The 56,735-nt window shown below is 66.2% G+C and carries 51 protein-coding genes (2 of these 51 cut by a window edge); 39 read left to right on the top strand and 12 right to left on the bottom strand.

Features of this window, described 5'->3' with window-relative positions; genetic code table 11:
• The 11 genes from QW845_RS29635 to QW845_RS29585 all read left to right on the top strand — a co-directional run.
• Positions 1-659, top strand: partial view of a Ppx/GppA phosphatase family protein gene (locus tag QW845_RS29635; protein WP_315805049.1) — the 3' portion only. The gene continues 415 nt to the left of window position 1, outside the view; only the last 659 of its 1,074 coding nucleotides appear in the window; its start codon lies off the left edge, out of view; it ends in the stop codon at positions 657-659.
• A gap of 145 nt (positions 660-804) precedes the next feature.
• Complete coding sequence (locus QW845_RS29630; protein ID WP_315805048.1) at positions 805-1,500, top strand: RlmE family RNA methyltransferase; 696 nt, start codon at positions 805-807, stop codon at positions 1,498-1,500.
• Between the two features lie 100 nt (positions 1,501-1,600).
• Positions 1,601-1,879, top strand: coding sequence for a DUF3551 domain-containing protein (locus QW845_RS29625; protein WP_315805047.1), 279 nt, complete (start codon positions 1,601-1,603; stop codon positions 1,877-1,879).
• 80 nt (positions 1,880-1,959) lie between these two features.
• Positions 1,960-2,322, top strand: coding sequence for a hypothetical protein (locus QW845_RS29620; RefSeq protein WP_315805068.1), 363 nt, complete (start codon positions 1,960-1,962; stop codon positions 2,320-2,322).
• Between the two features lie 244 nt (positions 2,323-2,566).
• The gene (locus tag QW845_RS29615; protein WP_315805046.1) at positions 2,567-3,535 is read left to right on the top strand and encodes a Bug family tripartite tricarboxylate transporter substrate binding protein; all 969 of its coding nucleotides are present in this window, start codon (positions 2,567-2,569) and stop codon (positions 3,533-3,535) included.
• The gene (locus QW845_RS29610; RefSeq protein ID WP_315805045.1) at positions 3,532-4,026 is read left to right on the top strand and encodes a tripartite tricarboxylate transporter TctB family protein; all 495 of its coding nucleotides are present in this window, start codon (positions 3,532-3,534) and stop codon (positions 4,024-4,026) included. The genes QW845_RS29615 and QW845_RS29610 overlap by 4 nt, the downstream gene beginning before the upstream one ends.
• The gene (locus QW845_RS29605; protein WP_315805044.1) at positions 4,026-5,525 is read left to right on the top strand and encodes a tripartite tricarboxylate transporter permease; all 1,500 of its coding nucleotides are present in this window, start codon (positions 4,026-4,028) and stop codon (positions 5,523-5,525) included. Before QW845_RS29610 ends, QW845_RS29605 begins: the two co-directional genes overlap by 1 nt.
• Before the next feature lie 198 nt (positions 5,526-5,723).
• On the top strand, positions 5,724-7,199 hold the full coding sequence (locus QW845_RS29600) for an HlyD family secretion protein (protein WP_315805043.1): 1,476 nt from the start codon (positions 5,724-5,726) through the stop codon (positions 7,197-7,199).
• Complete coding sequence (locus tag QW845_RS29595; protein ID WP_315805042.1) at positions 7,196-8,413, top strand: hypothetical protein; 1,218 nt, start codon at positions 7,196-7,198, stop codon at positions 8,411-8,413. Before QW845_RS29600 ends, QW845_RS29595 begins: the two co-directional genes overlap by 4 nt.
• A complete protein-coding gene (locus QW845_RS29590) occupies positions 8,413-10,389 on the top strand; it encodes a cellulose synthase catalytic subunit (RefSeq protein ID WP_315805041.1) in 1,977 nt (658 codons plus the stop codon). The genes QW845_RS29595 and QW845_RS29590 overlap by 1 nt, the downstream gene beginning before the upstream one ends.
• 301 nt (positions 10,390-10,690) lie before the next feature.
• Positions 10,691-11,749, top strand: coding sequence for an acyltransferase (locus tag QW845_RS29585; protein ID WP_315805040.1), 1,059 nt, complete (start codon positions 10,691-10,693; stop codon positions 11,747-11,749).
• Here the strand turns inward: QW845_RS29585 and QW845_RS29580 are convergent.
• Positions 11,734-13,113, bottom strand: a complete 1,380-nt coding sequence (locus QW845_RS29580) for an O-antigen ligase domain-containing protein (protein ID WP_315805039.1) — start codon at positions 13,111-13,113, stop codon at positions 11,734-11,736. The genes QW845_RS29585 and QW845_RS29580 overlap by 16 nt on opposite strands.
• 281 nt (positions 13,114-13,394) lie before the next feature.
• Here QW845_RS29580 and QW845_RS29575 point away from each other — a divergent pair, with 281 nt between their 5' ends.
• Positions 13,395-14,507, top strand: a complete 1,113-nt coding sequence (locus tag QW845_RS29575) for a sialate O-acetylesterase (protein ID WP_315805038.1) — start codon at positions 13,395-13,397, stop codon at positions 14,505-14,507.
• Between the two features lie 15 nt (positions 14,508-14,522).
• On the opposite strand, the gene QW845_RS29570 is transcribed toward QW845_RS29575, so the two are convergent.
• Positions 14,523-16,010: a DHA2 family efflux MFS transporter permease subunit gene (locus QW845_RS29570; RefSeq protein WP_315805037.1), complete on the bottom strand. Its 1,488-nt coding sequence runs from the start codon at positions 16,008-16,010 to the stop codon at positions 14,523-14,525.
• A 134-nt stretch (positions 16,011-16,144) separates the two neighbouring features.
• On the opposite strand from QW845_RS29570, the gene QW845_RS29565 reads away from it, so the two are divergent.
• From QW845_RS29565 to QW845_RS29535, 7 genes are all read left to right on the top strand, one after another.
• On the top strand, positions 16,145-16,393 hold the full coding sequence (locus QW845_RS29565) for a hypothetical protein (protein ID WP_315749790.1): 249 nt from the start codon (positions 16,145-16,147) through the stop codon (positions 16,391-16,393).
• 263 nt (positions 16,394-16,656) lie between these two features.
• Positions 16,657-18,144, top strand: coding sequence for an IMP dehydrogenase (guaB, locus tag QW845_RS29560; RefSeq protein WP_315805036.1), 1,488 nt, complete (start codon positions 16,657-16,659; stop codon positions 18,142-18,144).
• A 185-nt stretch (positions 18,145-18,329) separates the two neighbouring features.
• Positions 18,330-19,352, top strand: coding sequence for an NADP-dependent oxidoreductase (locus tag QW845_RS29555; protein ID WP_315805035.1), 1,023 nt, complete (start codon positions 18,330-18,332; stop codon positions 19,350-19,352).
• 141 nt (positions 19,353-19,493) lie between these two features.
• Positions 19,494-19,826 carry an MAPEG family protein gene (locus tag QW845_RS29550; RefSeq protein WP_315805034.1) on the top strand — a complete coding sequence of 111 codons (333 nt, stop codon included), beginning with the start codon at positions 19,494-19,496 and terminating at the stop codon, positions 19,824-19,826.
• Positions 19,827-19,839: 13 nt separating this feature from the next.
• On the top strand, positions 19,840-21,141 hold the full coding sequence (locus tag QW845_RS29545; protein ID WP_315805033.1) for an RsmB/NOP family class I SAM-dependent RNA methyltransferase: 1,302 nt from the start codon (positions 19,840-19,842) through the stop codon (positions 21,139-21,141).
• A gap of 286 nt (positions 21,142-21,427) precedes the next feature.
• Complete coding sequence (gene guaA / locus QW845_RS29540) at positions 21,428-23,032, top strand: glutamine-hydrolyzing GMP synthase (RefSeq protein WP_315805032.1); 1,605 nt, start codon at positions 21,428-21,430, stop codon at positions 23,030-23,032.
• 255 nt (positions 23,033-23,287) lie between these two features.
• Positions 23,288-25,264, top strand: a complete 1,977-nt coding sequence (locus QW845_RS29535) for an AAA family ATPase (protein ID WP_315805031.1) — start codon at positions 23,288-23,290, stop codon at positions 25,262-25,264.
• Between the two features lie 778 nt (positions 25,265-26,042).
• Here QW845_RS29535 and QW845_RS29530 read toward each other — a convergent pair.
• Genes QW845_RS29530 through QW845_RS29515 form a run of 4 tightly spaced genes read right to left on the bottom strand, consistent with a single transcriptional unit; the run spans position 26,043 to position 31,717 of the window.
• The gene (locus QW845_RS29530; protein ID WP_315805030.1) at positions 26,043-27,242 is read right to left on the bottom strand and encodes a 2Fe-2S iron-sulfur cluster-binding protein; all 1,200 of its coding nucleotides are present in this window, start codon (positions 27,240-27,242) and stop codon (positions 26,043-26,045) included.
• A complete protein-coding gene (locus QW845_RS29525; RefSeq protein WP_315805029.1) occupies positions 27,239-28,069 on the bottom strand; it encodes an FAD binding domain-containing protein in 831 nt (276 codons plus the stop codon). The genes QW845_RS29530 and QW845_RS29525 overlap by 4 nt, the downstream gene beginning before the upstream one ends.
• Complete coding sequence (locus QW845_RS29520; RefSeq protein WP_315805028.1) at positions 28,066-30,438, bottom strand: xanthine dehydrogenase family protein molybdopterin-binding subunit; 2,373 nt, start codon at positions 30,436-30,438, stop codon at positions 28,066-28,068. Before QW845_RS29520 ends, QW845_RS29525 begins: the two co-directional genes overlap by 4 nt.
• Position 30,439: 1 nt before the next feature.
• Positions 30,440-31,717 (bottom strand): amidohydrolase/deacetylase family metallohydrolase, encoded by a 1,278-nt coding sequence (locus QW845_RS29515; protein ID WP_315805027.1) that lies wholly within the window; start codon positions 31,715-31,717, stop codon positions 30,440-30,442.
• A 174-nt stretch (positions 31,718-31,891) separates the two neighbouring features.
• On the opposite strand from QW845_RS29515, the gene QW845_RS29510 reads away from it, so the two are divergent.
• The 10 genes from QW845_RS29510 (at position 31,892) to QW845_RS29465 (ending at position 39,227) form a co-directional block, all read left to right on the top strand.
• Positions 31,892-32,380 (top strand): MarR family winged helix-turn-helix transcriptional regulator, encoded by a 489-nt coding sequence (locus tag QW845_RS29510; protein WP_315805026.1) that lies wholly within the window; start codon positions 31,892-31,894, stop codon positions 32,378-32,380.
• Between the two features lie 435 nt (positions 32,381-32,815).
• Positions 32,816-33,649 carry a nitroreductase family protein gene (locus QW845_RS29505; RefSeq protein WP_315805025.1) on the top strand — a complete coding sequence of 278 codons (834 nt, stop codon included), beginning with the start codon at positions 32,816-32,818 and terminating at the stop codon, positions 33,647-33,649.
• A 25-nt stretch (positions 33,650-33,674) separates the two neighbouring features.
• A complete protein-coding gene (locus tag QW845_RS29500) occupies positions 33,675-34,529 on the top strand; it encodes a transporter substrate-binding domain-containing protein (protein WP_315805024.1) in 855 nt (284 codons plus the stop codon).
• A 136-nt stretch (positions 34,530-34,665) separates the two neighbouring features.
• Positions 34,666-35,310 (top strand): amino acid ABC transporter permease, encoded by a 645-nt coding sequence (locus QW845_RS29495; RefSeq protein ID WP_315805023.1) that lies wholly within the window; start codon positions 34,666-34,668, stop codon positions 35,308-35,310.
• Complete coding sequence (locus QW845_RS29490; RefSeq protein WP_315805022.1) at positions 35,307-35,963, top strand: amino acid ABC transporter permease; 657 nt, start codon at positions 35,307-35,309, stop codon at positions 35,961-35,963. Before QW845_RS29495 ends, QW845_RS29490 begins: the two co-directional genes overlap by 4 nt.
• A gap of 12 nt (positions 35,964-35,975) precedes the next feature.
• Positions 35,976-36,743: an amino acid ABC transporter ATP-binding protein gene (locus QW845_RS29485; protein WP_315805021.1), complete on the top strand. Its 768-nt coding sequence runs from the start codon at positions 35,976-35,978 to the stop codon at positions 36,741-36,743.
• 29 nt (positions 36,744-36,772) lie between these two features.
• A complete protein-coding gene (locus QW845_RS29480; RefSeq protein WP_315805020.1) occupies positions 36,773-37,165 on the top strand; it encodes a RidA family protein in 393 nt (130 codons plus the stop codon).
• Positions 37,166-37,176: 11 nt separating this feature from the next.
• Positions 37,177-37,779, top strand: a complete 603-nt coding sequence (locus QW845_RS29475) for an urea carboxylase-associated family protein (protein WP_315805019.1) — start codon at positions 37,177-37,179, stop codon at positions 37,777-37,779.
• The gene (locus QW845_RS29470; protein ID WP_315805018.1) at positions 37,776-38,585 is read left to right on the top strand and encodes an urea amidolyase associated protein UAAP1; all 810 of its coding nucleotides are present in this window, start codon (positions 37,776-37,778) and stop codon (positions 38,583-38,585) included. Before QW845_RS29475 ends, QW845_RS29470 begins: the two co-directional genes overlap by 4 nt.
• Positions 38,586-38,594: 9 nt before the next feature.
• Positions 38,595-39,227, top strand: a complete 633-nt coding sequence (locus tag QW845_RS29465) for an urea amidolyase associated protein UAAP2 (RefSeq protein ID WP_315805017.1) — start codon at positions 38,595-38,597, stop codon at positions 39,225-39,227.
• A gap of 58 nt (positions 39,228-39,285) precedes the next feature.
• Here QW845_RS29465 and QW845_RS29460 read toward each other — a convergent pair whose 3' ends face one another.
• Together QW845_RS29460 and QW845_RS29455 are read right to left on the bottom strand one after the other, a co-directional pair.
• Positions 39,286-40,674: an FAD-binding oxidoreductase gene (locus tag QW845_RS29460; protein WP_315805016.1), complete on the bottom strand. Its 1,389-nt coding sequence runs from the start codon at positions 40,672-40,674 to the stop codon at positions 39,286-39,288.
• A complete protein-coding gene (locus QW845_RS29455) occupies positions 40,671-41,084 on the bottom strand; it encodes a nuclear transport factor 2 family protein (protein WP_315805015.1) in 414 nt (137 codons plus the stop codon). The genes QW845_RS29460 and QW845_RS29455 overlap by 4 nt, the downstream gene beginning before the upstream one ends.
• A gap of 181 nt (positions 41,085-41,265) precedes the next feature.
• Here QW845_RS29455 and QW845_RS29450 point away from each other — a divergent pair, with 181 nt between their 5' ends.
• Entirely contained in the window at positions 41,266-42,084 is an 819-nt protein-coding gene (locus QW845_RS29450; RefSeq protein WP_315805014.1) for a sulfite exporter TauE/SafE family protein, read from the top strand.
• A 4-nt stretch (positions 42,085-42,088) separates the two neighbouring features.
• Here QW845_RS29450 and QW845_RS29445 read toward each other — a convergent pair whose 3' ends face one another.
• Positions 42,089-43,630, bottom strand: a complete 1,542-nt coding sequence (locus QW845_RS29445; RefSeq protein WP_315805013.1) for a PLP-dependent aminotransferase family protein — start codon at positions 43,628-43,630, stop codon at positions 42,089-42,091.
• A 183-nt stretch (positions 43,631-43,813) separates the two neighbouring features.
• Here QW845_RS29445 and QW845_RS29440 point away from each other — a divergent pair, with 183 nt between their 5' ends.
• The 8 genes from QW845_RS29440 (at position 43,814) to QW845_RS29405 (ending at position 53,151) form a co-directional block, all read left to right on the top strand.
• A complete protein-coding gene (locus QW845_RS29440; protein ID WP_315805012.1) occupies positions 43,814-45,460 on the top strand; it encodes an amidohydrolase in 1,647 nt (548 codons plus the stop codon).
• Positions 45,457-46,401 carry a GTP-binding protein gene (locus tag QW845_RS29435; protein WP_315805011.1) on the top strand — a complete coding sequence of 315 codons (945 nt, stop codon included), beginning with the start codon at positions 45,457-45,459 and terminating at the stop codon, positions 46,399-46,401. Before QW845_RS29440 ends, QW845_RS29435 begins: the two co-directional genes overlap by 4 nt.
• Positions 46,402-46,482: 81 nt before the next feature.
• The gene (locus QW845_RS29430; protein ID WP_315805010.1) at positions 46,483-48,078 is read left to right on the top strand and encodes an ABC transporter substrate-binding protein; all 1,596 of its coding nucleotides are present in this window, start codon (positions 46,483-46,485) and stop codon (positions 48,076-48,078) included.
• Between the two features lie 50 nt (positions 48,079-48,128).
• Positions 48,129-49,109: an ABC transporter permease gene (locus tag QW845_RS29425; RefSeq protein ID WP_315805009.1), complete on the top strand. Its 981-nt coding sequence runs from the start codon at positions 48,129-48,131 to the stop codon at positions 49,107-49,109.
• Positions 49,106-50,011, top strand: coding sequence for an ABC transporter permease (locus QW845_RS29420; RefSeq protein WP_315805008.1), 906 nt, complete (start codon positions 49,106-49,108; stop codon positions 50,009-50,011). Before QW845_RS29425 ends, QW845_RS29420 begins: the two co-directional genes overlap by 4 nt.
• Complete coding sequence (locus QW845_RS29415) at positions 50,011-51,006, top strand: ABC transporter ATP-binding protein (protein ID WP_315805007.1); 996 nt, start codon at positions 50,011-50,013, stop codon at positions 51,004-51,006. Before QW845_RS29420 ends, QW845_RS29415 begins: the two co-directional genes overlap by 1 nt.
• A complete protein-coding gene (locus tag QW845_RS29410; protein ID WP_315805006.1) occupies positions 51,003-52,013 on the top strand; it encodes an ABC transporter ATP-binding protein in 1,011 nt (336 codons plus the stop codon). The genes QW845_RS29415 and QW845_RS29410 overlap by 4 nt, the downstream gene beginning before the upstream one ends.
• Before the next feature lie 469 nt (positions 52,014-52,482).
• Positions 52,483-53,151 (top strand): helix-turn-helix transcriptional regulator, encoded by a 669-nt coding sequence (locus QW845_RS29405; protein ID WP_315805005.1) that lies wholly within the window; start codon positions 52,483-52,485, stop codon positions 53,149-53,151.
• 17 nt (positions 53,152-53,168) lie between these two features.
• Here QW845_RS29405 and QW845_RS29400 read toward each other — a convergent pair whose 3' ends face one another.
• Genes QW845_RS29400 through QW845_RS29390 form a run of 3 tightly spaced genes read right to left on the bottom strand, consistent with a single transcriptional unit; the run spans position 53,169 to position 56,464 of the window.
• Positions 53,169-54,518, bottom strand: coding sequence for an aspartate aminotransferase family protein (locus QW845_RS29400; protein WP_315805004.1), 1,350 nt, complete (start codon positions 54,516-54,518; stop codon positions 53,169-53,171).
• Positions 54,519-54,536: 18 nt separating this feature from the next.
• Complete coding sequence (locus QW845_RS29395; protein WP_315805003.1) at positions 54,537-55,202, bottom strand: HAD-IA family hydrolase; 666 nt, start codon at positions 55,200-55,202, stop codon at positions 54,537-54,539.
• Positions 55,199-56,464 (bottom strand): Tm-1-like ATP-binding domain-containing protein, encoded by a 1,266-nt coding sequence (locus QW845_RS29390; RefSeq protein ID WP_315805002.1) that lies wholly within the window; start codon positions 56,462-56,464, stop codon positions 55,199-55,201. Before QW845_RS29390 ends, QW845_RS29395 begins: the two co-directional genes overlap by 4 nt.
• A 205-nt stretch (positions 56,465-56,669) precedes the next feature.
• On the opposite strand from QW845_RS29390, the gene QW845_RS29385 reads away from it, so the two are divergent.
• A protein-coding gene (locus tag QW845_RS29385; protein ID WP_315805001.1) for an aldehyde dehydrogenase crosses the window boundary here: on the top strand, positions 56,670-56,735 show its 5' end (the start). It continues 1,419 nt past the right edge of the window; the window shows 66 of its 1,485 coding nt (coding positions 1-66); it begins with the start codon at positions 56,670-56,672; its stop codon lies beyond the right edge, outside the window.

The following is a 56,735-nucleotide window of genomic DNA, read 5'->3' as shown; positions in this document are numbered from 1 at the left end:
AGCTCGAGGTGATCGACCGTGAGACCGAGGCGACGCTGGCCGTCAAGGGCTGCGCGCCGCTGCTCGATCCGGGCGGGCGCGGGGCCATCCTGTTCGATATCGGCGGCGGCTCCAGCGAGCTGGTCAGGATCGAGCGCGATCCGGCCGACCGCAACGCCGAGCCGCGCATCAAGGCCTGGATGTCGATCCCGCTCGGCGTCGTGACCTTGGCCGAACGCTTCGGCGGTCGCGACGTGACACCGGAGATCTATGCCGCCATGGTCGAGGCCGTGGCCGAGCATGTCGGGCCGTTCGCGGCCGAGAATGGCGGCGACCTCTCCGGCATGCATCTGCTCGGCACCTCCGGCACCGTGACGACGCTCGGCGGCATTCATCTGAACCTCGCGCGCTACGATCGGCGCCGGGTCGACGGCATCTGGATCAACGATGCCGACATCACGACGACGATCGCAAAACTGCTGGCGATGAGCTACCAGGAGCGCGCCGAGAACAACTGCATCAGCATCGACCGCGCCGACCTCGTGCTCGCGGGCTGCGCCATTCTCGACGCGATTCGCCTGGCGTTTCCGCTGCCGCGGCTGCGCGTCGCCGATCGCGGCCTGCGCGAGGGCATGCTGGTCGAGATGATGCGCGAGGACGGCGCGCTCAGGACGGCGTAGCAAGAATTGACGACGTCATTCCGGTGCGGTCGGACGAAAGCAGCGAAGCTGCTTTCGTTTGGCGCGAACCCGGAATCTCGCTCCGCAACTTCTGGATTCCGGGTCCCGCCTGACGGGCGGTCCCGGAATGACCTCAGAGATCAAGATGGCAAAAGACACCACTGGCCGCATGCATGTGCAGGTCAAGACCGGGGGCAAGCGCAAGCTGTCCTCGAAACTCTGGCTGGAGCGCCAGCTCAACGATCCTTATGTCATGAAGGCCAAGCGCGACGGCTACCGCTCGCGCGCGGCCTACAAGCTGCTCGAGATCGACGACAAGTATCATTTGCTGAAGCCCGGCATGACGGTGGTCGATCTCGGCGCCGCGCCCGGTGGCTGGAGCCAGATCGCGGCGCGTCGGGTCGGGGCCGAAGCCGGGAAGGGCAAGGTGATCGCGATCGATCTGCTGGAGATGGGCGAGATCCCCGGCGTCACCTTCACCCAGCTCGACTTCCATGCCCACGATGCGCCGGAAAAGCTCCGCGCCATGCTCGGCGGGCGTGCCGACGTGGTGATGTCGGACATGGCGGCCAACACCACCGGCCATCGCAAGACCGACCAGCTGCGCATCGTCGGTCTCGTCGAACTTGCCGCGCATTTCGCCAGCGAGGTGCTCAAGCCGGGCGGCAGCTTTCTCGCCAAGACGTTCCAGAGCGGCGCCGATGCCGACTTGATGGCGCAGCTCAAGCGCGATTACGCCAGCGTCCGCCACGTCAAGCCGGCCGCGAGCCGGCAGGATTCGTCGGAGCGCTACGTGCTGGCGATGGGTTTCCGCGGCGGAGAGCAGGCCGACCTGTTGTAATGGCGTCATTGCGAGCGGCCCGCGCCGGCGATACAGAGCAGATGCAACACGGTCTCGGGAATCGGCTTGGGCCGACGAGACCCCTTCCGGAGGTCCCCGAATGCGTGTCCTGACCTGCAGCGCTGTCGCGGTCGCTTTGATGGTGGGCTCGGCCATATCGGCGCCGGCTCATGCCCAGGCCTACGATCCGCGCTATCCCGTGTGCATGAAGGTCTATGAAGGCGGCCGGTTTGGCGGTGGCGAGTGGATCGACTGCAGCTACACGTCGCTGCCGCAATGCCGCGCCACGGCGTCCGGCCGCGCGGCGATGTGCGACCTCAATCCATTCTACGCGCCGCCGGCACCGCCGCCGCGCGGCAAGCACCGGCGGCATCGCTGAAACAATTCATCACGGAACGGCCGTTGTCGTATCGCGTGATCAAGCTCAAGATCGCCAACACCGCAATCCCGGGCCCCCGTATGTCACGTCGTTTCATCGTCTCGATTGTGATGCTTCTGCTGCTGGTGCCCGCGCTTGCGACGGCCGCTCCGTCGCACAAGCGCAAGGCTCATCGCTGGCAGGGCTATGGCTTCCTGCCGGGCTATAAGCAGCCGCCGAACAACAGCCTCCCGCTGTACGCGGACAAGGAAGCGATGCGCAACGGCCCGCCGCGCGGCAGCCGCCGCCACTGGTACATCGACGGCACCCCGAAATACATGCTCTACAACGGCGAGTGGCATTATTTCGGCCAGCCCGGCTTCTATCGCGGCCATTACAATGGCGGCAGCTTCGGCCCGTGCTGGACGCGGACGCCGGTGGGAATGGTCTGGACTTGCGGCTGAGCCCTCCAGGCCACTGAGCGGCAAAGTGCCTCGCGTAAAGGGGGTGCGCCATCCTGTCGCAGGGTAGCGCCTTGAATGCCCCCTTTGGGCCTGTAAGCTTTTGCTGTGTCTCGAGAATCCAAGAGCTGATCTGACCGGTCCGTGCGCAGTCGATCGTGCAGCCGTGCGCGTCTTGGTGCCGCATGATCGGGGTTGAGACGCGGATAGAGAAACGTGAGCCGCCGGGGCGGCCGTGGAGGGGTCCTTGAAGTCATTCTGTGCGCGCCTGTCCGGCGCAGCTGTTGCGTTGACATTCCTGGCCGGTGCACCGGTCTCTGCCCAGCAATTGGAGCTGAAGGTGATGGCGCCGGCCGCGCCCGGCGGCGGCTGGGACCAGACCGCGCGGGCCATGCAGCAGGCCTTCGTGGCGTCGGGCGTGGCGCGCAGCGTCCAGGTGACCAACGTCGCCGGCGCCGGCGGCACCGTCGGCATCGCGCAGTTCGTCACCGGCGCCAAGGGCGACGGCAACCAGCTGATGGTGAACGGCTTCGTGATGGTCGGCGCGCTCGCCATGAACAAGTCGCCGGTGACGCTGGAGCAGGTGACGCCGATCGCGCGGCTGACCGAGGAGATCCAGGTCATCGTCGTGCCGGCCAACTCGCCGATCAAGACGGCGCAGGACCTCGCCGCGGCGCTGAAGGCCGATATCGCCAAGGTCACCTTCGCCGGCGGCTCGGCCGGCGGCGTCGATCACGTGATGGCGGCGCTGTTCGCCGGCGCCGTCGGCGCCGACGCCAAGAAGGTCAACTACATCCCGTTCTCGGGCGGCGGCGAGTCGCTGGCGGCGATCCTCGGCGGCAAGGTCACGGCGGGCATTTCCGGCCTGTCGGAGTATGACGGGCAGATCAAGAGCGGCAAGCTGCGCGCGATCGGCGTGTCCTCGGAGAAGCGCATTCCCGGGGTCGACATCCCGACCTTCAAGGAGCAGGGCATCGACCTCGTGCTCGCGAATTGGCGCTCGGTGGTCGCGCCGCCCGGCATCACGCCGGAGCAGAAGAAGGTGCTCAGCGACGCCGTCGAGAAGATGGTGAAGTCGGATGCCTGGAAGGAGATCCTGAAGCAGAAGGGCTGGGACGACGCCTATCTTCCGGGGGATGCGTTCGCCGACTTCCTGAAAAAGGAGAACGTCCGTGTCACCGACGTGTTGAAGTCGGTCGGCCTCGTCAAGTCATGACGACGGAGCGCGCCGGCGCCGAGACACCCGCCTCGGGAGGCGTCGACAAGGCCGGCATCGTCATTGCGGCGCTGCTCGCGGCCGTTGCGCTCGTGCTGGTCTACGACGCCAATCAGATCCCGGCGACCACGATGTACGGCATGGGCCCGCAGGTCATGCCGGTCGTGATCGCGATCGGGCTCGGCATTCTTGCACTGGCCAATCTGATCGATGCCGTGAGAGGCAAGCTGCCGCCGCGCGAGAGCTCCGATCCGGTCGCGGTGCTGCTGATCCTCGCCGGCCTTGCGCTCTTGATCGCGATCATCGGCTTCGGTGGCGGCTTCATCCTGGCGACGACGACGCTGTTCGTGACGACGTCGGCCGCGTTCGGCCGGCGCGCCTTCGTCACCGATCTCGTCATCGGCGCCGTGCTGACGACCGTGATCTATCTCGCCTTCGACCGTCTCCTCACCCTGAGCCTTCCCGCCGGTCCGCTCGAAAGACTGCTCTGATGGACACCTTTGCCGCGCTCGCGCATGGGATGGCGATCGCCGTCCAGCCCATGAACCTGCTCTATGCGCTGGTCGGCGTGTTCCTCGGCACCGCCGTCGGGGTGCTGCCGGGCATCGGGCCGGCGCTCACGGTCGCCCTGCTGCTGCCGGTCACCTACAAGCTCGATCCCGGCGGTTCGCTGATCATGTTCGCCGGCATCTATTATGGCGGCATGTATGGCGGATCGACCACCGCGATTCTGATCAACACGCCCGGCGAGAGCGCCTCGATGGCGACTGCGCTCGAGGGCAACAAGATGGCCAAGTCCGGCCGCGGCGGCCCGGCGCTGGCGACCTCGGCGATCGGCTCCTTCGTCGCCGGCACCATCGCCACCATCGGTCTCGCCTTCCTGTCGCCTTACCTCGTCGACATCGCCGTGCGCTTCGGTCCGGAGGACTACTTCGCGCTGATGTGCGTCGCCTTCGTCACGGTGTCCGCGACCTTCGGCGATTCACCGATCCGTGGCCTCACCAGCCTGTTCATCGGGCTGACGCTCGGTCTCATCGGCATCGACAAGCTGACGGGGCAGGCGCGGCTCGCCTTCGGCGTGCCGGAACTGCTCGACGGTGTCGAGGTGACGACGTTGGCGGTCGGCCTGTTCGCAGTCGGCGAGGCGCTCTACGTCGCCTCGCGCCGTCACCATAGCGAGGAGAAGATCGAGGCCATCAAGGGCTCGCTGTGGATGACGCGCGAGGACTGGAAGCGGTCGTGGAAGCCGTGGCTGCGCGGCACGCTGTTCGGCTTTCCGATCGGCGCGCTGCCGGCGGGCGGCGCCGAGATTCCAACCTTCCTGTCCTATTCGGCCGAGCGGCGGCTGACCAAATATCCCGATCAGTTCGGCAAGGGCGCGATCGAAGGCGTCGCCGGCCCTGAGGCCGCCAACAACGCCTCTGCCGCGGGCACCTTGGTGCCGCTGCTGACCCTCGGCCTGCCCACCTCGGCGACCGCCGCGATGATGCTCGCCGGCTTCCAGCAATATGGCCTCAATCCGGGACCGCTGCTGTTTGCCGAGCGGCCCGATCTGGTCTGGGGCCTGATCGCGAGCCTGTTCATCGCCAACACGATGCTGCTCGTGCTCAACCTGCCGCTGGTCGGGCTGTGGGTGAAGCTGCTCGCGATCCCGACACCCTGGCTCTATGCTGGCATCCTCGTGTTCGCGACCATGGGCACGATCGCGGCAAAACCGTCGGTCGTGGAACTGTCGATGCTGGCCGGCTTCGGCGTGCTCGGATTCCTGATGCGCCGGTTCGATTTCCCGATTGCGCCGGTCGTGGTCGGGCTGATCCTCGGGCCGATCGCCGAGAGCCAGTTGCGGCGGGCGCTCGCGATCAGCCTCGGGGATCCCATGACCCTGCTGCAGTCGCCGATCTCTGCAACCCTTCTGGTCGTCGCGCTGATTGCGTTGATCGCGCCGTTCATCTTGAAGGGACTCGGGCGCTTCAAGGCGAATGAGGATTGAGTGCGGCCCGCAAGCGGAAACCGCGCCATCGCAGTGCAACATAACGTGACCGGAGGGGAGCGCGGAGATCGGGCGCGGCGTGAAACGATGTGCCCGCGATCCGGTTTTGGGTTGAGCCATCGAGACCGGAGCCTGGAACTCCGGATCAGCTGAGGAAGCGTCTTTCGGGGCGTGTCACCCCAAACCGAAAGAGACCCGATGACCGATCGCTTCGATGACGGTTTCAAGCCAGCCCCCGCGCAACGTCCCGCCGCTCCAAAGACCGCAACCCAGCCGCCGCGCCATCCCGTGATCCTCAGGGTGTCGGCGCTCGGTGTGGCCGGCATCCTTTCGGCGTTGATGCTGACCGCGGTGGTGCCGCCGATCGTGGCCGACCAGTCCGATCGCGCCGTGGTCGATGCGCCGGTGATGCTGCTGACGTCCCCGATCGCGGGCCAGGTCGATTCGCTCACGGCCAAGCCGGGTGGCGAGGTTCGGTCCGGCGACCGCCTCGCAGAGATCACCAATCCGCGGCTCGACCGCACCACGCTCATCTCGCTGGAAGAAAAGGCGGGCGACGCGCGTCAGAAGCTCGATGCCACACGCGCCAAGCATCAGTCTGACGTCGCTTATGTCAGCTCGCTCGATCAGGAGATCGCGAGCCAGGCCGGTCAGTTGAAGGCGCAGTTGCAGTCCCAGATCGAGGAGCTGCGGGCCCGCGTCGCGCAGTCGAACGCGCAGAGCAGCGAGAAGAAGGCCATCGTCGACCGCCAGAACCGCATGGTCGCGCGCGATGCCGCCAGCGTCGAGATGCTGAAGCCGACCGAGCAGCAATATGCGGCGGCGCTGCACGACACCGATGCGCAGACTGCCAAGCTGAACCAGAAGCTGGCGCAGCTGGAGGCGCTCGACGCCGGCGTCTATGTCGGCGAGGATCTGGTCGCGCTGAACATGCTCAGTCAGAAGCGCCGTGACATCGATCTCGATGCAAGGCGGATGGAGATCGAGGAGAAGCAGCAGGCCGCCGTGCTCGAGGATCTCGAGGGCCTGATCAAGTCCGAGCGCGCGCGGCTGGCGCGGCTCGCTGCCGCGGACGTGCTCTCGCCCGGTCCCGGCAAGGTGCTGGCGGTGGGCGCCGACACCGGACGCCACGTCAGCGCCGGCGATACGATCGCCTCGGTGGTCGATTGTGACAAGCGCTTCGTGGTCGCGATCTTCTCCTATCGCCAGGGCGAAGCGATGAAGCCGGGCACCAAGGTGCGCATCGATGGCGGCGGCTTCCATAGCGGCATCGTCAGCGCCGTGCTGCCGAAGACGAGCGACAAGGTCGACGAGCGCTTTGCCGTGCCATTTCCGCAGACCGAGCGGCGCGAGCTCTACGTCATGATCACGCCTGACGCCGCAGACGAAAAGCCGGCAGCGCAGCCGACCTCCGCGGCGACGCCGGCCTGCACGGTGGGGCAGTGGGTCACCGTGACGCGCGACAATGGCATCGTGCCGTCGATGTCGGTGACATGGCGCCGGCTCGGCCACCTCGTTGCGTCGCTGACCGATCTGGACCCGTCTGAGCCGGACGAAGCGACGCGCCGTGCCGGCGTCAGCAAGCTCGACTCCGCCTTGCGGTCGCACCCGGCGCAGCAGCCGGTCTTCGACGAGCAGTGGCTGCCGACAGCGCGCGCGGTCTCGGCACAATGAGGCTTCTCTCCATGGCGATGGCGGTGATCGCTCTGCTCAGCGGCGCATCGCCGATGCGCGCCGAGACGTCGTCGCTCTGTGCGGGACTGATGCAGGCCGTCGAGCCTGGCCTCGCCGGCCGTGACGCGGCGTTCATCCGCAGCTACGAGCCGGGTGCCGACGAGGAGGGGCTGCCGCTCGGCCTTTCGACGACGGCGTTCACCTATGATAACGCCCTGGCCGCCATCGCGCTGGTCGCATGCGGTCGCGTCGACGAGGGCCGCGTGATCGGCAACGCGCTGGTGCATGCCGGCGCTCATGATCGCAGCTTCGGCGATGGCCGCCTGCGCAACGCCTATCGCGCCGGTCCTGTCGGCCCCGGCGCGGCGCTGCTGCCGGGCTGGTGGGACGACCACAAGAAGATCTGGGGCGAGGACGCCGCGCAGGACGGCACCGCGACCGGCAACGTTGCCTGGGCAGCGTTGGCGCTGCTGACGCTGCATCAGGCGACCGGTGAGGAGGACTACTTGTCCGGCGCGCGGCGCCTGATGGACTGGATCATGGCCCACGCAACGAACGGCGCGGACGGCTTCAGCGGCGGTTATCACGGTTACGATCCGCAGCAGGTGCGCCTCAGCTGGATGTCGACCGAGCACAATGCCGATGTCTACGCCGTGGCCTCCTGGCTCTCTCGTATCACATCGGAGCCGCGCTATCAGGATGCCGCGCAGGCGGCGCGCCGGCTGCTCGATCGCACGTTCCGCGGCGATCACTTCCTGCTCGGCACCAAGCCCGACGGCCACCTCGCCGACGGCAATCTGCTCGCGCTCGACGTCCAGCTCTGGCCGTGGATGGCGGTGACGGATGCGCCCGACTGGCGCAGGGCGCTGCGCTTTGCCGAAACTCATCTCGCCGTCGACGGCGGCTTCGACTTCAACGGCGATCGCGACGGCGTCTGGGTCGAGGGCACCGCGCAGGCGGCGCTGGCCTATCGCATGGTCGGGGACGCCGCCAGCCAGCGGCTGCTTGCAGGATTGCGTGCCGACCGCACGGCAACGGGACTGCTGAACGCGACGCGCAACGCGCGCCTTACCACGGGGCTGTCGATCGATCCGACGGGCGCGACCACCATCCAGGACTTCTTCTACTACAAGCGTCCGCATCTCGGTGCCACTGCCTGGGCCGTGCTCGCCGAGACCGGCTGGAATCCTTTCACTGGCGCAAGGGTGCCCTGATGTTTCCGCTCCCCAGCAATGACGCCTCGGTGTTGACCACCGATCTCGGAGTCCTGCTCGGGCTCCTCGTGATGGCTCGCCTGCTCGATCCGACGCGCCGGCGCGACCGCCTGCTGTTCGGCGCTACCGCAGCGTCGTTCCTCCTGATCTACACGCTATGGCGCTGGCACGACACGCTGCCGGTGTTCGACCTGACCCTGCAGGCGCTGTGGCCGCGGCTGTTCATCACGCTCGAGATCGTGGCGATCTCCTACACGCTGATGTCGATCCTGATTCTGACCCGCAGCGTCGACCGCTCGGGACAGGCCGACGCCGCGCAGCGCGCGCTGGCGGCACGGGGCGAGCAGCCGGCCGTGGACGTCTTCATCTGCACCTATGACGAGCCCATGGAGATTGTCGAGCGCTCGATCCTGGCCGCGCTCGCGCTCGACCATCCCAACAAGACCGTCTGGGTGCTCGACGACACCCGGCGTGATCGGCTCCGCGCGTTCTGCGACGAGGTCGGCGCGCGCCATCTGACGCGGCCCGACAACAAGGGCGCCAAGGCCGGCAATCTCAACAACGCGCTTGCGGCGACGGCGCAGCTGTCGAACGCGCCGGTGATCCTGGTGCTCGATGCCGACTTCGCCCCGCGCCGTGACTTTCTCCAGCGCACGGTCGGCCTGCTGCTGTCCGAGCCCGATATCGCCGTCGTGCAGACGCCGCAATTCTACTACAACCCCGATCCGATCCAGCACAATCTGCTGTCATCAGGCCATTGGGTCGACGACCAGCGCTTCTTCTTCGACGTGTTCCAGCCGGCCAAGGATGCCTGGGGCTGCGCGTTCTGTGTCGGCACCTCCTTCGTCGTCCGCCGCGAGCGGCTGATGGAGATCGGCGGCTTCCCGCATGCGGCGATCTCCGAGGATCTCAACCTCACCTACACGCTGCTCAAGCGCGGCCATCGCACGGTCTGGCTGAACGAGCCGCTCAGCTTCGGCCTCTCGGCGGAAGGCGTGCCCGAATACATCACCCAGCGCGCCCGCTGGTGCCTCGGCACGATCCAGGTCGCGCTCTTGCGCGATGGCCCGCTGCGCAGCCGCGGCTACAGCTTCACCCAGCGCTGGCACTTCCTGCATGGCGTGCTCAACTGGGCCTGCAAGCCGTTCATGGTGCTGCTTCTGATCGCGCCGCCGATCTACTGGTTCGCCGGGCTGCCGGCGTTCGAGGCCGACTATCTGTCGTTCCTGCGCTACGGCGTGCCGGCGCTGCTCGGGACGATCATCTACATGGGCTGGATCTCGCGTTCCAAGACCCTGCCGCTGTTCATGGAAGCGACCCATGCAGTGACCTGCTTTGCCGTCACTGCCACCTTGCTCAGCGCGCTGGTCCGGCCGTTCGGCCGCCCCTTCAAGGTGACCGACAAGGGCGGCGACCGCTCCAAGCCGCGCGTCCACGGCAAGCTCGCCGCGATTTTCGGCGCGATCGCCGCGAGCTCGGCGGCGGCCATCGTCTGGGCGTTCGTGTCGCCGAATGCAGCCAGCGAGATCTCGTCGATCGACTACTTCAATCTGTTATGGGCCGGCATCGCGATGCTGATCGCCTTCATCGCGTTTCTCGTCTGCTTCGAGCTGCCGCGCGGCGAGGACCTGTTTCCGAGCGACGAGGCGGGCTGGCTGGCGCAGAACGGCGAGGTCGTGCCGTGCAAGATCGAGGCGCTGTCTCTGTCGTCGGCACGCGTGGCCCGGTCGCGCGGCCGCGCAACGATGCGGCCGGGGGCGCTGCTGCCTGTGCATCTCGATGGCCTCGGATGGATCGAGGCCTCGGTGAGCGCTGTTTCCAGGACGGCGATGCATCTCCGCATGCACCCGACCGAGGCGCAGCGGCGCCAGTTGGTCGTCCGCCTGTTCAGCTCCTCTTGCGGCGTCATCACCGGCCGCGCCCGCCTGCGCGGGGCCCTCGCAGGGTTGGCGCGCCGCGGCTTCGTCGGTCGCTGACGTTCCGGATCCAGCGGTAGGGGTGGGCAAAGCAGCCGCCGCAGGCGGCAGCGTGCCCACCGGCCGGGCGGGATGGCGAGCGTCTCCACCTCGTGCCTGGCTTCGGTCGCGATCCCCGGCGGAGGTGCAGCCATCCGGCAGAGGCTTATCGGTTGGTTAAGACTAACGCGAGAATACCCCCGATGTCCTTGCAGGCGCCGACGGCGTTGCAAAGCCGGCTGCGATATGACTTGGGGCGCGCTGACTTCGCAGCATCGCAGACTGGACGCGGGCTGCGCGACAGAAGCAGGACATGTCGGGCATGGACGCTGGAACGCAGAGGGCAACGGCTGACACCGCGCGCACGGCGTGGATCGATTTCGCGCGTGGCCTTGGCGTCATCCTGGTGGTGTACGGTCATGTGCTTGGCGGTCTCGTGCGCCCTGGCATCTTCCCGGATGGAGCCGTCGCGCGCTGGATGGACTACACGCTCTATACGTTCCACATGCCGCTGTTCTTCTTCCTGGCCGGCTTGAACGTGCAGCACAGCTTGCGGCGCGGCGCGCGTTCCTTCCTCACCTCCAAGCTCTGGACCATCGCCTATCCCTACGTGCTGTGGTCGTTGATCCAAGGCGGGATCACGATGCTGCTGGCGCGGGATGCCAACATCCCGATCCATCCCGGAGATCTCGCCGCGATATGGTATCGTCCGATCGCACAGTTCTGGTTCCTCTACGCGCTGATGATCTGCCATGTGTTCGCGGTGCTGGTTCCGTCGCGGACGGTTTTGATCACGCTCGCGCTGGCCGGGCTCGGCGTGTTCCTCGCGCTGCCGATCCGGCCTGACCTCGCACTCACCCTGCATCATCTGCCGTTCTACGTTGCGGGCATCTACGGCACCCGCGTGGTGGCGGAATGGCGGCCGTTCGGCTGGTCCTCTCCGGTCGTGATCGGGATTGCGTTTGCGGCTGCAGTGGCGCTGGGCGGCCAGCTGTCCGGCATGGACGCCAACGGGCTCGCCTCCCTGCCGGCCTGTGTGCTCGGGATCGCCGGCACGGTCGGGCTCTGCAAGCTGCTCGCGCCAACGCGCCATCGCTGGCTTGCGGCCGCGGGCGTCGCGTCGATGACGATCTATGTGCTGCACATCCTTGCCGGCTCGGGCGTGCGGATCATCATGCTGAAGCTGCACATCCCGCCATTGCCATGGGTCTACCTGCTGGCCGGAACGGTGGCCGGCGTGGTGCTTCCTCTGATCGCGCATGCCATCCTGCGGCGGCTCAATCTGCTGGCCGTCTTCGGGCTCGCACCACTGGCCTCCCGCAAGCCGCAGACTGCGGCGATCACGCCGCGCGTTGCAACGTCCGATCAGGCGCCGGCCTGATGCTGCCGCGCGGCGACGGTGCGCCGTGCTGCGCCGGCCGACTGGTCGAGCGGACAGGCCATGGCGACGAGCATCCAGAACAGCGCCGAGACCTCACCGGACGAGATGCTGGTCAGCGGCAGCTGAACCAAGAGCGCACTGATGGCGAGCGCCCCGAGCACGGCGCCCTCGCGCGTCGGCATCCGCCACGCGGCTCCGGTGGCGGCGAGCCCGACCCAGACATAGGCCGCGAGGCAGATCAGCCCGACCGGAATGCCCATCGTCACCCAGCTTGCGATGATCTGCCCGTCGATCGGCATCGCGCCCGCGACGCCGACGTCGGTGATGGTGAAGCCCGATCCCAGGACCATGCTGTTCGGCGCATTCCACAGCGTGACGAACTCATCCAGCCGCTCGCTGCCGCTGCTGTCCTGCGACACGCTGCCGAGCGATTCCAGACGGGAGGTGATGACCTCCGCGAACGGCGTGAACATGACGGTGACGATCACCGCGCCGACCAGTCCGACCGTGATCGATACGGCGCGACGCCGCGTCGCGGGGAGCAGCATGCAGAACAGCACGCCCACCGCGAGCGTGATCCAGCTGGTACGATAGAGCGACAGCAACAGGCCGAGTGCTGCGGGCGCCATCGCCGCCATCGACAGCCATCCCGGGCGCAGGAAGCCCACCAGCAGCAGGCCGGTGGCCGTGAAGGTCGCGTAGCTGGCGGGGCCGTTCATCGTGCTGAACACGCGGACCATGTAGGGCAGCGGATAGCCGGCCGAGGTGATGCTGGCATTCACCATCCAGAACCGATCCCAGCCTTGCGGATCGACATATTGCCAGATGCCGTAAAGGCCGGTGACCGGCAGCACCAGCAGGAATACGCGCGTGATCGCATCGAGCAGGGCGCCGTCGGATCGCGCCCGCTGCTGCAGGGCGATCGCATAGAGCACGGGCGCGGCCCATTTCATTCCGCCATTGGCGGCGTTGAACCAGTCGTTCTGGAATATCGACAGCGCGCCGCCATAGACGATGCAGGCGAGGACGATGAAGGGCGCCACGAGCCATGGATTGCCCGGCCTGTCCTTGTCCGAGGGCGAAAGCACCAGACTCGGAACTGGTGCGATGATGAACAGCAGCGGGCCGCTCAGCATGATGCCGGACGAATCGAATCCCGCGGAGATGTCGACCAGGCGGCGCACGAAGGGAGCGAAGGCGAACATCAGGATCGCCGACTGCACGTGGGCTGCGGGGCTGCGACGCCACGCGAACCAGCCGGCGACCGCGCAGCCGAGCACGAAAGCCGGCCTGACGATGCCGCCGAGTGCGGGCACGGCGAGCGCCGTCGCTGCCAGGAGAAGCGCGGACGGCCAACAGTTCATCGCCATCGCCGCAAGCGGCTGCGGGTCGATTCGGCTCTCTTTCATGAAGTCGGACTATAATGGAAAACCCCGGCTCCCGAGGCACGTTCGAACGAGACCGTGCCGGCGAGCATGGCTGGGACAGCCGCATGGCTTGGAAAGTCAGAGGCCCGGCGCCCGAGGCGGCCGTCAACCGAGGCGACGAAAGAAGTGATCCGAGCATGATGCGACGCGTAATAGTGGCCACGCTCGTCGCAGCGTGGTTGGTCGTCTCCTTGACTGCGAGGGCAGGAGCCGCGGAGGTGCTGCCGGCCCGCGACGTCTGCCAGCCGACCACCTCGGCCAAATCGCGCGACGGCAATTGCGTTCCCTGCGCCGTCGGACCCATCTCGAGCGCCCCAGGCTTCCTGGCACTGCTGGAGCAGGTGCGCTCGCGGCGCGCCGCCTTTGCCGACATCGACCGTCGTATCGATGGCGCCAGCGGAGATCCGGAGGTGCAGACCCTGCTGCAGGGACGCAACCTGGCCCGTGCGCTGTACGGTTCTGACGCGGATTTCATCGCGGGCGGCAGCGCCTCGCGCTGTCTCCTGCCGGACAACGAGGCGGTGCGCGCCAGGGCGACGCCGATTGCCTGCGACGCCATTCCGCGCGAGGGGCTGGTGGTGCTTCTGACCGCGGGCCAATCGAACATCTCCAACACCGGCGCGCCCGATCAGAGCGGCCGGCTCTATCAGCCGCACAACCGGTTCTACAATTTCGACCGCTTCGACGGCCGCTGCTACGTGGCGCGCAATCCCTTGCTGGGAACGCCGGGCGAGGGCGAGAACGTCGCCACGCGGCTGGGCGACGAATTGATCGATCGCGGGCTGGCGAAGACGATCCTGATCGCACCCGTTGCGATCGGCGGGACGTATATCGAGGAGTGGCGTGTCCGTGGCGGCAAGTATTTCGAGGTGCTGCTCGCGACCCTTGCCGGCCTGCGCGAGGCGGGTCTCGAGCCGAGCGCGGTGCTCTGGCATCAGGGCGAGTCCAACGCCTTCGCCTTCTCGACCAATGGCGCGGAGGACGGCACGCAATTGCAGGTCACCGCGAAGATGAAGGAGGCGGGACGGCTGTCCTACTTGCGGAACGATCTCGAGATCGTGGCCGGGCTGCGCGCGGCCGACGTGACCGCGCCGATCTTCGTTGCCGCGGCGACGCTCTGCGGCAGCGTTCCCGACGAGATCATCCGGTCGGCGCAGGCCGCCGTGCCGAACCCTGCGACCGGCGTCTATCCGGGGCCGGACACCGACCAGATCGGCCTTCCGCTGCGCCACGACAGCTGCCACATGAGCCACGCCGGCACCGAGCTTCACGCGCGGATGTGGGCCGATCGCCTGGCCGAATTCTGGAGGTCCGGCGCGCGGAGACCTTGACCGGAGAACCGTCCGCTACCCCAGCCGCTGATCCCGCGCATCCTGCGTGGTCTCGCTCGCCGACTTCCTGGCGGCCTTCTCCGCGCCCTTCTCGGCGCCCTTGCGGCTGGCGATCGCGGCGACCTTGCGGCCCGAGATCTCGCTGCCGGCGTCATCCGGCATCTGCCAGAACAAGATCGACGACAGCGCCGAGGTGATGGCGACGACGATGAAGGCGGGCGCGAAGGACGAGGCGGTGAGCTGGCTCGCGCCGTTCATCCACATCGTGGTCTCCACCGAGAACGCGCCGACCGCGACGCCGGCGGAGATCGCGAGCTGCTGGTTGACGCTGGTGAGCGTCGTGGCGCGGCTCATCTGGGCGGTCTCGACCTCGGCATAGGCGACGGTGTTGATCGCGGTGAACTGCAGCGAGCGGAAGAAGCCGCCGACCACGAGAATGATCAGGATCAGCAGCAGCGGCGTCGCCGGCGTGAACAGCGCGCAGGCGGCGAGGAAGACCGAGCTGACGACGGCATTGACCGTCATCAGATGGCGGAAGCCGAAGGCCTTGATCAGCCGCGCGGCCAGCGCCTTCATGCCCATTGCGCCGGCAGAGGAGCCGAAGGTGACGAGGCCGGACTGGAACGGCGACAGGCCGAAGCCGAGCTGCATCAGCAGCGGCAGCAGGAAGGGCAGGGCGCCGATGCCCAGGCGAAACATGAAGCCGCCGACGATCGAGGCGCGCAGGGTCGGCAGCCGCAGCAGCGAGAAATCGAGCACCGGCGAGTTGGTGCGCCAGGAGTGGCGGACGTAGAGCGTCATCGAGATCGCGCCGATTGCAACGAGACTCGCGACCACCGACCACGGCAGCAGGTTGAGACCGGCGACCGAGAGGCCGAAGGCGAGACCGGCGAGGCCGATGCCGGCCAGCACCATGCCAGTGAGGTCGAACGGCTCGGGATTGTCGCTCTTGATCGGATCGATGAAGCGCAGCGCCATGATGATGCCGACGATGCCGATCGGGATGTTGATCAGGAAGATCCAGTGCCAGGAGAAATAGGTGGTGATGAAGCCGCCGACCGGCGGTCCGATGACAGGACCGATCAGCGCGGGGATGGTGACCCAGGCCATCGCGCCGACCAGCGCGCTCTTGTCGACGGAGCGCAACAGGACGAGACGTCCGACCGGCGTCATCATCGCGCCGCCCATGCCCTGCAGGATGCGCGCGAACACGAAGTTCTCGACGGAGTTGGCGAGCGCACAGCCGATCGAGCCGATCATGAACACCGCGACCGCGCTGGAGAACACCCGCCGCGCGCCAAACCGGTCGGCGGTCCAGCCGCTCGCCGGGATGAACACCGCCAGCGACAGCAGATAAGACGTGATGGCGAGCTTCAGCGTCAGCGGGCTGGTGCCGATGTCCCTGGCGATCGCCGGCAGCGAGGTCGCGATCACCGTGGAGTCCATGTTCTCCATGAACAGCGCGGTGGCGACGATCAGCGGAATGACGCGTTGCTTGTTCATCGAATCTCGGGAGGGACGGGGAAGGCCGGCGCCGCGGCTGTAGCACCCTGCGACGAACGAGGCCATTGCGCTGCTGGCATGGCCCCCTAGATGCAGCGTGACGCTGCCGCGTCATCGTTATTGGAGATGTGCCGATGATCTATCTGCTCGCCGCCCTGGTGCCGCCACTGGGCCTGCTGCTCAACGGGCAGCCGTTCGCGGCCATCTTCAATCTGCTGCTCTGCCTGGTCTGCCTCGTCCTCGGCCTGTTCTTCCACGTGCTGCTGCTGGTGCCGTCGGCGCACGCGCTGATCGCCGTGCACATGCGGCGGGAGGACCGGCGCCACCGGGAGGTGGTCGAGGCCATCCGCCGCTATGGGCCGCCGCCGGGCGCTTGGCGCTAGAGGCGCGGAACTTCTGCTCCGGAATCGGGGCGTCCGCGACCTTTTATTGCGCGTTTCGGACCTGATCAGGGCCGGTCTGGGCCGTTCTTCGCAATCGCGGGAGGATGGCGGATCGGCCCTTTGATTCGTCACAGGCCCATGCTATCGACCCGCGTCAACCCCACCGATGGGCACCGATTCGACGGCGAGGCATGGTCTCGACGGCGGCGCCGCTCATCCGTAACCGCATCGCGGCCGTTCTGGCCGCAGACAAGGAGTTGACGATGGCGACCGTCCAGACACTTCGCGAAGCCTTTACCTTCGACGACGTGCTCTTGAAGCCGGGCCTGTCCGATGTGCTGCCCTCCGAGGTCGACATCCGTTCGCGCGTGACGCGCGAGATCCCGCTCAACATTCCGATCATGGCGTCCGCCATGGATACCGTCACCGAGGCGCGCATGGCGATTGCGATGGCGCAGGCCGGCGGTGTCGGGGTGATCCACCGCAATTTCGACCCCGAGGGCCAGGCCGCCCAGGTGCGCCAGGTCAAGAAGTTCGAATCCGGCATGGTGGTCAACCCGCTGACGATCTCGCCGGAGGCGACGCTCGCCGACGCGCTGGCGCTGATGAAGGACTACGGCTTCTCCGGCATTCCGGTCGTCACCGGCGGCGGCAAGGGCATCCCCGGCAAGCTGGTCGGCATCCTGACCAATCGCGACGTCCGCTTCGCCACCGATCCGCGCCAGAAGATCTCCGAGCTGATGACGCACGAGAACCTCGTCACCGTGCGCGAGGGCGTCGGCCAGGACGAGGCCAAGAAGATCCTGCACAAGCACCGCATCGAGAAGCTGCTCGTCGTCGATGACCAGTACCGCTGCGTCGGCCTGATCACCGTGAAGGACATGGAGAAGGCGGTCGCGCATCCGCTCGCGTGCAAGGACGCGCAGGGCCGACTCCGTGTCGCCGCGGCGACGACCGTGGGCGAGGGCGGCTTCGAGCGCACCGAGAAGCTGATCGAGGCCGGCGTCGACCTCGTCGTGGTCGACACCGCGCACGGCCATTCCTCGCGCGTGCTGGAAGCCGTCAACCGCATCAAGCGCATCTCGAACGCGGTGCAGGTGATCGCCGGCAACATCGCCACCCGCGACGGCGCGCAGGCGCTGATCGACGCCGGCGCCGACGCCGTCAAGGTCGGCATCGGCCCGGGCTCGATCTGCACCACCCGCATCGTGGCGGGCGTCGGCGTGCCGCAGCTGACCGCGATCATGGATGCGGTGGAAGCCGCCAAGAAGGCCGACGTGCCGGTGATCGCCGACGGCGGCATCAAGTTCTCCGGCGATCTCGCCAAGGCGCTCGCCGCCGGCGCCGACGTCGCCATGGTCGGCTCGCTGCTCGCCGGCACCGACGAGACGCCCGGCGAGGTGTTCCTGTGGCAGGGCCGCTCCTACAAGGCCTATCGCGGCATGGGCTCGGTCGGCGCGATGGCCCGCGGCTCGGCCGACCGCTACTTCCAGCAGGACATCAAGGACACCTTGAAGCTCGTGCCGGAAGGCATCGAGGGCCAGGTGCCGTATAAGGGTCCGGTCGGCAACGTCATGCACCAGCTCGCCGGCGGCCTGCGCGCGGCCATGGGCTATGTCGGCGCCAAGACCTTGGAGGACTTCCACGGCAAGGCCGAGTTCGTCCGCATCACCGGCGCGGGCTTGCGCGAAAGCCACGTCCACGACGTGACGATCACCCGCGAGAGCCCGAACTATCCGGGCGGGGTGTAAACAACCACCGCTCTCTCCGTCATTGCGAGGAGCGAAGCGACGACTTGTCCGCCATAGCCCGAAGGGCGACGGCGGAAGCAATCCAGGGGTTGCGCGCGCGGCCCTGGATTGCTTCGCTTCGCTCGCAATGACGGCTCCCGTGGGGTCGGCACCGAACGCCACATCAACAAACAAGAGGAAACACCATGTCCCAAGCCAAGCGCATCGTGCTCGCGTCCCGTCCCGTCGGCGAGCCCAAGCCGTCTGATTTCCGCCTCGAGGAGCACACCATCCCGACTCCCGGCGCCGGCGAGGTGCTGTTGCGCACGATCTGGCTGTCGCTCGATCCCTACATGCGCGGGCGCATGAGCGACGGGCCGTCTTACGCCCAGCCGGTGCCGGTCGGCGGCGTGATGGAGGCGGGGACGGTGTGCGAGGTGGCGGCCTCCAATAATCCCGGCTTCAAGGCCGGCGACATCGTGCTGGCGCGCGCCGGCTGGCAGACGCATGCGGTCTCCGACGGCCGCGGTCTCGCCAAGGTCGACCCGAGCCTCGCCCCGATCTCGACCGCGGTCGGCGTGCTCGGCATGCCCGGCATGACCGCCTACACCGGCCTGCTCGACATCGGCCAGCCCAAGGCCGGCGAGACCGTCGTGGTCGCCGCCGCCTCCGGCGCGGTCGGCTCGGCGGTGGGGCAGATCGCCAAGATCAAGGGCGCCCGCGCCATCGGCATCGCCGGCGGCAAGGACAAATGCGACTACGTGAAGAAGGAATTCGGCTTCGACGACTGCCTCGACCATCGCGATCCCGATCTCGCCGCCAAGCTGAAGGAAGCCTGCCCGAAGGGCATCGACGTCTATTTCGAGAATGTCGGCGGCCCGGTGTTCGAGGCGGTGTTCCCGCTGTTCAACGCCTTCGCGCGCATGCCGGTCTGCGGCCTGATCGCGCATTACAACGATACCCAGTCGGTGGCGCCGAAATGGGCCGGCGCGCTGATGCGCAACGTCCTGACCAAGCGGCTCCTGATCCGCGGCTTCATCGTCTCCGACTTCGCCTCCCGCCACGGCGACTTCCTCAAGGACATGTCGGCCTGGGTCCGCGACGGCAAGGTCAAGTACAAGGAGCACGTCACCGAGGGCCTGGAGAACGCGCCCGCGGCGTTCATGGGCCTGCTCAAGGGCGCCAATTTCGGCAAGCAGCTGGTGCGGGTCGGGCCGGACAAGGCCTGAGCCACACCTGATGTGATTCTTCAGCCTGTCCGCAAAAAAGCGGGAACCACAGCCCCTTATCGGGAGTCCTGAGGGAACCGGTTCATCCACGAGGGCCCGGCATCATGCCGGGCCTTCACTTTTCCCAAGGGGGGATTGTCGATGTCGCTGCCCATGGTGCTGCTGCCCGTTTTCGTCGAGGTTGCACTGACCTTCGCGCTGCTGTTCTGGAATAAGAGGAAGGCGCAAGCCACGGATGCCGCCGATGAATTCGGCCTGCCGACTTTGTTCTATGCCCTGATCGCGCTGGCGCTGCCGCTGCGCCATGCCGATCTGGTGATCGTGCTGCTGTCCTGGGTGTTCGTCGTCACCCGCTTCGTCAATGCCGGCTTTATCAGTGGGGCAGACAAGCGCTCCCTCGCCTGGACCGCCTCGGCGCTGGTGCTGCTGGCGATGTGGCTGTATTTCGCCCTGAAGATGCTTCTCCTGATCTGAGACTGGATACTGAATGACCCCCGCCGCCCGGCTGTCCGCCGCCATCGACATCATCGAGTCCATCGAGTCCCAGCGGGCGCCGGCGGCGAAGGCCTTGAAGGATTGGGGCACCAGCCACCGCTTCGCCGGCTCCGGCGACCGCGCCGCCATTGCCGGCCTGGTCTGGGACGTGCTGCGCCGCCGCGCCTCCAGCGCTTATGTCATGGAGGACGACACCGCGCGGGCGCGGGTGCTCGGCATGCTCAAGCTCGAGCGCGGCCTGGATGTGCCGACCATCGCCGCGATGTGCGACGGCAGCCGCTTCGCGCCGCCGCCGCTCACTGCCGCCGAGGAGAAGGCGCTGGCCTCGCGCACCACCGAGGGCGCGCCGCCGCCGGTCGCCGGCGACTATCCCGACTGGCTCGACCCGTATCTTGCCGCCGTGTTCGGCGACGACCGCGTCGCCGAGGCCATGGCGATGGCCAGCCGCGCGCCGCTCGACCTGCGCGTCAACACGCTGAAAGCGAAGCGCGAGAAGGTTCAGGCGTCGCTCAAGCATCTCGGCGCCGTGCCGACGCCGTGGTCGCCGCTCGGCCTGCGCATCATCCTCGGGGCCGATGCGCGCAATCCCGGAATCCATGCCGAGGAGGATTTCATCAAGGGCGCGATCGAGGTCCAGGACGAGGGCTCGCAGCTCGCGGCGCTGTTCACCGCGGCCAAGCCCGGCGAGCAGGTCATCGACCTCTGCGCCGGCGCCGGCGGCAAGACCTTGGCGCTGGCCGCGATGATGCAGGGCAAGGGCCGCCTGATCGCCACCGACGCCGACAAGCGCCAGCTCGCGCCGATCCACGAGCGGCTGTCGCGCGCCGGCGTCCACAACGCCGAGATCCGCACCCCGAAGGGCGACGCCGACCCGCTCGCCGACATCAGCGCCTCCGCTGATCTGGTGGTGATCGACGCCCCCTGCACGGGCACCGGCACCTGGCGCCGCAACCCCGACGCCAAATGGCGCATGCGCCCCGGCGCCCTGGATATCCGCCTCAAGGACCAGGCCGATGTGCTCGACCGCGCCGCCCGCCTGGTCAAACCCGGCGGCCGCATCGGCTACATCACCTGCTCGGTGCTGCAGCCGGAGAATGGCGACCAGGTGCGGGCGTTCGTGGCGCGGCACCTGGAGTTTTCCGTCCAGCCCCCGGAGCAGACCGCCACCGTCCTCTGGGACAAGGCCGAGGCGTTCGCCGAGGCCGCCCTGCAGACCCCGGAGGGCTGGCTGATGACCCCCCGCCGGACGGGCACGGACGGGTTTTTCGTGTCGGTGCTGCGCCGCTCCGCCTGACGCGGGCTGCCCATGACTGAGCCCTCTCCCCTTGTGGGAGAGGGCATGCAGGACAGCTCGGCAGATTCGGTCGGGTGAGGGGTATGCCTCCGCGAGCACTGTTCGCCGAGAGATACCCCTCACCCAACCGCGTGCGTGGATGGGCCGGTGATGCCCTCTCCCACAAGGGGAGAGGGCGCTGCATCGGGCAGCCCTGCAAAGCGTGTCGGTGAAACGGTTGCACGGCGCGGTGAATCCCCCGCTGCCAAGGGTTGCGAGTCCCCCCGCAGCGGCGTAATTCCTTGCCATGACAGCCCCAGCCAACACCCCGACCGCCGCCGCCACCGACACCTCCGTGGCCGCGCTCCACGACAAGATCCTGATCGTCGATTTCGGCAGCCAGGTCACGCAGCTGATCGCGCGCCGGGTGCGCGAGGACGGCGTGTATTGCGAGATCGTGCCGTTCCAGAAGGCGGAGGCCGCCTTCCGCGACATGCAGCCCAAAGCCGTGATCCTCTCCGGCGGCCCCGAATCCGTCCACGAGGCCGGCTCCCCGCGCGCCCCGCAGCTGATCTTCGAGAGCGGCGTCCCCGTGATGGGCATCTGCTACGGCCAGATGACGATGGCCGCCCAGCTCGGCGGCACCGTCGAGGGCGGCCACCACCGCGAGTTCGGCCGCGCCGACGTCGAGGTCAAGACCAACAGCCTGCTGTTCGATGGCGTCTGGCAGCCGGGCGAGCAGCACCAGGTGTGGATGAGCCATGGCGACCGCATCACCCAGATGCCGCCGGGCTTCTCGGTCGCCGGCGTGTCGCCGAACGCGCCCTTCGCCGTGATCCAGGACGAGACGCGCAAATATTACGGCCTGATGTTCCACCCCGAGGTGGTGCACACGCCCGATGGCGCCAAGCTGATCCGCAACTTCGTCCGCAACATCGCCGGCCTCGGCGGCGACTGGACCATGCACGCCTTCCGCGAGGAGGAGATCAAGAAGATCCGCGCGCAAGTGGGCAAGGGCAAGGTGATCTGCGGCCTCTCCGGTGGCGTCGACTCTGCGGTTGCCGCGGTGCTGATCCACGAGGCGATCGGCGACCAGCTCACCTGCGTGTTCGTCGATCACGGCCTGCTGCGCCTGAACGAGGCCGAGACCGTCGTCGATCTCTTCCGGCACCACTACAACATCCCGCTGGTGCATGTGGACGCCTCACAACTCTTCCTCGGCGAGCTCGAAGGCGTCACCGACCCGGAGCAGAAGCGCAAGACCATCGGAAGACTCTTCATCGACGTGTTCGAGGCCGAGGCCAAGAAGATCGGCGGCGCCGATTTCCTGGCGCAAGGCACGCTCTATCCCGACGTGATCGAGAGCGTCTCCTTCACCGGCGGCCCCTCGGTGACGATCAAGTCGCACCACAATGTCGGCGGCCTTCCGGCGCGCATGAACATGAAGCTGGTCGAGCCGTTGCGCGAGCTGTTCAAGGACGAGGTCCGCGTGCTCGGCCGCGAGCTCGGCCTGCCCGACGTGTTCGTCGGCCGCCACCCGTTCCCGGGCCCCGGCCTCGCCATCCGCTGCCCCGGCGAGATCACGGTCGACAAGCTCGACATCCTGCGCAAGGCCGACGCCATCTACATCGACGAGATCCGCAAGGCCGGCCTCTACGACACCATCTGGCAAGCCTTCGCCGTGCTGCTCCCCGTCAAGACCGTCGGCGTCATGGGCGACGGCCGCACCTACGACTACGTCGTCGGCCTCCGCGCCGTCACGTCGACGGACGGCATGACGGCGGACTTCTATCCGTTCGACATGAAGTTCCTCGGCAACACGGCGACGCGCATCATCAACGAGGTGAAGGGCGTGAACCGGGTGGTGTACGACGTGACGAGCAAGCCGCCGGGGACGATCGAGTGGGAGTAGGGGAAACGTCAACTTCGATGGTGCTTTTCAGCGAAAGCCACCTACCATCTTGAGATGGAGTTTTGTCGATCGTCTAACCTCTTTTTTTAGCCACTAGTCGCGGTGCAGGGCCGCTTTCAGTAAAGAGTGCAGCGATTGGAGTGCCTCGCACCGACGATTGTCATTCACAGATACCACTTGAAGTAGACGCTCGTTCGTTTCAGGTTTGTTTTTGTACCGAGCAACATTCTGGATATTGATTTAGGAGGGCGTTCAATGAGGCTCATCAAAGCGCGAGCGACCAACTATCGAAACATCATTGATTCTAATGAAGTCGAGATCGCGCAAACTACTTGCTTAGTCGGCAAGAATGAGGCTGGAAAGTCGGCCTTCCTTAAGGCCATCGAAGGCATTCGCTCGGTCGATCCCAATTTCAAGGACTATGGTAAGATCGAAAATTACCCCCGTCGGCATCTAGCCGACTATGCTGAGCGACATCCAGACGGGGATGCTGAAGTCATGCGAACGTATTGGGAGCTTGACGCTTTCGACATCAAAGCTTTGGAGGCTGAGCTTGGACAAGGGGCGCTAAAAAGCTCCTGTGTCTGCGTTTCCAAAACTTATGAGTCTGAAACAACCACGTGGGAGATCGATGTCGATGAAGAAAAGGTTATTGGGCATCTCTCCAAGCTGGCAGGACTGACTGAAGAAGATGCGGCTCCGATCAGTGCCGCAAAGACCACGGCAAAGGTTTACGAAGCTCTGGCTGGCATAACAAGTCGGACCCCTAGCCAAGAAAGCATGATTGCGATCATCGGGAAGTGGCGTCAGCATCGGGCAGTGCTGCGCGCAATCGATATTCTTTCGGCGCGAATGCCCAAGTTTATGTACTTCTCGCATTACGATCGAATGAGTGGCGCTCTCTCGGTCAACCAGTTGAATCAAGACAAGCAAAATGGGGCGCTGCTGTCGAGCGGAGACCGCGTATTTCTCGATTTTCTTGAGTATGCTGGAACTACGTTGGAGGACTTGGTAGCTACCACTCATTTTGAGGAGCTAAATGCGAAGTGTGAAGCGGCTGCGCTCCGTATCACAGATCAAATTTTTGAGTATTGGACGCAAAATGATGAATTGAAGATAAAGGTAGTATTCTCGGAGGGAAAGAGCGGTGATCCGGCTCCGTTTAACTCCGGACCGGTCGCGCGTGCTCGCGTCGAAAACGCGCTTCATGGCGTGACAGTTCCCTTTTCTGAGCGGTCGGCAGGCTTCATCTGGTTCTTCTCCTTCTTGGTCAAGTTCGCTCAAATTCGAAAGACTAACGGCAATGTGATCCTATTGCTGGATGAGCCTGGCCTTACGCTTCACGGGACTGCGCAAAAGGATCTTCTGCGATTTTTCTACGAGCAGATTGCGCCTAAGCATCAGGTAATCTGGTCGACGCATTCACCTTTTATGGTGCCTGCTAACGATCTCGTTTCAGTTCGCACTGTTGAGGATGTTGTTGAGATCGATAGGCGCGGTCGGAAAGTGTCGATCGGTACTAAGATTCGGTCTGACGTGCTCACGACCGATCCTCAAACCAATTTTCCTATTTTTGGGGCAATGGGATTTGAAGTCACGCAAACTCTTGTTATCGGCACCAATACATTGTTAGTCGAAGGGCCGAGTGATATTCTTTTTCTTCAGGCAGCTTCGTCGGCGCTTAAGGAGGCGGGGAGGTCGCACCTTTCTCCATCCTGGGCTGTGTGCCCGTCGGGTGGCATCGATAAAGTATTGCCGTTCGTGCGACTGTTCTACGGCAATAAGCTCAATGTGGCCGTGCTAACCGACTATGAGCGCGGGCAGAAGCGAAAGTTAGAAGATCTTTACAGGGCGGCCCTCCTCAACAATGACCGTATAATTCTTGCTACCGAAGTTGCGGGGAAAGATGAGGCGGATATCGAAGACTTTTTCGACCCAGCTTTCTTTGTCGATCTTGTCAACAAAACATACGCGCTAAGAGGCGTTCATGAGCTAACGGTTGAAAAGTTGGAGGCAGCGGATACTAGTACGGCTAGGCTAGTAAAAAAGGCCGAAGCCTACTTCAAGCTGCTCCCGGCTGAGATTGCTGAGTACAGTCACTTTGATCCAGCTCTTTACCTTCTGCAGCACCCAGAGTTGCTTAAAGGAGAAGGCAAGCCAATTCAAGAAACCCTTGCGCGGTTTGAGGCTGCGTTCGTGCGAATCGCAAGGTTCTTGCCGCCGAGTCAATAGCTTCTTCGCTACTGTACAGGGTTGCGACGACATTGCGCCAAACTCGTTGGCCCTTCGCTACCATCGAGAAAGTTGGTCGAGACGTGGCGACGGCGAGAGCCATGCGCGGACAGTCCGTCGTCGTCCAACTGAGCATCTGCCCGACGGGCAATCCGCGCATGCCCCGCATGCGCCAAGTGCCCGTCGTGCCAGTTTGTCGCGCACTTCTCCCTTGCGCCGTCGGGCAAATCAGCTCCACATTTTCGCGCATCCCGGCTCGCTGAAGAGGGACGTTTCGCGATCGTCATGAAGCGTCGAGCTGGGGATGCGACGGGCGCGTTGCTCTGCAGCCGGGTGTCACAGCCCGTGCCGACGAACGGAGCGATGCGACGGCGAAGTGGCGTGGTCCTGGTCTCCCGACGCTGAGACCAAGCCGGTGGTGATGATGATCCGCTGGCGACGGGGGCAAGACAGCCGGTCCCCGGGGAGAGCGCCTATAACCCGCAAAACCGTCGCGCAGGGAAGGCCGGATATTGGGCTGAACCTGTGGTTCTGCCGCGTGCTTCTTGTTGCACGCGGACCGCGGGTATCAGCCGATACCCGGTCTTCCCTGCGCCTCTTCGTCGGACGAAGAGGTCGATGGATGGCAAAGCTCGGGCGAATCTCGCCGCGAGAAAGCCGGGGCATGCCCGTTGTTTGAAACGTGGAGACAGGTGCCGGGACGAGGCGCGCGCGGGTTTTCAGCGCCGATGTCACAGCCGGCCGTGAGCGAGAGCCGGTTCGCCGGTGCGCGGCGGTCTCATGGCCCGCGCAGGCGCTGGGCCAAGCCGGTGAGGCGTTTGCGTGCGACGTCGAGCAGCAGGGCAAGCGCGTTGAGGCGCTGCGGCTCTGGTGTCTCCGTCGGGTCCGCGGTGCCGTTGAGATGCCGCTCGCAGTTTTGCGCGAAGGTCGTGGTGATGCGCGACGCCAGATCGCGCACCAACCCATCACGCGCGATCTGCGCCAGCGGGCCGGAGAGGCTGTAGCCGATCGCGAGCGCGACGCGGGTGGCTCGTCCGTCGTCGATCGGAAGCATGCGCCAGCTGATCTGTCCGGAGGTCGAGGTGCGGCTCAGCCGGTCGCGTCCGGTGCCAACGAGCCGGCCCGACAAATCCGCCGCGTTGCGGTCGATGCGCGCAGAGCCGCGGAAGATAGCCGACAGCGGTCCGATGGCGACACTGATCGCACCTTCGATGCGATCCGGGGTCGGGATGTCCGTGATGGTGGCGCCGGGAAAGCATGCGGCGAGGGTCCTGGGCTGACCGAACAGCGCAAAGACCTGCTCTGGCGCGGCGTTCACCGTGAACGACGCATCGAAGCTCTTGGCGGGCATGACCTCGGAAGGATCGAGCGAACCGAGGGCCAGGTCGCCGGAGAGCATGATGCCCACCGCCGCTGGCCGCGCTGGCGCGACCGCGGCCGCGATGGCGCCTGGCTGCGATCCCACCGGGCCGAGCGATGTCCGACCTGCGCCGATCACGGCCGCGATGCCCCGCTGCCGTCGTGCCGCGATCACAGCGCTGACAGCGCGAACGATCCCGACATAGCCGGTGCAGCGGCACAGATTGCCGCTCAGGCCGACACGGATGGCGTGTTCGTCCGCGTGATCGAGGCGCAGCACGAGGTCGCGCGCCGACATGATCATGCCGGGCGTGCAGTAGCCGCATTGCAGGGCATGCTCGCGCGTGAAAGCCACGCGCAGCTCGGCGGCGATCTCATCCTCGTCCAGGCCTTCGATCGTCGTCACGGCAGCGCCAGCGCAGGCCACGGCGAGCGTGATGCAGGAACGGGCCGGAGCGCCGTCGAGCAACAGCGTGCAGGCGCCACAGACACCGTGCTCGCAGCCGAGATGCGTCCCGGTCAGGTCAAGCTGATCACGGAGGACGTCGGCGAGATGGGTGCGAGGTTCGACCGTTGGCTCGATCGCGCTGCCGTTCACGGTGAGCTGGATCTTGTTCACGCGGCCGCCTCCGCGATCGCCCGCGCGAGCACGCTGACATGGATGTGCCGGGCGGCCGGATCGGCCACGCCGGCCTGGATGAGCCGGCGGTCGGCGAGGGCGCGATCGAACTGCGGGGTGAGATGGCTGGTCGCGCCGCCGAACAGGGATGAATCGTCGATGATGATCGGTGTCGTGTCGATGGCGCCGATGACGATGCGGCTGCGGGCGGTGTCGGGCTCGATCAGCACGGCGGCCATTGCATGGGCGAATTCTCCAGGCTTGCGACAGGCCTTGGCGTAGCCGAAGCGTGCCGTGGGTGACAGCGAGGGCAGGCGGATCGCGGTGACCAGCTCGCCGGGACGCAGCGCCGTCTGCAGCACGCCCTGGATGAACTCCGTCACGGCGAGGTCACGCCGTCCCGCCGCGCCTGTCAGTTGCACGCTGGCGCCGAGGGCCGTGAGCGTCGTCACCCAGTCGGCGGCCGGGTCGGCATGACCTAGCGAGCCGCCGATGGTGCCGCGATTGCGCACGGCGCGATAGGCGATGCCACGGGCGATCCGCGGCAAGATGCCATGGGTCACGTCGGGGAGGCGGCCGTCCTCGATGTCGGCATGGGTGACGCAGGCGCCGATCACGAGCGCATCGCCATCGCGCTCGACCGAACGAAGCTCGGCAAGGCCGGCGATGTCGATGATGAGCGGCGGCTGCACGAGACGCAGATTGAGCATTGGACCGAGCGACTGTCCGCCGGCCATGATCCGTGTGCCGTCCTCGGCCTTCGCGAGCAGGCCGACCGCGTCGCTGACGCTCTGGGGACGCGCGTAGTTGAAGGAGGCGGCCTTCACGGCGAGCTCGCCTGTTTCGCTGCCAGCACCGCCGCGACGATCCGGCGCGGCGACAGCGGCGACTGCATCATTTCAGCACCAAGCGGCCGCAGCGCGTCGTTGACGGCGTTGGCGATTGCCGCCGGCGGCGCGATCGCGCCGCCTTCGCCGATGCCCTTGACGCCGAACATCGTGTAGGGCGACGGCGTCTCCATGTGGAACAGGCGCGGCTCCGGGACTTCGGTCGGACCCGGCAGCAGGTAATCGGCCAAGGTTGTCGCCAGCGGTTGCGCGGCATCGTCGAACGGCATCTCCTCGTACAGCGCGGTGCCGATGCCCTGGGCGAGGCCGCCGAGAATCTGGCCGTCGACGATCATCGGATTGACGAGGACGCCGCCGTCCTCGACGACGACGTAGTCGAGCAGCTCGACCTCGCCGAGATCCGGATCGACGGCGACCGTCACGGCATGCGCCGCGTAGGAGAAGGTGCCGCTGTCACGCACCGGCTTGTAGCCGCCGGTCGCCTCAAGGCCCGCCGGATCGACGTCGTTGGGCAGGTCCTGCGGCCGGCGGTACCAGGTGTGAGCGATCTCGGCGAGGCTGACGCTGCCGTTCGGCCCGCAGGCCTGGCCCTCGCGCCACGTGACCGCCTCGGGCGCGAGCTGCAGCAGCTTGGCGCCGATGCGCGTGGCGCGCGCGACGAGTTGCGCGCAGGCCGTGCCCACGGCGCCGCCGGCCATCACCATCGACCGCGAGCCCCAGGTGCCGGTGGAGTAGGGCGTCATCGCGGTGTCGCCGAGCACGACGCGGATCTTGTCGGGATCGACGCCGAGGATCTCGTGCGCGACCTGGGCGAGCGTCGTCTCCAGTCCCTGGCCGTGGGAGTGGACGCCGACACGCAGCTCGAGTCCGCCGTCGGGCGTCAGCCGCGCGGTGGCCTGCTCATGGCCGGGCACCATCGGGATGCCCCACCCGGCATAGACCGAGGTGCCATGCGCGGCCTGCTCGCAATAGATCGACACGCCGGTGCCGATCAGCCGGCCGTCCGGCTCGCCGCGCTGCTGTCGTGCGCGCACGGCGGGGACATCGATCGCCGTCAGCGCCCGCTGCAGCGCGCCGGGATAGTCGCCGCTGTCGAAATGCTTGTTGGTGATGTTGTCGAACGGCATGTCCTGCGGCTGCACCAGATTGCGCAGCCGGACCTCGCCGGGTTCGAGCCCGGCCTCGGTCGCGACGGCGTCGAGCAGCAGCTCGAGGGCGAAGCAGACGCCGGTGCGGGCGACGCCGCGATACGGCAGGATCGGGCATTTGTTGGTCGCGACCGAGTAGGTCCGGCAGCGATAGGCCGGCATCCGATACGGCCCTGGCAGGATGCTCGCGATCTGCGCCGCTTCGAGGCAGGCCGAAAACGGATAGGACGAATAGGCGCCGGAATCGACCGTGGCCACGCAGTCGATGCCGCGCAGCCGGCCGTCGCGATCGGCGTAGACGGTGATGCGATAGGCGTGCTCGCGGCAATTCGCGCTGGCGCTCAGATGCTCGCGCCGGTCCTCGAGCCAGCGCACCGTCCAGCCCCTGTGCATGGCGAGCCAGCTGAGGCAGACCTCCTCGGGCAGCAGGATGCCCTTGTGGCCGAAGCCGCCGCCGATGTCAGGCGCGATGATGCGGATGCGGCCCTGTTCGATGCCGAGGCAGTCGGACAGACCGTTGCGCACGATGTGCGGCATCTGCGAGCCGGTGTGCAGCGTCAGCTGATCGAGCCGGTGATCGAAGGTCGCGACGACACCGCGGCCCTCCAGCGGCGCCATGCACTGGCGTGCGGTCGTGATCTCGCGCGTCACCTTGATCGGCGCGTCAAGCGCGGCTGATATGTCGACCTCGAAGTTGGTTTCCAGGAAGACGTTGTCGCCCCAGTGCTCGTGCACCAGCGCGCTGCCAGCCTCGCGCGCCATGCGCATGTCGTGCACCGCCGGCAGCGGTTCCAGGTCGAGCTCGACCGCCGCGGCGATGTCCTCCGCTTCGGCGCGGCTGCGGGCGACGCACATCGCCACGAGCTCGCCGACATGGCGCACCTTGCCGGTCGCCAGCACCGGCTGCTCGGAGATCTTGAAGCCGGGCAGGCCGGAGACCGCGCGGATCGGGTTGATGCCAGTGAGGTCATCGGCCGTGAACACGACGTCGCGGTATTCAGCGGGAACGTGGATCGCCTTGATCCTGGCATGCGCGATCGGGCTGCGCACGAAGGCGACGTCCTTCAGTCCCGGCAGCCTGATGTCGGCGACATACTGACCGCGGCCGCGCAGAAAACGGTCGTCTTCCTTGCGCGGCAGGCGCGCGCCGACGCCACGCGGCGCGCGGGCATCCGAGACGGGCGGGGCCGCGCCCGTCACGTCAGGCCGCGACCGCTGCAGGCAGGATCGGGGCCGTCGCATCGTGGCGGACGCCGGCACGCAGGCAGAACACCGGCTGCAGCAGCTTCTCGGCGATCACCTCGGTCTTCTCGTTGTCGCGCAGCACGAAACGGCCCTGCTGCTCGCGGAGCACGCTGACATCGGCCGCCATCCCGGGGCGCAGCGCGCCGATCTGATCGGACAGGCCGAGCATGGCGGCGGGGTTCGACGTCACCATCGGCACGACCTGCTCCAATGTCAGGCCGAGCGCGACCATCGAGCTCATCGCCTGCACGAGGCTGAACTTGGCCTGGCCCGCGAATGGATGGTTCTCGTCGTCGGCATGCTCGTCCGGCGTCCCCGCGGGGGCCGGCACGTGCGTGTTGTAGCCGTGGATGTCGGCGCCGAGCGTGTGCGGCACGATGCCGGCGTCGATCGCCTTGCGCGCCAGGCGGTAGGAGAAATGGCTGCCATGGCCGACGTCGACCTTGAGCCCGCGGTCGAGAGCGGCCTGGATCACCGGATGAACTTCACCCTTAGTGTTGACGAAGCCACCGGGATGCCGCGTGAACGGGTGCGCCAGCACGTCGCCCGGCCGCAGCAGCGGGATCACACGCTCCAGGATGGTGTCGACATCCTCGCCATTGGTGCCGCTTGCGGGCAGTCCCCACAGTTGGCCGAAATGGACGTAAACGGGAAGCTCGGCGCGGCGGCCGATCTCGGCCGCCATCTCGATGACACGGATGCCCCAGCGCGCGAAGCCGCCGATCTCGGCATGCGCCTTGATGCCGCGAACGAGGTCACGGTTGGCAACCGCCGATTTCACCGTCGCATCGATGTCGACGCAATCCGGCCGGTAGAGATCGGGATAGTAGTGGCCCTCGAGGCCGCCGACCAGATAGGCCGACAGGAAGGCATAGACGCGCGATTGCGCCTGATCTGCGACGAAGTGACGGAAGCCGGGCAGGGTCATGCAGGACGGGCCGCCCTGGTCGATCAGGCTGGTGACGCCCGACTGCACGCCGACCATGTCCGCGTTCATGCCGAAGCGGCCGGTGACGTATTGATAGACATGGGCGTGGGTGTCGATCAGTCCCGGAAGCACGAGCTGGCCGCTGACATCGATGACGTCCTTGGCGCTGGTCGGCAGAATGTCGGATTGGACGGCCGCGATGCGGCCGTTGCGGATGGCGACGTCTCTCAAGCCATCGATGCCGGAAGCGGGGTCAATGACGCGGCCGCCGCGCAGCAGCAGGTCGAACGAGGCGCTCACGGACATGCAAGGTCTCCTTTCCGGGCGGGATGTCTGTCCCGGTCAAAACCTTCCTCGACGCGCCGGCGCGGACGATCCGCCGGCCAATTACGAAGCATGCTTCGCATTACATCAAGATCCGTGCCATAGACAGCTTGAAATTGATGCAGTGTGATGAGTGCTTATGCGGGGAGTCGTTCGATGGCCGGAAGGAACAAGCCGAAAGCCGATGGATCATCTTGGCCGCTCGAGGGACGTCCAGGCTATCTGATTAGGCGGCTGCACCAGATCCACGTCGCGCTATTCCAGGAAAAATGCGCCGCCTATGAGGTCACGCCGTTACAGTACAGCCTGTTGACGGCGCTGGCGAAACGCGGGACGGCGGACCAGACGGCGCTGGCACATGACATCGCTCTCGACCGGACCACCACGACCGGCGCGCTGAAGCGGCTGCAGGCGCGCGGCTTGATCGACCGCAGTGTCGGACCGCACGACCGGCGGTCGCGCACCTGCCGCCTGACCAGTTCCGGCCTCGCATTGCTGCGCAAGATCAAGCGGCCGGCGCGGGCGGCGCATCTCGCGACGGTTGCGGATCTGACCAGGGTCGATCAGAAGCGGTTCATTGCCATGATGCAGACGATCGTCAAGGCACAGGAGCAAAGGCTCAATGCGACGAGGTCGCCCGACTGACGGCAACCGATGGCGATGAGCTCCGATTAGATAATGGGCATGGTGCTGCCCGAAAAGCAGCGCCTCGCCGGAGCGCGGTACCCCGTAAGGGTGCCAGCCGCCGCAACTACGAAGCATGCTCCGCATTTCCGCACCGCGGCGTTTTGTCCGCAAACGAGCTATTTGGTAGCTCTATTTCCCCGGATGTCGTCGCGGGACCCGGTGCGCCAACGCCGATGCGCAAGGCGCTCCGACGTCTGGCATGTCCCTTGCTGACGCTTCGAATGATAGCTGCGCGGAAGTCGCAGCGACATGAATCCGGGCGGCGACACCGATGTCGCGGCGTGTGGAGTGAGCGATGCTATGTCTGCCGCGGCGCGATCCGCCGATCATTGCTCCGGTCAATGGCGTCCGTGCGCCGCGGTGTGTTGCGCGCGACGCGGGAGAGGCGTCGTGATGTCCGAACATGCTGATGCGATCGCAACACGCTTCGGAGATGGTGGGCCCGATGGCGGCGACGTCCAGTCGAGCGCATTTTTGCACGGCGTGCTGTCCCGCAAGACGGTGCGCCGCTATAGCGACCGGATGCCGGAAGAGGGGCTGCTCGATCTGCTCGTCGCCTGCGCGCTGAGCGCCTCGGCCAAGTCGGATTTCCAGCAGGCCGCGATCATGCGCGTGCGTGACGCGGAGAAGCGGGTGGCGATCGGCAGACTGTTTCCGAGCATGCCCTGGATCGGAGTGTCGCCGGCGTTCTTCGTGTTTCTGGGCGATGCGCGGCGGCTGCAGCGGATCGGCGAACTGCGTGCCAAGCCCGTCAAGAACGGGACCCTGGAGGGCTTTTTCAACGCCTCGGTCGACGCCGCGCTGGCGCTGCAGACGATGATCCTGTGCGCTGAGTCGGCCGGTCTCGGGACCTGTCCGATCAGCGTCATCCGCAACGAGATCGACACGGTCGCCAAGGTGCTGGAACTGCCCGACATGGTGTTCCCCGTCGCCGGGCTGTGCCTCGGCTATCCCGCTGGGGAGGGCCATGTCAGCCTGCGGCTGCCGCGCAGCATCACCACGCATGTCGACCGCTACGGCGACAATGCGCTGCCCGCAGCGCTCGACGACTACGACCGGCGGCGTCATGCGCGGCACGCGATTCCGAAGGAGCAGCAGCGCGGCAATGCCGAGTTCGGCGAGGCCGACTTCTACGGCTGGTCGGAGGACAAGGCGCGTCAGGCCGCCAAGGCGGAGGGCGCGGCCTTCCCACCCTATCTGCGCGCGCACGGCTTCAGCTTCGACTGATCAGTTTCATATGAGGAGATGTGAGATGACCAAGCCTTCGTTTCTCCGCCTGTCGGCGCCGTCGCGGCGCGTCGCGCTGGCCCTGCTGGCGGCCGCGCTGACGCTGCCGGCCGCGTTCACCGCCAAGGCCGGCAGCATGGACGAGATCAAGAAGCGGGGCCTCATCGTTGCCACCGAGGACGACTTCCGGCCCTTCGAGTTCGTCAAGGACGGCAAGCCGACCGGCTTCGACAACGAATTGATCGAGGATCTGCGCAAATATGCGCCGTTCGAGATCAAGCAGCAGATCCTGCCCTGGACCGGCATCCTGGCCGGCGTCTCCACCGGCAAATACGACGTCGCCATCACCGCGGCGATCATCACCAAGGAGCGCAAGAAGTCGCTCGACTTCACCAGTCCGATTGCCGACGCGACGCATTATTACGTCAAGCGCAAGGACGACAAGAGCATCAACGCGATCAAGGATCTCAGCGGCAAGACGGTCGGCGTTCAGGCCGGCAGCGCGCTGCTGGGGCGGCTGCCCGAGCTCCAGGCGATGCTGGAGAAGGAGGGCGGCAAGCTCGGCAAGGTGGTCGAATACACCTCCTATCCGGAAGCCTATCAGGATCTCGCGCTCGGCCGCGTCGACTACGTCGTCAACACGATCATCAACATCAAGGCGCTGGTCGCCGAGAAGCCCAACGTGTTCGCGGTCGGCCAGCCCGTCTCCGGCAAGTCGTATCCGGCCTGGGCGGTCGCGAAAGGCAATACTGAGCTGGTGGAATTCCTGAACGGCTTCATCGCCAAGGAGAAGGAAAACGGGCGCTTCGCCGAGTTGCAGAAGAAGTGGTTCGGCGAAGCCTTCCCTGATCTGCCGGTCACGTTCGAGCCGGAATTCTGACGGCGCGGCGAGGGCAATTCATGTGCGGGTGGCGATCGCTGCGCGCCCGTCCGCTTGACGGTCGCGTGGTCCTCCAGCGGGCGCGGTCGGCCGGTGCAGGGCGCCGGACGCCGCGCGGCGCTGCGGATGGATGGTCATGAGCGCGGCCGACGTCCTGGCCATCCTGCAGGGCGCCGTGGTCACGGTGACGCTGTCCTTCGTCGGCATCCTGATCGGGCTTCCCATCGGATTGGGTCTCGCGCTGTTGCGCTGGGCCGACGTGCCGGTGATCGCACGGATCGTGGCCGTCTACGTCTCGGTCCTGCGCGCGACGCCGCTCGTCACCCTGCTGCTGCTGTTGTTCTTCGCGCTGCCCAATATCGGGATCGCAATCGGGCCGGTGTCGGCGGCGATCCTGGCGCTGGTGATGAATACCTCGGCGTTCAACTGCGAGGTCTGGCGCGCCGCCCTGATGAATTTTCCCAAGGAGCAGTACGAGGCGGCGCAGTCCGTGGGCATGCATGCGAGCCTGCGCTTCCGCCGCATCGTGCTGCCGCAGATCGTGCGGGTCAGTCTCCCTGGCCTGGTCAACGAGATGTCGCTGCTGATCAAGGTGACGCCGGTGCTTGCGGTCGTCGGCGTCGTCGACATCACCCGCGCGGCGGTGCGCATCGGCGCCGAGACCTATGAGCCGCTGCCGCCGTTCCTGGTGGCGATCGCGATGTATGCGCCGATCGTGTTCGCGCTCGTCTCCCTGCAGCGCTTCATCGAGAAGCGCCAGCGCGCAAGCGAGGCGGCATGATCCGGGATTTCGCCATCGTCTGGAGCGAGCGGGATCTGCTGCTGAGCGGGCTCGGCAATACCACGATCCTGTCGGTGCTGTCGGCCATCGCAGGCCTCGTGATCGCGTTCGTGCTGACGCCGGCGCTGATGTCGAAGCGGCGCTGGCTGGCGCTCACGGTGCGGGTGTTCGTCGACGGCATGCGCTGCGTGCCGTTCCTGCTGTTCGCCTACATCGTCTACTATGGCTTGCCTTCGTTCGGCATCCGGCTCGACAACTGGAGCTCGGGACTGGTGGCGCTGACCGTCTATCACGCCGCCTATCTGGCCGAGATCCTGCGCGGCGCCTGGGCAGCGCAGCCGCCCGAGCCGCTCGAGGCCGGTGTCGCCTTCGGCTTCTCCGGGGCGCGATTGTTCCGCCGCATCATCCTGCCGCCGCTGCTGCTCGCGGCAGGGCCCGTCATCGGCAACCAGATGATCCAGATCGTCAAGGACAGCGCCTTTCTCACCATCATTGCGCTGCCCGAGCTGACGCATGCTGCAAGTTCGATCCAGTCGCGCCACTACGTGCCGTTTGCCGCCTTCATCACCGCCGTGGTCCTCTATTGGGGCCTCTGCCTGGTGATCGAAGCCGCCGTCAGCGGCATCGACCGGCTGGCGGCGGCGCGGCGCTGAAAGGAACCTGGAATGACCGACGACATGGCCGTGCTCGACGTCGCCGGCATCTCCAAGCGCTTTGGCGAATTGGAGGTGCTCTCCGACATCAGCTTCACGGTGACGCGTGGCGAGACGGTCTGCGTGCTCGGCCCGTCCGGTTCCGGCAAGTCGACCCTGCTTCGTTGCATCAACTGGCTGGAGCGGCCCGACGCCGGACAGATCTATCTCAATGGCGGCCGCATCGGCATCAACAATGGCGGTGTCGTGATGTCCGATCGCGAGCTGTCGCGAGTTCGCACGCGGATCGGCATGGTGTTTCAGCATTTCGCGCTGTGGCCGCATTTGACCGTCCTTCAGAATCTCATGGAGGCGCCGGTGCAGGTGCAGAAGCGCCCCGTGGCCGAGGTGCGCGAGGAGGCGATGGCGCTGCTCGCCAAGGTCGGGCTCTCCGACAAATGCGATGTGTTCCCGGCGCGGCTGTCCGGCGGCCAGAAGCAGCGCGTCGGAATTGCGCGGGCGCTGGCGATGAAGCCGGATGTTCTCTTGTTCGACGAGCCGACCAGTGCGCTCGATCCGGAGCTGGTCGGCGAGGTGCTGGTGGTGATGCGCGAGCTCGCGCGCGAAGGGCGCACGATGGTGATCGTGACCCACGAGATGGGTTTTGCCCGCGACGCCGCCACCCGCATCCTGTTTCTCGATCGCGGCCGCGTCGTCGAGACCGGGCCGCCGGAGCGCTTCTTCGTCAACCCGGATACCGAGCGCGCGCGCCAGTTCATCCAGCGCTATGCCGCCGGATGAACCAGAAACGACACGAGGAGAGACACGCCATGGATCCGATCTATCATCTGCTCCCGGATGCGCCGAAGCCGGTCACGCCCTACAGCCATGCCGTGCAGGCTGGGCCGTTCCTGTTCGTCACTGGCCAGCTCGCGACCGATCCCGACGACGACGCGCTGCCGCTGCCCGATGGCATCGAGGCGCAGACCCGCAAGGTGATGGACAATCTCGCGCGCGTGCTGAAGGGCTGCGGCATGAGCTTCGCGAACGTCGTGTTTGCCCGCATCTACCTGACCGACTTCAAGCGCGACTACGCGCCGATGAACGCAATCTTTTCGAGCCATTTCGACGATGAGCACCGGCCGGGCCGGACCACGATCGGTGTCTGCGACCTGGCGCGCGGCGGCATCGTCGAGATCGACATGGTCGCCTACAAGCCCTGAGGGAGAGGTCAATGGATCCGATCGAGATTCCGGCACGGCGCGGCAAGGCGGCCTTCGTCAGGGCAGGCCAGGTGGTCACCGTGATCAACACCCATGGCGAGCAGGTGGTCGACACCTGGGCCTTCAACCGCGCCGACCTGTCTGAGTTCATGTCGAACGAGCACACGCGGGCACATTCGCTGCATCTGGTGCCGCGGCCGGGCGACGTGCTCCGGACCAATATGCGCCGGCCGATCCTGACCTTGGTCGAGGACACCTCGGGCGGCATCCACGACACGCTGATCGCGGCCTGCGACCGCCATCGCTACGCGTTCCTCGGACACGAGGGCCACCACGACAATTGCACCGACAATCTGTTTGCCGGCATGGCGGAGCTTGGCTTGACGCCGCCGGAGGTGCCGAGCCCGCTCAACCTGTTCATGAACATTCCGTGGGATGCCGAGGGCACGCTCGGCTTTGCCGCGCCGCCGCGCCCCGTTCCCGGCGGCCATGTGCGCTTGCGCGCGGAGATGGACCTGGTGATCGCGTTCTCGGCCTGTCCGCAGGACATCCTGCCGATCAACGGCAAGGCGGGGCAGCCGGTCGAGGCGCATTTCACGGTGACATCAGCATGAGCGCAGAGAGCGAGGCGGAGCGTGCCGCCGCCAACCGCCGCCGCTATGAGGAGTTGCGTGCGGCCGGGCAGGAGCTGAAGCAGCTGCCGCCGCCGACGGCGCTGGATGCCGCGCCGATCGCGGAGGGCGCGATCGTCCGGAGCGAGCGGGTGCCGTCCGGCTGGCACACGACGGTGCGGCTGTCGCGCGGCGAGGCGTTGCGCATCATCGATGATCACGGGCGCTCGAGCGCATCGTTGCTGGCATGGCGCGCCGAGGATCCGAGCGAACGGATCAACTGTGCCGACACGGTGAAGGTGCAATGGAGCGCAGCGCTGTCGAAGGGCCGGATGATCCTGTCGGACATGGGACGTGTGCTGCTGTCGGTGATCGAGGATACCTCAGGTGCGCACGATCTTCTGGTCGGCGGCTCGACCGCGGACTCGACGCTCGCGGCCTATGGCGAGGTGACGCGCAACACGCAGGCGAACTTCATCTCCGCCGCTGCCAGGATCGGACTGGGCGTGCGCGACATCCCGCCCTGCGTGACCTTCTTTGCGCCCGTGACGACGGACGTGACCGGGCGGTTCGTCTGGCACGCCGCGCGCAAGCGACCCGGTGATTTCGTCGATCTGCGCGCCGAGATGAACCTGATCGTCGCGGTCTCCAACTGCGCCCATCCGCTCGATCCGGCACGGCCGGTGGCGAGCGCGCCGATCACCCTGATCCAGCATCGGCTGCCGCCGCCCGCGGCCGATGACGTCTGCCGCACGGCGTCAGCGGAAGCGTCGCGCGCCTACGCCTTCACCGATCAGCTGTTCGCCTGAGGAGCGCTCATGTCGCCGACCGATCCGGACCGCATCGTCTATGTCTTCGACATTCCCGCCGAGCAGCCCTGGTCACGGGTGCTGAACAAGGGCCAGACGCTGCGTATCATCGACAGCGAGGGCGAGCAGGCGGTGGACGCGCTGATGTATGTCGCCGACGACACCGCGGAGCGCTACAGCGCACAGGACACGTTGCGCGTCCAGGGCTCGGCCTATCTCGAGCTCGGGACGCGGCTGATCTCCAACCGCGGCCGGGTGATGGCGCGGATCACTGCCGACACCTGCGGCCGCCATGACACCTCGGCGGGCTGCTGTTCGTGCGAGAGCAATGCCGTGCGCTTCGGCGAGGCGACCCGCTACCTGCACGCCTGTCGGGAGAACTTCATCCTGGAGCTGTCGCGCTACGGCCTGACCAAGCGCGACATCGTCTCCAACCTGAACTTCTTCATGAACGTGCCGATCGACCCAAACGGCAATTTCACCGTGCTGGACGGCCCCTCGGCGGCCGGCAACTACGTCGACGTCACTGCGGAGATGGACGTGTTGTTCGTGATCTCGAATTGTCCGCAGGTCAACAATCCCTGCAACGGTTTCGATCCGACACCAATCCGCGTGGAGATCAGGCAGGCCTCTGTGCCATGAAAGCTGTCAATTCTGCTCGCAAGCTCGCTTGATCGATGTTGCATCAAGCTTGAGAGGCTCAACTTGCTTCGTCGCGCAGGTGATACCAGCGATAGAGCAGGCGCTGGCCGATGCGTCGGAACGGCGCGAAGGGATGCGTCGGCAGCGGCGAGGTGAAGATCGGCAGGTCCTGTCCCTTGAAAGATTGGCCCGCCAGCATCTGCGCCATGCGGCGGCCAGCCTGCGCCGAATAGGATACGCCGTTGCCGCCATAGCCGAGCGCATAGACCAGCTTCGCCTTGGGATCGGGACGCACGATGCGCGGCATCATGTCGTGGCTGACATCGACCCAGCCCCACCAGGAGTAATCGATCTCGATGCCCGTGAGTGCGGGAAACTTGCGGTGCAGGCCGTCGATCAGGAGCTGGAGGTGCCGGTCATGCGTGGCATCGGCGCCGGTGATGGCGCTTCGGCTGCCGATCTGAACCCGGTCGTCCGGCAGCAGCCGGTAGTAGAAGCGCAAGGTGCGCGTGTCCGTGATCACCTGCCGCGTCTTGAAGCCGGTCGCAGCAAGCTCGGCCGCGGAGAGTGGCCGCGTCACCAATGAATTCGACAGGATCGGCATGCAGCGGCCCGACAATTCCGGCGTCAGCCCGAGCGACGTATAGGCCCCCGTGGCGATGCCGACGCCGTTCACGCTGACGGCGCCGCCGGGCGTATGCAGAACGAATCTGCCGTTGGACTGCTCGATGCGCGTCACGGGGCTTGCGGTATGAACCCGCACGCCGAGCGCGCGCGCCATCTGCAAATAGCCGAAGGCGAGCTTGGCCGGATGCACGCCGGTTCCGAGCGGCTCGTGCACCGCGCCGACGGCCTCGGCCTCGTTGACGAAGTCGCTTGCCAATTCCTCGCGCGAGATGACGCGCGAGGCGTAGCCGAACACGTCATTCAGCACCTTCGACTCCGCCGCGATCTTGTCGAGATTGCGCTGGCGGTGAGCGACGTAGAGGTGCCCACCGCGCTGCGGCTCGACATCGACAGGGCTCGATCGCACCAGCTCCTCGAAGGCCTCGAACCCTTCGGACACCTCGGCATGCATGCGCTTGGCGACGTCGAGCCCCCAGCGCTCGATCCATTGCGAGCGCGTCAGGCGGCCCGAGGCATTCTGTGCCTGGCCGCCATTGCGCGTGCTGCAGCCCCAGGCCACGCGGTTGGCCTCGAGCACGATCGCCTTGATGCCGTGCTCGCGCGCCAGGAAGATCGCGCAGGCAAGACCGGTATAGCCCGAGCCGATGATGGCGACATCGGCCGTCGTGTCGGTCGTGATCGGACCGTCGCTCTCCGGAGGGGTGCCAGCCGTTGCGATCCAGTAGGTCGGAGCGTAGTCGCGGTTGCGACCCGGGCCGTCGGCGACCAGCGGGTCGTAATGGGGATCATACGCAGCCGTGGGCAAAGCATGCATGTTCATCGCGCGGCACTCGCGCTCGTGGCCGGCTGCGGCGGGCGGTCCTTGCGGAAGGCGCTCTTCGTACAGATTTTGTCGCCGCGGAAGCCGAACAGGTCGCAGCCCTGCACCTCGATGCGCCGGCCGTCCGGTGCAGTTCCACGGAAGATCCATTCGGACAGGGCCCGATCGCCGAACACCGTATGGCGCGTGCACTCCCAGCTGACGTCGGGCATGCCGCCCCAGGTCGCTTCGAACGCGGCGCGTACATCGGCTGCGCCGCTGATGCGACGGCCGCAGCTGTCGGGCCCTGCGGCCGCGTCGAACACGATGTCGTCGGTCATGCAGGCCATCACGCCTGCGCCATCGTGCCGGTTGAAGGCGGCGAACAGATTATCGAGCAGTTCGCTGCGGACGGTTTCGAGATCGGCCATGTCATGTCCTTGCGCATCGCGCCGCGGCTGGAGCTTGGCTCGCATGTGCCACGCGATCGGCTGGAGGCCCTAGAACCAGAGCGCGCGACCTCTGCGGCCAGAACTGGCCCGATGGTAGGGCGCCGGCTGGCCCTTTCATCACCATGGCGGAGTTGCTGACTGGCCGGATGATGCCGCCTTTGTGCTCTCACGCCCCACGCTGACGATGGCCCTGCAGGAACTGGCCGTCGCGGTCCATGACATCGCCGCCACATCGCTGCCGAGCCCGGCCCTGGGACTCGCTGCGGCGCTGTCGATCTTTGCCGCGGCGCTCGTGCGCGGCTTCACGGGATTCGGTTTTGCGCTGACGGCCGTGCCGCTGCTCGGTCTGTTCATGCCGCCGACGCAATCGGTGCCGGTTGCGGTCTGTCTGCAGCTTCTGATCGGGCTCGGCGATCTGCCGCGCGCCTCGCGGGTCTGCGACTGGTCGTCTCTGCGCTGGCTGACTCTCGGAGGCCTGATCGGCTCACCGACCGGTGTGCTGGTCCTGAGTCTGGTATCCGCCTCAGTGGCACGCGTTGTCATCGCGCTGATCACCGTCGGCGCGGTCGTGCTGCTCAATGCGGGGTTTCGGCTGGCGGCGGCGCCAGCGCGCTGGATCACGGCGCTGGTCGGCCTCGCCGCCGGTCTGTTCAACGGCCTTGCAGGCATGCCCGGGCCACCTGTGATCGTCTATTACAACGCGGGCGCATTCGACCGGGTTGCCGCCCGCGCGTCGATGATGGTGTTCTTCCTGGTCTCCTCTATCGTTGCGACCGCCAGCCTCGCCTGGTTCGATCTCCTGGACCTGCACATTGCGGTCCTGACCGCGCTCGGCGTTCCCGTGATGCTGGTCGGCACCTGGCTCGGCGATCTCGGCTTTCATCGCGGCAGCGACACGCTGCATCGTCGGGTGTCGATCGCAAGTCTCGCGGTGGTCGCACTCGGTAGTGCGCTCAAGGGGCTGAGCGACCTGCTGTAGCCGCTCAGGTCGTTTGCGACGACATGTACCGCGTGAAGATCTGGCCCAGCTTGGCAATTCCCGGCGCGATCCGGTCCGTGCGGATCGAGGAGAAGCCGAGACGGAAGCAGTTGCGCGTCGCCTCCGGGTTGATCGAGAACACGTCGCCGGGCTCGATGACCACGCCTTCGGCGCGTGCGACCTCTGACAGCTTGATCGTATCCGTTCCCGCAGGGCAGGTGATCCAGTAGCTGGTGCTGCCCGGGCCGCGCGACCAGGTGCAGCCCGGCAGCGCCTGCGGCAACAGCGCGTCGAGCAGGGTGGCGCGTTCGAGCAGCACGCGGCCGACCTGCTGCAGATGGGAGCGGTAGTGCCCGAGACCGATGAACAAGGCCGCGACGCGCTGGTTGTTCAGCGGCGGATGGCGCAGCATCAGCCGGCGCAACGCGCGCAACTCGCGGATGACGGGCGCAGGCGCCACGACGTAGCCGAGCCGCAGGCCCGGGGCCAAGGCCTTCGACAGGCTGCCGACGTAGAGCACGCTCTGGTCGCGGTCCAGGCTCATCAGCGGCGGCAGGCTGCTGCCCTCCGGCATCAGATCGCTTTCATAATCATCCTCGATCAGGACGATGTCGCGCTCGCGAGCGACCTGGAGAATCTCCTCGCGCCGCGCCCGCGACATCGCGGTCGTGGTCGGGCATTGGTGGCTCGCCGTGACATAGGCCAGCGCGCAGCGCGCGAACGCCTCGTCAGGGACCAGGCCCTGATCGTCCAGCCGAAGCGGCACAACCTGCGACGTCATCATGCCGAAGATGTTGCGTGCGTCGGGATAGCCGGGATCTTCGATGCCGATCGGGGTGTCGGGCTGCAGGAACAGCTTCGCAATCAAATAGAGGGCGTGCTGTGCTCCGATCGTGAGCATGATCTCGTCGGCACGGGCGCGAATGCCGCGGCGCGGCAGCACCTGCCGCTGCAATTGTTCGATCAGCGCCGGATCGTCGCCGTCGATCATGTCGCGCGCCCAGTTGTTGATCTCGGGGACGCTGAGCGCCGCGCGCGCGCTCTCGCGCCAGTCGTTGGTCGGAAACAGGCTCGGGTCGAACTGCCCGAAGATGAAGGGATAGGGATAGGTCTGCCAGTCGAGCGGCTTGACGATGTTGCGAAGCGCCGACGGCTGCAGCGCGAACCGCTCGGTCCAGCGCCGGCTGTAGACCTCCGTCGCAGGCTGCCGGGCTTCGCCGATGTGCTTGGGCAGGCCGGCCACGAAGTAGCCGCTGCGCTCGCGCGACACCAGGAAGTTCTGGTCGACCAGCTGCTCATAGGCGATGACGATGGTGTTGCGCGATACCTTCAGGAGGGCTGCGAGATCGCGGCTCGACGGCATGCGGACGCCGAGCGGCAGACGGCCGTCCTCGATCGCGGTCACGATCATCTGCCGGATCTGAAGCTGCAGGAAGGTGCCGCCGCGGTCCAGGCCGTCGAACAGCGAGATCCAGAACAGCACGTCATGGATCGGAACAGCCGGTCCGGTCGCTGGGGATCGCAGCAGGGGCGCGAATTTTGCCATCGAGGTATTTGGTCCTGAAAGCCGTGAGGCGCTCAAACTAAAGCAAAAACCGCGCCATAGCGGAATGATTGCGGGCGTGGCTCGCATGGGCTGGCTCCATTTGTGCATGGCATCTGGCGCTGGCCTGGACCCATCCGACACCGCAGGTTTCGACAACGGCTTGGGAAGTTGAGGGAGTTCGCGGTGAGCTCAGATACCGTCGTCTACGCGGCCCGCAGGATCGTGACGATGAATCCGTCACGCCCGTTTGCGACGCACGTTGCGGTGCGGGAGGGGCGGATCGTTGCCGTTGGCAGTGAAGCGGAGATCGCGCAATTCGCTCCTGATGGTCGGATCGACACGCGCTTCCGCGACAAGGTGCTGTTACCTGGGTTCGTCGAGGGCCACAGCCACATCATGGAAGGCATGATGTGGTCGCTGCCCTATGTCGGGGCCTTCGAACGGCGCTCGCCGGAGGGCAGGGCGGTCGCCGGCGTTCCCAACATCGATGCGATCGTGGCACGCCTCCGCGAGGCCGAAGCCGGGATGGCTGATCCGAACGCAACGCTGTTCGCATGGGGTTTCGATCCGCTGCATATCGGTGGTGAGAAGCTGACGCGCGAAGCACTGGACCGGGTCTCGACGACGCGGCCGATCATGGTGATCCACGCCAGCTTCCATATCAGTGTGGTCAACACGCTGGTGCTGGAGCGCACGCAGCTTCTGCATGCCACCGACATCTCCGGTGTCGTCGCCGGAGCCGGCGGTCTGGCCAGCGGCGAACTGCAGGGTATCGCAGCCCGGCTGCGGGCGTTCCGCTTGGTGGGCAATCCGCTGTCGGAGCTGCTGACCATGTCCGACGTGCAGCGCTACGCGTCATCGGCCTGCGTGCAGGGCGTCACCACGATCACCGATCTGCACAACGATCTCACCGACAACACGTTGGACCTTTATCGCTCCGCGACGCAGCAGGCGGAGTTCGGTGTGCGCCTGGTACCGGCGCTGGCCTCGGCCACGCATCCTCCGGACAAGGCCATCGAAAAGATCGCGGCGCTGCGCGAGTCCGGCAACGACAAGCTGCATTACGGCATTGTCAAGCTGGTCGTCGACGGGTCGATCCAGGGCTTCACGGCCCGCCTACGGTGGCCTGGATATCACAACGGCGCGCCGAACGGCCTCTGGTACATCGCGCCGGAGGAGCTGCCGCGCCTGGTCGAGCTCTACCACAAGGCCGGCATCCAGCTTCACATCCACACCAATGGCGACGAGGCGACCGAGCTTGCGCTGGACGCCGTGGAAAAGGCGCAGACCGCTCACCCGCGGCTGGATCATCGCCACACGCTGCAGCACTGCCAGATGGCCGACGCCGCGCAGTTCCGCCGCATGAAGGCGCTCGGTCTTTGCGTCAACCTGTTTGCCAATCACGTCTTCTACTGGGGCGATTCCCACTACGAGCTGACGATGGGACCAGAGCGGGCGAACCGCCTCGATGCGACAGGCACGGCACAGCGGATCGGCGTTCCCTACTCGATCCACTCAGATGCGCCGGTCACACCGCTGTCGCCGCTGTTCACCGCGTGGTGCGCCGTGAACCGCGTCTCCTCGTCGGGCCGCAAGCTCGGTGCCGAGACCGAGGCGCTGAGCGTGGAGCAGGCGCTGAGTGCCATCACGATCGGCGCAGCCTACACGCTCAAGCTCGATCATCTCATCGGCAGTATCGAGACCGGCAAGTACGCGGACTTCGCGGTCCTGGAGCAGGATCCATTGACGGTCACGCCGGAGACATTGAAGGACGTTGCGGTCTGGGGCACTGTCGTCGGCGGCATCGTCAAGGAAGCGCCGCGCGCATGACGGCATCCGCGCCCATTCCGTTCACCGTGATCGGCGGCTTTCTCGGCGCCGGAAAGACGACGCTGCTCAACCGTCTGCTGTCGGCTAGCACCGAGCGCTGCGCCGTGCTGGTGAACGATTTCGGCGAGATCAATGTTGATGCCGCGCTGATCCGCAGCCACGACGGCACGACGATGTCGCTCACCAATGGCTGCGTCTGCTGCAGCATCGGGACGGGCTTTCTCGATACGCTGGCGCGGCTGCTCGACGATATCGGGCGCTTCGATCGCGTGGTGATCGAGGCCAGCGGCGTCGGCGATCCCTGGCGCATCGCGGAGATCGCGCTGGTCGAGCCGTCGCTGCAGCTCGACGGCGTCGTCGTGCTGGCCGATGCAACCCGCATCACGGTGCAGTGCGAGGACCGGCACATCGGCGAGACCATCCGCAATCAGTTCGCCAAATGCGACGTGGTGCTGCTGAGCAGATGCGATCTGGCCAGCGAGAGCCAGCGCAAGGCGGCGTGCGCCGCCATCGGCGCCATCCGGCCGAATGTGCCGATCGAACAATTGTCGACCCTGACGCCTGTGCATCAGGCGGTCTTCGGGCGGGGGCGGGCGGCGCGTTTCCGCGCCGATCTGGTCGCGGAGACGGTCGACCACGAGAACGACTTCCGTCGCTGGACCTATCAGCGGGCCGGACGTTTCAATCGCGACAGGCTGGCCGCCGCGGTGGGCGCCCTGCCGCGCGAATTGCTGCGGCTGAAGGGAATTTGCCGGGTCGACGGCGACGGCCGCGCGCAGGTGTTCCAACTGGTGTCGCGCAACTGGTCGCTGACGCCGGCCGAGGATGGTCCGGCGACCGCGTCGGAGACGATCACGCTCGCCGGCGTGGGGACCGCGGATCTGCCATCGGATCAGGAGCTCGACGCGATCCTCGACCATGCCCTGTCTACCGCAGCGTGACGCAATGACATCAGAGCCCATTGGACCACCACGCCAGTTTCTCATCATCCACCCGGTCGTGAATCAGGAAGCGGGATAGCCATGTTGATCAGACGACATTTTGTGCTCGGAGCTCTCGGTCTCGTCGCGGCCACGGCCGCATCCCCCGCGGCGCAGGCGCAGTCATCCGGCGGCAACACCTTGGTGGTCGCGACCACGCAGGTGCCGCGGCATTTCAACGGCGCCGTGCAGTCGGGCATGGCGACGGCCATGCCGACCGCCCAGATCTTCGCGAGCCCGCTGCGCTATGACGACAAGTGGAATCCGCAACCTTATCTGGCGCAGTCCTGGGAGGTCGCGGCTGACGGGCTTTCAGTCACGCTTCACTTGGTGAAGGACGCCGTCTTCCACGACGGCCACCCCGTGACGTCCGAGGACGTCGCATTTTCGATCATGGCCATCAAGGCCAACCATCCGTTCCAGACGATGCTGGCGGCGGTCGACAAGGTCGAGACGCCTGATCCCGCGACCGCCATCCTCCGTCTGAAAAACCCGAGCCCGTCGCTGCTCCTGGCGATGTCGCCGGCGCTGATGCCGATCCTTCCCAAGCACATCTATGGCGACGGCCAGGACCTCAAGACGCATCCGGCCAATCTGAAGCCGATCGGGTCCGGCCCGTTCAAGCTGACCGAGTACAAGCAGGGCGAATACTACACGCTGGAGAAATTCGACAAGTTCTTCATCCCTGGCCGGCCCAAGCTCGACAAGATCGTGGTCAGGCTGGTGTCGGATCAGAATGCGGCCGTCGTCTCGCTGGAACGCGGCGATTTCAACGCGTTTCCCTTCATCGCAGGCGCGCGCGACATCGATCGTCTGCAAAAGTCGCCGAACCTTGTCGTGACCGACAAGGGCATGGCGGGCGTCGGCCCGCTCAACTGGCTTGCCTTCAATACCAAAAAGAAGCCGCTCGATGATGTCCGCGTGCGCCAGGCCATCGCCTATGCGGCCAATCGCGACTTCATCGTCTCCAAGCTGATGGGCGGCAAGGCCACGCCGTCGCTGGGGCCAATCGCACCGGATTCGCCGCTCGCCGAAGCCGCCGTCGAACCCTACAAGGTCGACTACGCCAAATCGGCCGCGCTGCTGGATGCTGCCGGCTACGCCAAGGGGGCGGACGGCTCGCGTTTCTCGCTGACCATCGACTACATTCCGGGCGGCGACGAGCAACAGCGCAACGTCGCCGAGTACCTGCGCTCGCAGCTCAAGCGGGTCGGCATCAATCTCGAGGTGCGCGCCGCGCCGGATTTCCCGACCTGGGCGCAGCGCGTCTCGAACTTCGATTTCGACCTCACCATGGACACCGTCTACAACTGGGGTGACCCGGTGATCGGCGTCAACCGCACCTATCTGACGTCGAACATCCGCAAGGGCGTCATCTGGTCGAACACGCAGCAATACTCCAATCCCAAGGTGGACGAGCTGTTGCAGGCGGCGGCGGTCGAAACCTCGCCCGAGAAGCGCAAGGCGCTGTACTCGGAGTTCCAGAAGATCGTCGTCTCGGATGTGCCGATCTACTTCATCAACGTCAGCCCGTACTACAATGCCTTCGCCAAGGGGCTCGGCAATCTCCCGAACTCGATCTGGGGCATGATGTCGCCGCTCGACGAGCTCTACTGGGAAACGCCGCCGAAGACCTGAGGCGGAGCTATCCCCGGTTTCGTGAGAGCCACGAGGAGACTTGCTGCACCATGGCATTCGCCACCCATCTGGCCCGGCAGATCATCAATGCTGTCGCGCTGCTGATCGCCGTGCTGGTGCTCAACTTCTGCCTGATCCATCTTGCTCCCGGCGATCCCGTCCAGGTGATCGCCGGCGAGATGGGCGGCGCATCGGCGGAGGTCGTCGCGGCACTGCGGGCCAAATACGGCCTCGACCAGAGCCTGTTGCAGCAGCTCTCGATCTATCTCGGCAACGTCGCGATGGGCGACTTCGGCTACTCCTACTATTTCAACCAGCCCGTGCTCGGCCTGATCCTGCAGCGGCTGCCGGCGACGCTCTATCTGACCCTGTGCGCCTTGTCCGGTGCGCTCGCGGTCGGCACCTTGCTCGGTGTGGTCAGCGCGCGGCGGCCGAACGGCCTGTTCAGCCACGCCGTCACCGTGGTGTCGCTGGCGGGCTATGCCGCGCCGATCTTCTGGACCGGGCTGATGTTGCTGCTGCTGTTCGGCTCGGTATGGCCGATCCTTCCGGTTGTCGGCATGACGGACGTGGTGAATCCCAAGCAGGGCTTCGCCTACGCGCTCGATGTCGGCCGCCATCTGGTGTTGCCGTCGCTGACGCTCGCACTCGTGTTCATCGCCCAATACAGCCGGCTGGCGCGCGTCAACATGATCGAGGCACTGTCCGCCGACTATGTCAGGACCGCCCGCGCCAAGGGGCTCCCGGAATGGCTGGTGGTCGGCAAGCACGCGCTGCGCAATACGCTGATCCCGATCGTGACCGTCGCCGGCCATCAGTTCGGCAATCTGTTCGCCGGCGCCGTGCTGGTCGAGACCGTGTTCAGCTGGCCCGGCATGGGCCGGCTGGTGTTCGATTCCATCCTGCGTCGCGACTATCCGACCCTGATGGCGGTGCTGTTCTTCTCTGCGCTGATGGTGATGACCGCCAACATTCTGACTGACGTGGTCTACCGCCTCGTTGACCCGCGAATTCGGACAGGACGGCGATGACGGTGATCGAGAGCACCTCGCAGGTGTCGACGTTGCCGGCCGATCTGCCCGCGCGAACCGCCGCGTCGCCGGGCCGCCTGGCGCTGCGGCAGTTCATGAAGAGCCCGTCCGGCGTCGCCGGCGCCTGCATGCTGGTCCTGATCATCCTGGTGGCCGTGGTCGGGCCGTCGCTCTATCCGGTCGATCCACTCGATCTCGTCGGCGCGCCGTTCATGCCGCCCGATGCCGATGCCTGGTTCGGCACCGACTATCTCGGCCGCGATGTCCTGGCCGGGCTGATTCATGGAGGGCGCGCGACGCTCGCGGTCGGTGCCGTCGCAGCCCTCATCACGATCGCAATCGGACTCGTGATCGGCGCGGTCGGCGGCTTTTTCGGCGGCGCCATCGATGCCACCATGGTCAAGATCACCGAGTTCTTCCAGATCCTGCCGCCATTGCTGTTCGCGATGGTGCTGGTAACACTGTTCGGGCCGAAGCTGACCACGATCACGCTTGCGATCGGCGGCGTGAGCTGGACCTCTGTGGCGCGGCTGACGCGGGCGGAATTCATGCGGCTGCGCGATCTCGATTTTGTCAAGGCGTCGCGCGCGGCGGGCGCCTCCAACGCGAACTTGATCCTGCGCGTGCTGCTGCCCAATGCGCTGCCCGCGGTGATCGTGTCGGCGACGCTGGCGATCGGTGTCGCGATCCTGTTCGAGGGCGGGCTGAGCTTCCTGGGTCTGGGCGACCCGAACGTCATGAGCTGGGGACTGATGCTGGGCCAGAACCGCAACTACATTCTCGATGCCTGGTGGGCGGTGATGTTCCCGGGAGCGGCGATCTTCCTTGCGGTGCTCGCGATCAGCCTGGTCGGCGACGGTCTCAACGACGCGATCAATCCGCGTCTGCGGCGGAGGTCGTGATGAGTGCGCTGCTCGAAGTGGATGATCTCAACGTCAGCATGCGCAACGGGGCCGGCCGCCTCGTCCCGGTGATCGAGAACCTGTCGTTCACGATCGCACCGGGGCGGACCCTGGCGCTGGTCGGTGAATCCGGCTGCGGCAAGAGCATGACGGCGCTGGCCCTGATGCGGCTGCTGCCGGAGGATTTCGTCGTTACCTCGGGCCGCATCGTGCTGGAGGGCAGGGACGTGCTCGCCTTGCCGCCGAAGGAGATGCGGGGCTTGCGCGGCAGCGCTATGTCGATGATCTTCCAGGAGCCGATGACGGCGCTCAATCCGCTGTTCACCGTGGGTGATCAGATCGGAGAGGTGCTGCGCTGGCACCAGGGGCTCGATCGCGCGGCGGCGCGCTCGCGCGCCATCGAGCTGCTCCGCGCCGTGCAGATTCCGGCGGCCGGGCAGCGGATCGATGCCTATCCTCACCAGCTGTCGGGAGGCATGCGCCAGCGCGTGATGATCGCAATGGCGCTGGCCGGGCGGCCGAAGCTCTTGATCGCCGATGAGCCGACCACCGCGCTCGACGTCACCGTGCAGGCGCAGATCTTCGACCTGCTGGCCGAGCTGCAACGCAGCACCGGCACGGCGATCCTGCTGATCACCCACGATCTCGGCGCGGTCGCAGAGCTCGCGGACGAGATGCTGGTGCTCTATGCCGGACGCTGCATCGAGGCGGGGGCCGCGGACGCGATCGCGACAGCGCCGCGTCATCCCTATACGCGGGGTCTGCTGAACTGTGTTCCGCACCTCGCCCTTGGCGAGCCGCCGCGGCCCTGGGTCGATCTCGGCGAGATCCCCGGCATGGTGCCGCCACTCGGCGCGCGCGGTGCCGATTGCGCCTTTCTCGCAAGATGCGCGCAGGCCCGCGACATCTGCCGTGCGAAGCTGCAGCCTGCGCTCGAGCCGATTGCCCCGGGGCACGCCGTGTCGTGTTGGCGCAGGACGGAGATCGCGGCATGAGCATGGCGGAAGCCATCCGCGGGACAGGCGCCCAAGAGGTGCTGCTCGACGTCAACGACCTCGTCGTGCATTTTCCGGCCGGCCGCCGCCATGGCAAGCCGTCCTTCGTGCACGCGGTCGACGGCGTCAGCTTTCGCGTTCGCCGCGGCACCACCTTCGGCATCGTCGGCGAGAGCGGCTCGGGCAAGTCGACCACCGCGCAGGCCGTGATGCGGCTGGTGCCGGCGACATCCGGCCAGATCGTGTTCGGCAACCGCGACATTGCGGGCCTCACCGGCCAGCCGCTGCGCGAGGTGCGGCGGCATCTGCAGATCGTGTTCCAGGACCCGTTCTCGGCGCTCAATCCGCGCCGCCGCGCGGGCGATCAGATCCGCGAGCCCCTCGACCTGCTCGGAATCGGGACGCGCAGCGAGCGCGACGAGCGGGTGCGCAGGCTGCTGGCCGAGGTTGGATTGCCGCCGCAAGCCGCCGACCTGTTTCCGCATCAGTTTTCCGGCGGCCAGCGCCAGCGTTTGTGCATCGCTCGGGCGATGGCGCCAGAGCCCGACCTGATCGTCTGCGACGAGGCGGTGTCCGCGCTCGACGTGGCGATCCAGGCGCAGATCCTCAATCTGTTGAAGCGGCTGCAGCGCGAGCGTGATCTCACTTACATCTTCATCTCGCACGATCTCGGCGTGATCCAGAAATTCTGCGATGAGGTCGCGGTGATGTATCTCGGCAAGATCGTCGAGCAGGCGCCGGCGGCCGACATCTTCGCCGCGCCCCGTCATCCCTATACGTGGTCGCTGATTGCGGCCGCCGCGCCGCCCGGCCCGATGCGTGAGGACCTGAAGCGCCGCTATCTCGTCAAGGGCGATCCGCCGAGCCCGGTCGATCCGCCGCCCGGCTGCCGTTTCGCGCAGCGCTGCCCGATGGCGATCGACGAATGCTCGCAGCGTCTCCCCGTTCTGGATGCGATCGGATCACATCATTACGTTGCGTGCCACCGTGCTGCCGAGCTGCCCTGAGACAAGCGGGCCGTGCAATCGCGCGATATCAGCTCGGCGCACGCGAGCCTGCTCGGCTCCAGCTGGAGTATGAGGTCGACTGATCGCAGAGCTCGGGCCCAGGTCGCCGCGAGACAGCCCAGTCATGCCTGCTGTTTGAAACGTGGAGAAGGGCCCAGACTATTCCGCGCTGGCGTTGCCATGTGTCCTTTTCCAGGAGCCCTTCGACGAAAGCCCGTTCGTGGACATGCATCGGCCGTCCGCGCCGTCGTGCAACACGAACCGGACTATGCACCCGCTGGAAAGACATGGATGTTGGCCAGTCAATCAACCGATTGGTTGAGACCCGGATTCGTCGGCTCAGGGGGCCGGCGCGAAATGATCGGCGTGGTCCGGAAATTGCTTGACTAAGTGTGGTGCCTGTCTCAGCGTCATCAGCGCGAGGACACGGCAGATGTCCCGAATGGAGTGAAATCGAGGAGGGGAGGCCATGCTGATGCTTTTGGGCCGCTCGGACGCGGCAACCAGCGAAGCCGTGCACTTCGCCCAGTCCATATTGGACGGATCGGCGACAGCATTTTATGAGATCGACGGAGGGTACAATCTCCAGCGCTTCCTGTTGTCGGGCATTCCGGAGCCGTTTCACCGGCAGTATCTCGAGGGCATGAGCGAGTTCGATCCGCAGCATCCGCGTCACGCGGGAGCTCTTGCGGTCGCGCGGCTGAGCAGGACGATGTCTGGCAAACAGCCCGACGAGATGGCGCCCTACCGCGCCTTCGTCGATCAGTGCGGGATCGTCGATATGGTCGACTTCTTCTTCCGGCGTGATGACCAGATCGTCGCCGGCATGAGTGTCGCATGGAACAAGGATGCACGGATTCCTGAGGGGGCTGAGGCCATCGCCCAGAAGATTCATCAGTATCTTCAATTCAACCTTGTCGGCCGGCCAGCCGGGTCCGAGGACGGGCAACGCTACGGTCTGACCAGCCGCGAGATGGATGTGGTGCGGCTCCTGTGCTGCGGCCGCACCAATCGTGAGATCGGCGAATGTCTGAAGATCGGCCAGGCGACGGTGAAGACGCACCTGATCCACATCTTCGAGAAGCTCGGCGTGGAAACGCGATCCGCCGTCGTGGCGCTGATGGCGCGGCCGAACTAGCGCGCGGCCGCTCTCGCTCAGGTGCTTGCGAGGCCGTGGTCGATGGCGGCGGCGATTGTTCTCGCATCGTCGGCGGTGATGATCAGAGGCGGCGACAGGATGATGTTGCTGCCGGAGACGCGCACCATCACGCCGGCCTCGTAGATCGCATCGGCGATCCTGCCGACAGTCTTCTTGTCGAGCGCCTTCTTCGTGGCGCGATCCGCCACCAGCTCCAGCGCGGCCATCAATCCCTTGCCGCGGACATCTCCCACGATGTCATGCTTCTGCTTCAGCGCGGCGAGCGCGTCGTTGAGGACGATGCCCGAGGCTGCGGCCTTTGCATCGAGTTGCAGCCGCTTGGTTTCAGCCAGCGCGGCAATGCCGGCGGCGCAACCCACCGGGTGACCCGAATAGGTGTAGCCGTGGCCGATCGAGCCGAAGCTGGTCTCGTCGCTCTCGAACGCCTCGGCCATCTTGTCGCCGATCATGGTTGCCCCCAGCGGGAAATAGCCTGACGTGACCGCCTTCGCGATCGTCATCATGTCCGGCTTGACGTTCCAGAGCCGTGCGCCGGACCAGGCGCCGGTGCGGCCGAATCCGGTGACGACCTCGTCCGAGATCAGCAGGATGCCGGTGCGGTCGCAGATCTCGCGCACGAGTCCCATGAAGCTGTCATGCGGCACGATCACGCCGCCGGCGCCCAGCACGGGCTCCATGATGAAGGCGGCGATGGTATCCGCGCCCTGGAATTCGATCTCATCGACCAGCGCATTGGCACAGAGCTGCGCGAGCTTGGCCGCATCGGTCTCGTTGAACGGATTGCGATAGGTCCAGGGCGAGGGGATGTGGTGGGCGCCAGGCAGCAGCGGCTCGTAGTTGCGGCGGAAATTGGCGTTGCCGTTGACCGACGCGCCGCCGAAATGCGTGCCATGGTAGCCCTTTTTGAGCGACAGGAACTTGGTGCGGTCGCGCTGACCCTTGATCTTCCAGTACTGCCGCGCAAGCCGCAGCGCCGTCTCGACCGAGTCGGAGCCGCCCGAGGTGAAGAACGCCCGGGTCATGCCTTCGGGCTTGAACCATTCGGTCAGCTCGTAGGCAAGCTCGATCGCCGGGCCTGTCGACACGCCGCGGAAGCCGGAATAATACGGCAGCTCGCTGAGCTGATCGGCAATCGCCTGCTTGATCGGGGCGCAGCTATAGCCCAGCGTCACGTTCCAGAGGCCGCCGACCGCGTCGAGCACCGACTTGCCATGGATATCGGTGACGTGGACGCCCTCGCCCTTGGCGATGATGCGCGGCGGATGGTCCCGCATCTCCTTCGGATGCGCCATCGGGTGCCAGATGCGCCGGGCGTTGTTCTCGATGAGAAAGTTGATGTCGCGCATGGAGTGCTCCGATGGTGGTCAGTCGAAAACGAGGCCAAGCATCTGCAAGGCCTGACTATACGATTTTTCGGGGTGCCGGACATCGAACCAGACGGTCGACAAGCCGCAGGCGACCGCGCCGTCGATGTTGCGCTGCTGGTCGTCGACGAAGACGCAGGCTTGCGGCGCGAGCCGCAGAGCGTCGCACGTCGCCAGGTAGGCGCGGCGATCAGGCTTCAGGATCCCCGTGTGCGTGGCATCGATGATGACGTCGAAATGCGCGAGCAGCGGCAGCCGGTGCCGAAAGTCCTCACCATAGAAGAGGTCGAGCTCGTTGGAGAGAATGGCAAGCTTGCAGCCGGCGCGGCTCGCAATGCGAATGGCGCGCTCGGCTTCGGGACGGATGACCAGCGCCGGATCGGCGCCGCGCGCGCGGCGCACGAAGGTCTGCATGTCGCGCCAGTCCTCGCCGACGAGCCTGCCGACCTCGCGGCTTCGGGCCGCCCAATAGTCGCGCTCGGACAACTCGCCACGTTGCATGGCCGACCAGAGCGGATCGCTGTCCTCATCGAACGGGCCGCGCCAAGTCAGCGTGCCCGCGGCAAGGCCGAGCACGGCCTCCGTTGCGTCGTGGGTTTCGAACAGGGTCTTTGAGATCACCCCGCCGAAATCCAGAACCAATGCACGTGACGAGGCGGCGGTCATCGCTGCTCCGCGTGGGGCACGCCGGCCGGGATGATGCCGCCGGCAACCCAGCGATCGAAGATCGCGAGCACCTTTGCAGCGAAGCCCTTGTCGTTGATGTGGTCCTCGATCTCATGCAGCTCGACCGGCGGATGCAGGGCGCCGCGCATTTCCGTGACGAAGGCGTCGAGGCCCTCCGGATCATGCAGCGGCTCGCCGTCCTGATCCCATTGCTGGATCCCGCCGGCCGGGAGCACAAACGCAACTGGCGCATTCATCGCAGAGAGCTTGGCCGCGATCGCGCGCGCGATCCGGCGCCGGTCGGCGGGACGCGACGTCGCGGAAGCGAGCAGACGATTATGCGCGTGGAACGGGCGGTCGGCGAGCTCGGTCGGCACCGGCAGCCAGGCGGGGAAGTCCACCATGTCGATGGCGCCGGGCGCCACGATCTGCGGAATGCCGTTGCGGCCCGCATTCGTCAGCCGATCGGAGCCGGAATTCACCACCGAGCCCATCAGCTGATTGGCGACCTCCTGCAGGCTGAGATCGAGCACCGCGGCAAATCCGCGATGCGCAGCGATCGACTCCATCGCGCGGCCACCCATGCCGGTGGTATGAAAAACCACGACCTCGTAGCCGCGCGCCTCGAGCTGAGGCTTCAGATCGACCATGTAGCTCAGGCAGCTCTTGCCGAGCGACGTCAGCGCCACGATCGGCCGGTCGGGCCGCGGCCTGATCGCGCTGCGGGCTGCGCCGACGATCGCACCGCAGCCTTGCGACAGCACCGCGGCGCAGGTGCCGTTGAGGCCATAGAGCCCGCCCGCCCACAGGATCATCATCAGATCGGCCGTGATGCGTTCCGGCGGGATCAGATGCGAGAACGCGATTGTCGAGACGATCAGCTTGGGAAAGCCGAGCGGCAGCGCAAGTGCGACGTCGAGCGCCAGGTCGGTGCCCATGGTGCCACCGATCGCGATCATGGCGTCGATCTCACCTTGGTCGCATAACCGTCGTGTCAGGCGCGCCGCGCCGCGTGCCATCAGGGTCATCGATGAGTTCTCGTCGCCGCTGGCGATCACCGCCTCGATCGTCGTGTCGGCAGCGGCAGCCACGGCATGCTTGTCGTGCGCTGCCGCGTAGGGAGGATCGCCGAGCACGCTGATGTCCATCATGACGGCCTCGCCGCCGGCGCCGCCGATGCAGCGCTGCATGAACAGGAGCTCGTCGGCCTTGGTATCGCCGGTGCCGATCAGCAGGATGCGCGGAGGTGATCTGTTGGTCATGGTCTTGGAATGTCGTCTCGAATGCGAGGAGGGCGGCAATCTGTCGTCGTGAGCAGCCGAGTGGTGCCCGCAACCTATGAAGTTGTTGCAATGCATGACATCCACCTATCGGTGGATTGCGAGAAAAGGCTCATCCGGCTGAATGAGGTACGATCGGACTCGGCAGCGTGGCGATCGATCAGCCGGTTCTTTACAGGGCTCCTTCATGTTACAATCCGAAATCGACGCGTTGCGTGGAGCGGCTGTCTCTGCGCAACGGCTCTTCATCGCC

Origin of the sequence: Bradyrhizobium sp. SZCCHNS3002, assembly GCF_032377435.1 — a bacterium.
In the GTDB taxonomy this organism is placed as follows: domain Bacteria; phylum Pseudomonadota; class Alphaproteobacteria; order Rhizobiales; family Xanthobacteraceae; genus Bradyrhizobium.
This window is presented reverse-complemented; position numbering and strand designations above follow the sequence as displayed.

What these genes read in the sequence shown, in the direction of transcription:
- QW845_RS29565 (WP_315749790.1), top strand. Translation starts at nt 16,145, where the DNA reads ATGATCTATCTGCTCGCCGCCCTGGTGCCGCCACTGGGCCTGCTGCTC.
- QW845_RS29505 (WP_315805025.1), top strand. Translation starts at nt 32,816, where the DNA reads ATGTCCGAACATGCTGATGCGATCGCAACACGCTTCGGAGATGGTGGG.
- QW845_RS29580 (WP_315805039.1), bottom strand. Translation starts at nt 13,113, where the DNA reads ATGAACTGTTGGCCGTCCGCGCTTCTCCTGGCAGCGACGGCGCTCGCC.
- QW845_RS29485 (WP_315805021.1), top strand. Translation starts at nt 35,976, where the DNA reads ATGACCGACGACATGGCCGTGCTCGACGTCGCCGGCATCTCCAAGCGC.
- QW845_RS29415 (WP_315805007.1), top strand. Translation starts at nt 50,011, where the DNA reads ATGAGTGCGCTGCTCGAAGTGGATGATCTCAACGTCAGCATGCGCAAC.
- QW845_RS29430 (WP_315805010.1), top strand. Translation starts at nt 46,483, where the DNA reads ATGTTGATCAGACGACATTTTGTGCTCGGAGCTCTCGGTCTCGTCGCG.
- QW845_RS29585 (WP_315805040.1), top strand. Translation starts at nt 10,691, where the DNA reads ATGGACGCTGGAACGCAGAGGGCAACGGCTGACACCGCGCGCACGGCG.
- QW845_RS29395 (WP_315805003.1), bottom strand. Translation starts at nt 55,202, where the DNA reads ATGACCGCCGCCTCGTCACGTGCATTGGTTCTGGATTTCGGCGGGGTG.
- QW845_RS29425 (WP_315805009.1), top strand. Translation starts at nt 48,129, where the DNA reads ATGGCATTCGCCACCCATCTGGCCCGGCAGATCATCAATGCTGTCGCG.
- QW845_RS29435 (WP_315805011.1), top strand. Translation starts at nt 45,457, where the DNA reads ATGACGGCATCCGCGCCCATTCCGTTCACCGTGATCGGCGGCTTTCTC.
- QW845_RS29475 (WP_315805019.1), top strand. Translation starts at nt 37,177, where the DNA reads ATGGATCCGATCGAGATTCCGGCACGGCGCGGCAAGGCGGCCTTCGTC.
- QW845_RS29490 (WP_315805022.1), top strand. Translation starts at nt 35,307, where the DNA reads ATGATCCGGGATTTCGCCATCGTCTGGAGCGAGCGGGATCTGCTGCTG.
- QW845_RS29400 (WP_315805004.1), bottom strand. Translation starts at nt 54,518, where the DNA reads ATGCGCGACATCAACTTTCTCATCGAGAACAACGCCCGGCGCATCTGG.
- QW845_RS29405 (WP_315805005.1), top strand. Translation starts at nt 52,483, where the DNA reads ATGCTGATGCTTTTGGGCCGCTCGGACGCGGCAACCAGCGAAGCCGTG.
- QW845_RS29595 (WP_315805042.1), top strand. Translation starts at nt 7,196, where the DNA reads ATGAGGCTTCTCTCCATGGCGATGGCGGTGATCGCTCTGCTCAGCGGC.
- QW845_RS29545 (WP_315805033.1), top strand. Translation starts at nt 19,840, where the DNA reads ATGACCCCCGCCGCCCGGCTGTCCGCCGCCATCGACATCATCGAGTCC.
- QW845_RS29630 (WP_315805048.1), top strand. Translation starts at nt 805, where the DNA reads ATGGCAAAAGACACCACTGGCCGCATGCATGTGCAGGTCAAGACCGGG.
- QW845_RS29605 (WP_315805044.1), top strand. Translation starts at nt 4,026, where the DNA reads ATGGACACCTTTGCCGCGCTCGCGCATGGGATGGCGATCGCCGTCCAG.
- QW845_RS29460 (WP_315805016.1), bottom strand. Translation starts at nt 40,674, where the DNA reads ATGAACATGCATGCTTTGCCCACGGCTGCGTATGATCCCCATTACGAC.
- QW845_RS29390 (WP_315805002.1), bottom strand. Translation starts at nt 56,464, where the DNA reads ATGACCAACAGATCACCTCCGCGCATCCTGCTGATCGGCACCGGCGAT.
- QW845_RS29620 (WP_315805068.1), top strand. Translation starts at nt 1,960, where the DNA reads ATGTCACGTCGTTTCATCGTCTCGATTGTGATGCTTCTGCTGCTGGTG.
- QW845_RS29590 (WP_315805041.1), top strand. Translation starts at nt 8,413, where the DNA reads ATGTTTCCGCTCCCCAGCAATGACGCCTCGGTGTTGACCACCGATCTC.
- QW845_RS29480 (WP_315805020.1), top strand. Translation starts at nt 36,773, where the DNA reads ATGGATCCGATCTATCATCTGCTCCCGGATGCGCCGAAGCCGGTCACG.
- QW845_RS29495 (WP_315805023.1), top strand. Translation starts at nt 34,666, where the DNA reads ATGAGCGCGGCCGACGTCCTGGCCATCCTGCAGGGCGCCGTGGTCACG.
- QW845_RS29600 (WP_315805043.1), top strand. Translation starts at nt 5,724, where the DNA reads ATGACCGATCGCTTCGATGACGGTTTCAAGCCAGCCCCCGCGCAACGT.
- QW845_RS29550 (WP_315805034.1), top strand. Translation starts at nt 19,494, where the DNA reads ATGTCGCTGCCCATGGTGCTGCTGCCCGTTTTCGTCGAGGTTGCACTG.
- QW845_RS29555 (WP_315805035.1), top strand. Translation starts at nt 18,330, where the DNA reads ATGTCCCAAGCCAAGCGCATCGTGCTCGCGTCCCGTCCCGTCGGCGAG.
- QW845_RS29535 (WP_315805031.1), top strand. Translation starts at nt 23,288, where the DNA reads ATGAGGCTCATCAAAGCGCGAGCGACCAACTATCGAAACATCATTGAT.
- QW845_RS29470 (WP_315805018.1), top strand. Translation starts at nt 37,776, where the DNA reads ATGAGCGCAGAGAGCGAGGCGGAGCGTGCCGCCGCCAACCGCCGCCGC.
- QW845_RS29500 (WP_315805024.1), top strand. Translation starts at nt 33,675, where the DNA reads ATGACCAAGCCTTCGTTTCTCCGCCTGTCGGCGCCGTCGCGGCGCGTC.
- guaA (WP_315805032.1), top strand. Translation starts at nt 21,428, where the DNA reads ATGACAGCCCCAGCCAACACCCCGACCGCCGCCGCCACCGACACCTCC.
- QW845_RS29515 (WP_315805027.1), bottom strand. Translation starts at nt 31,717, where the DNA reads ATGTCCGTGAGCGCCTCGTTCGACCTGCTGCTGCGCGGCGGCCGCGTC.
- QW845_RS29570 (WP_315805037.1), bottom strand. Translation starts at nt 16,010, where the DNA reads ATGAACAAGCAACGCGTCATTCCGCTGATCGTCGCCACCGCGCTGTTC.
- QW845_RS29420 (WP_315805008.1), top strand. Translation starts at nt 49,106, where the DNA reads ATGACGGTGATCGAGAGCACCTCGCAGGTGTCGACGTTGCCGGCCGAT.
- QW845_RS29410 (WP_315805006.1), top strand. Translation starts at nt 51,003, where the DNA reads ATGAGCATGGCGGAAGCCATCCGCGGGACAGGCGCCCAAGAGGTGCTG.
- QW845_RS29610 (WP_315805045.1), top strand. Translation starts at nt 3,532, where the DNA reads ATGACGACGGAGCGCGCCGGCGCCGAGACACCCGCCTCGGGAGGCGTC.
- QW845_RS29465 (WP_315805017.1), top strand. Translation starts at nt 38,595, where the DNA reads ATGTCGCCGACCGATCCGGACCGCATCGTCTATGTCTTCGACATTCCC.
- QW845_RS29455 (WP_315805015.1), bottom strand. Translation starts at nt 41,084, where the DNA reads ATGGCCGATCTCGAAACCGTCCGCAGCGAACTGCTCGATAATCTGTTC.
- QW845_RS29445 (WP_315805013.1), bottom strand. Translation starts at nt 43,630, where the DNA reads ATGGCAAAATTCGCGCCCCTGCTGCGATCCCCAGCGACCGGACCGGCT.
- QW845_RS29510 (WP_315805026.1), top strand. Translation starts at nt 31,892, where the DNA reads ATGGCCGGAAGGAACAAGCCGAAAGCCGATGGATCATCTTGGCCGCTC.
- guaB (WP_315805036.1), top strand. Translation starts at nt 16,657, where the DNA reads ATGGCGACCGTCCAGACACTTCGCGAAGCCTTTACCTTCGACGACGTG.
- QW845_RS29625 (WP_315805047.1), top strand. Translation starts at nt 1,601, where the DNA reads ATGCGTGTCCTGACCTGCAGCGCTGTCGCGGTCGCTTTGATGGTGGGC.